This window comes from Pengzhenrongella phosphoraccumulans, from assembly GCF_045689905.1.
GTDB lineage: Bacteria > Actinomycetota > Actinomycetes > Actinomycetales > Cellulomonadaceae > Pengzhenrongella > Pengzhenrongella phosphoraccumulans.
In genome coordinates this window covers 2,284,202-2,341,872 of sequence record NZ_CP144210.1, presented here as the reverse complement: position 1 = coordinate 2,341,872, position 57,671 = coordinate 2,284,202, and the positions used below count along the sequence as shown (strand labels likewise).

General features: G+C 72.1%; 45 protein-coding genes (2 of these 45 running past the window's edge). 23 read left to right on the top strand and 22 right to left on the bottom strand.

Going from position 1 to position 57,671, the window contains the following annotated elements:
* Positions 1 to 2,720: the 3' portion of an Ig-like domain repeat protein gene (locus VTA80_RS10795; protein ID WP_407345501.1), read on the top strand. 3,712 nt of this gene lie to the left of the window's left edge; only the last 2,720 of its 6,432 coding nucleotides appear in the window; its start codon lies beyond the left edge, outside the window; it ends in the stop codon at positions 2,718 to 2,720.
* A 149-nt stretch (positions 2,721 to 2,869) separates the two neighbouring features.
* A complete protein-coding gene (locus VTA80_RS10790) occupies positions 2,870 to 3,307 on the top strand; it encodes a nitroreductase/quinone reductase family protein (protein ID WP_407345500.1) in 438 nt (145 codons plus the stop codon).
* Between the two features lie 7 nt (positions 3,308 to 3,314).
* On the opposite strand, the gene VTA80_RS10785 is transcribed toward VTA80_RS10790, so the two are convergent.
* Both VTA80_RS10785 and VTA80_RS10780 read right to left on the bottom strand, forming a co-directional pair.
* Positions 3,315 to 4,211, bottom strand: coding sequence for a hypothetical protein (locus tag VTA80_RS10785; RefSeq protein WP_407345499.1), 897 nt, complete (start codon positions 4,209 to 4,211; stop codon positions 3,315 to 3,317).
* A gap of 1 nt (position 4,212) precedes the next feature.
* Entirely contained in the window at positions 4,213 to 5,217 is a 1,005-nt protein-coding gene (locus VTA80_RS10780) for an SPFH domain-containing protein (RefSeq protein WP_407345498.1), read from the bottom strand.
* Between the two features lie 100 nt (positions 5,218 to 5,317).
* Between VTA80_RS10780 and VTA80_RS10775 the strand changes: the two genes are divergently transcribed.
* The 10 genes from VTA80_RS10775 to VTA80_RS10730 all read left to right on the top strand — a co-directional run bounded on the left by VTA80_RS10775 (position 5,318) and on the right by VTA80_RS10730 (position 16,904).
* Positions 5,318 to 6,034, top strand: a complete 717-nt coding sequence (locus tag VTA80_RS10775) for an NUDIX hydrolase (protein ID WP_407345497.1) — start codon at positions 5,318 to 5,320, stop codon at positions 6,032 to 6,034.
* Between the two features lie 74 nt (positions 6,035 to 6,108).
* Complete coding sequence (locus VTA80_RS10770; protein ID WP_407345496.1) at positions 6,109 to 7,566, top strand: amino acid permease; 1,458 nt, start codon at positions 6,109 to 6,111, stop codon at positions 7,564 to 7,566.
* A gap of 39 nt (positions 7,567 to 7,605) precedes the next feature.
* Positions 7,606 to 9,204: a PQQ-binding-like beta-propeller repeat protein gene (locus tag VTA80_RS10765; RefSeq protein WP_407345495.1), complete on the top strand. Its 1,599-nt coding sequence runs from the start codon at positions 7,606 to 7,608 to the stop codon at positions 9,202 to 9,204.
* Positions 9,205 to 9,291: 87 nt separating this feature from the next.
* On the top strand, positions 9,292 to 11,022 hold the full coding sequence (locus tag VTA80_RS10760) for a putative bifunctional diguanylate cyclase/phosphodiesterase (protein ID WP_407345494.1): 1,731 nt from the start codon (positions 9,292 to 9,294) through the stop codon (positions 11,020 to 11,022).
* Positions 11,019 to 12,251, top strand: a complete 1,233-nt coding sequence (locus VTA80_RS10755) for an EAL and HDOD domain-containing protein (RefSeq protein WP_407345493.1) — start codon at positions 11,019 to 11,021, stop codon at positions 12,249 to 12,251. The genes VTA80_RS10760 and VTA80_RS10755 overlap by 4 nt, the downstream gene beginning before the upstream one ends.
* Positions 12,252 to 12,356: 105 nt before the next feature.
* Positions 12,357 to 12,920: a PadR family transcriptional regulator gene (locus VTA80_RS10750; RefSeq protein WP_407345492.1), complete on the top strand. Its 564-nt coding sequence runs from the start codon at positions 12,357 to 12,359 to the stop codon at positions 12,918 to 12,920.
* Positions 12,917 to 14,467, top strand: coding sequence for an MFS transporter (locus VTA80_RS10745; RefSeq protein WP_407345491.1), 1,551 nt, complete (start codon positions 12,917 to 12,919; stop codon positions 14,465 to 14,467). Before VTA80_RS10750 ends, VTA80_RS10745 begins: the two co-directional genes overlap by 4 nt.
* Before the next feature lie 124 nt (positions 14,468 to 14,591).
* A complete protein-coding gene (locus tag VTA80_RS10740; RefSeq protein WP_407345490.1) occupies positions 14,592 to 16,223 on the top strand; it encodes a methyl-accepting chemotaxis protein in 1,632 nt (543 codons plus the stop codon).
* A 186-nt stretch (positions 16,224 to 16,409) separates the two neighbouring features.
* Positions 16,410 to 16,580: a DUF6131 family protein gene (locus tag VTA80_RS10735; protein WP_407345489.1), complete on the top strand. Its 171-nt coding sequence runs from the start codon at positions 16,410 to 16,412 to the stop codon at positions 16,578 to 16,580.
* A gap of 42 nt (positions 16,581 to 16,622) precedes the next feature.
* Positions 16,623 to 16,904, top strand: coding sequence for a DUF6458 family protein (locus tag VTA80_RS10730; protein ID WP_407345488.1), 282 nt, complete (start codon positions 16,623 to 16,625; stop codon positions 16,902 to 16,904).
* A gap of 51 nt (positions 16,905 to 16,955) precedes the next feature.
* Here the strand turns inward: VTA80_RS10730 and VTA80_RS10725 are convergent, their stop codons facing one another.
* From VTA80_RS10725 to VTA80_RS10715, 3 genes are read right to left on the bottom strand one after another with little or no spacing between them, the layout of a single operon-like run.
* On the bottom strand, positions 16,956 to 17,804 hold the full coding sequence (locus VTA80_RS10725) for an ABC transporter permease (protein WP_407345487.1): 849 nt from the start codon (positions 17,802 to 17,804) through the stop codon (positions 16,956 to 16,958).
* Positions 17,805 to 17,844: 40 nt separating this feature from the next.
* Positions 17,845 to 18,843: an ABC transporter ATP-binding protein gene (locus VTA80_RS10720; protein WP_407345486.1), complete on the bottom strand. Its 999-nt coding sequence runs from the start codon at positions 18,841 to 18,843 to the stop codon at positions 17,845 to 17,847.
* Complete coding sequence (locus VTA80_RS10715; RefSeq protein WP_407345485.1) at positions 18,840 to 20,099, bottom strand: LolA family protein; 1,260 nt, start codon at positions 20,097 to 20,099, stop codon at positions 18,840 to 18,842. The genes VTA80_RS10720 and VTA80_RS10715 overlap by 4 nt, the downstream gene beginning before the upstream one ends.
* A 181-nt stretch (positions 20,100 to 20,280) precedes the next feature.
* Between VTA80_RS10715 and VTA80_RS10710 the strand changes: the two genes are divergently transcribed.
* Positions 20,281 to 20,934, top strand: coding sequence for a response regulator transcription factor (locus tag VTA80_RS10710; RefSeq protein WP_407345484.1), 654 nt, complete (start codon positions 20,281 to 20,283; stop codon positions 20,932 to 20,934).
* 5 nt (positions 20,935 to 20,939) lie between these two features.
* On the top strand, positions 20,940 to 22,343 hold the full coding sequence (locus VTA80_RS10705) for a sensor histidine kinase (protein ID WP_407345483.1): 1,404 nt from the start codon (positions 20,940 to 20,942) through the stop codon (positions 22,341 to 22,343).
* Positions 22,344 to 22,356: 13 nt separating this feature from the next.
* Here VTA80_RS10705 and VTA80_RS10700 read toward each other — a convergent pair whose 3' ends face one another.
* From VTA80_RS10700 to VTA80_RS10690, 3 genes are all read right to left on the bottom strand, one after another.
* A complete protein-coding gene (locus VTA80_RS10700) occupies positions 22,357 to 23,979 on the bottom strand; it encodes a diguanylate cyclase (RefSeq protein WP_407345482.1) in 1,623 nt (540 codons plus the stop codon).
* A 168-nt stretch (positions 23,980 to 24,147) separates the two neighbouring features.
* Positions 24,148 to 24,876 (bottom strand): hypothetical protein, encoded by a 729-nt coding sequence (locus VTA80_RS10695; protein ID WP_407345858.1) that lies wholly within the window; start codon positions 24,874 to 24,876, stop codon positions 24,148 to 24,150.
* Complete coding sequence (locus VTA80_RS10690) at positions 24,786 to 25,184, bottom strand: EAL domain-containing protein (RefSeq protein ID WP_407345749.1); 399 nt, start codon at positions 25,182 to 25,184, stop codon at positions 24,786 to 24,788. Before VTA80_RS10690 ends, VTA80_RS10695 begins: the two co-directional genes overlap by 91 nt.
* 339 nt (positions 25,185 to 25,523) lie before the next feature.
* On the opposite strand from VTA80_RS10690, the gene VTA80_RS10685 reads away from it, so the two are divergent.
* Positions 25,524 to 26,297 (top strand): hypothetical protein, encoded by a 774-nt coding sequence (locus VTA80_RS10685; RefSeq protein WP_407345481.1) that lies wholly within the window; start codon positions 25,524 to 25,526, stop codon positions 26,295 to 26,297.
* A 38-nt stretch (positions 26,298 to 26,335) separates the two neighbouring features.
* Here VTA80_RS10685 and VTA80_RS10680 read toward each other — a convergent pair whose 3' ends face one another.
* Positions 26,336 to 26,818 carry a glutathione peroxidase gene (locus VTA80_RS10680; protein ID WP_407345480.1) on the bottom strand — a complete coding sequence of 161 codons (483 nt, stop codon included), beginning with the start codon at positions 26,816 to 26,818 and terminating at the stop codon, positions 26,336 to 26,338.
* A 374-nt stretch (positions 26,819 to 27,192) separates the two neighbouring features.
* Here VTA80_RS10680 and VTA80_RS10675 point away from each other — a divergent pair, with 374 nt between their 5' ends.
* The gene (locus VTA80_RS10675) at positions 27,193 to 28,845 is read left to right on the top strand and encodes a DUF222 domain-containing protein (protein WP_407345479.1); all 1,653 of its coding nucleotides are present in this window, start codon (positions 27,193 to 27,195) and stop codon (positions 28,843 to 28,845) included.
* A 62-nt stretch (positions 28,846 to 28,907) separates the two neighbouring features.
* Here VTA80_RS10675 and VTA80_RS10670 read toward each other — a convergent pair whose 3' ends face one another.
* Positions 28,908 to 29,270 (bottom strand): DUF2834 domain-containing protein, encoded by a 363-nt coding sequence (locus VTA80_RS10670; RefSeq protein WP_407345478.1) that lies wholly within the window; start codon positions 29,268 to 29,270, stop codon positions 28,908 to 28,910.
* A 437-nt stretch (positions 29,271 to 29,707) separates the two neighbouring features.
* Between VTA80_RS10670 and VTA80_RS10665 the strand changes: the two genes are divergently transcribed.
* From VTA80_RS10665 to VTA80_RS10645, 5 genes are all read left to right on the top strand, one after another.
* Positions 29,708 to 31,321 (top strand): carbohydrate-binding module family 20 domain-containing protein, encoded by a 1,614-nt coding sequence (locus tag VTA80_RS10665; protein WP_407345477.1) that lies wholly within the window; start codon positions 29,708 to 29,710, stop codon positions 31,319 to 31,321.
* Between the two features lie 130 nt (positions 31,322 to 31,451).
* Positions 31,452 to 32,990: a PQQ-binding-like beta-propeller repeat protein gene (locus tag VTA80_RS10660; protein WP_407345476.1), complete on the top strand. Its 1,539-nt coding sequence runs from the start codon at positions 31,452 to 31,454 to the stop codon at positions 32,988 to 32,990.
* 120 nt (positions 32,991 to 33,110) lie between these two features.
* On the top strand, positions 33,111 to 33,971 hold the full coding sequence (locus VTA80_RS10655; RefSeq protein WP_407345475.1) for a glycerophosphodiester phosphodiesterase: 861 nt from the start codon (positions 33,111 to 33,113) through the stop codon (positions 33,969 to 33,971).
* A 59-nt stretch (positions 33,972 to 34,030) separates the two neighbouring features.
* On the top strand, positions 34,031 to 35,491 hold the full coding sequence (locus VTA80_RS10650; protein ID WP_407345474.1) for a PQQ-binding-like beta-propeller repeat protein: 1,461 nt from the start codon (positions 34,031 to 34,033) through the stop codon (positions 35,489 to 35,491).
* Positions 35,488 to 36,228, top strand: a complete 741-nt coding sequence (locus tag VTA80_RS10645; RefSeq protein ID WP_407345473.1) for a dienelactone hydrolase family protein — start codon at positions 35,488 to 35,490, stop codon at positions 36,226 to 36,228. Before VTA80_RS10650 ends, VTA80_RS10645 begins: the two co-directional genes overlap by 4 nt.
* A 15-nt stretch (positions 36,229 to 36,243) precedes the next feature.
* Here the strand turns inward: VTA80_RS10645 and VTA80_RS10640 are convergent, their stop codons facing one another.
* From VTA80_RS10640 to VTA80_RS10590, 11 genes are all read right to left on the bottom strand, one after another.
* On the bottom strand, positions 36,244 to 36,900 hold the full coding sequence (locus VTA80_RS10640) for an acetate uptake transporter (RefSeq protein WP_407345472.1): 657 nt from the start codon (positions 36,898 to 36,900) through the stop codon (positions 36,244 to 36,246).
* A 100-nt stretch (positions 36,901 to 37,000) separates the two neighbouring features.
* Positions 37,001 to 37,471 (bottom strand): GyrI-like domain-containing protein, encoded by a 471-nt coding sequence (locus VTA80_RS10635; protein WP_407345471.1) that lies wholly within the window; start codon positions 37,469 to 37,471, stop codon positions 37,001 to 37,003.
* Between the two features lie 122 nt (positions 37,472 to 37,593).
* Positions 37,594 to 38,346 (bottom strand): YcnI family protein, encoded by a 753-nt coding sequence (locus VTA80_RS10630; protein WP_407345470.1) that lies wholly within the window; start codon positions 38,344 to 38,346, stop codon positions 37,594 to 37,596.
* Positions 38,347 to 38,388: 42 nt separating this feature from the next.
* Positions 38,389 to 39,501, bottom strand: a complete 1,113-nt coding sequence (locus VTA80_RS10625) for a copper resistance D family protein (RefSeq protein ID WP_407345469.1) — start codon at positions 39,499 to 39,501, stop codon at positions 38,389 to 38,391.
* Positions 39,502 to 39,535: 34 nt separating this feature from the next.
* On the bottom strand, positions 39,536 to 40,075 hold the full coding sequence (locus VTA80_RS10620; RefSeq protein WP_407345468.1) for a copper resistance protein CopC: 540 nt from the start codon (positions 40,073 to 40,075) through the stop codon (positions 39,536 to 39,538).
* A gap of 105 nt (positions 40,076 to 40,180) precedes the next feature.
* Complete coding sequence (locus tag VTA80_RS10615) at positions 40,181 to 42,103, bottom strand: copper resistance protein CopC (RefSeq protein ID WP_407345467.1); 1,923 nt, start codon at positions 42,101 to 42,103, stop codon at positions 40,181 to 40,183.
* Positions 42,103 to 42,663: a hypothetical protein gene (locus VTA80_RS10610; protein ID WP_407345466.1), complete on the bottom strand. Its 561-nt coding sequence runs from the start codon at positions 42,661 to 42,663 to the stop codon at positions 42,103 to 42,105. Before VTA80_RS10610 ends, VTA80_RS10615 begins: the two co-directional genes overlap by 1 nt.
* A 71-nt stretch (positions 42,664 to 42,734) precedes the next feature.
* A complete protein-coding gene (locus VTA80_RS10605) occupies positions 42,735 to 45,851 on the bottom strand; it encodes a multicopper oxidase domain-containing protein (RefSeq protein ID WP_407345465.1) in 3,117 nt (1,038 codons plus the stop codon).
* Between the two features lie 9 nt (positions 45,852 to 45,860).
* Positions 45,861 to 47,159, bottom strand: coding sequence for a multicopper oxidase domain-containing protein (locus tag VTA80_RS10600; RefSeq protein ID WP_407345464.1), 1,299 nt, complete (start codon positions 47,157 to 47,159; stop codon positions 45,861 to 45,863).
* A 23-nt stretch (positions 47,160 to 47,182) separates the two neighbouring features.
* Positions 47,183 to 48,451 (bottom strand): multicopper oxidase domain-containing protein, encoded by a 1,269-nt coding sequence (locus VTA80_RS10595; protein WP_407345463.1) that lies wholly within the window; start codon positions 48,449 to 48,451, stop codon positions 47,183 to 47,185.
* 120 nt (positions 48,452 to 48,571) lie between these two features.
* Positions 48,572 to 54,004 carry an IPT/TIG domain-containing protein gene (locus VTA80_RS10590; RefSeq protein WP_407345462.1) on the bottom strand — a complete coding sequence of 1,811 codons (5,433 nt, stop codon included), beginning with the start codon at positions 54,002 to 54,004 and terminating at the stop codon, positions 48,572 to 48,574.
* Between the two features lie 365 nt (positions 54,005 to 54,369).
* On the opposite strand from VTA80_RS10590, the gene VTA80_RS10585 reads away from it, so the two are divergent.
* Positions 54,370 to 55,041 (top strand): response regulator transcription factor, encoded by a 672-nt coding sequence (locus tag VTA80_RS10585; protein ID WP_407345461.1) that lies wholly within the window; start codon positions 54,370 to 54,372, stop codon positions 55,039 to 55,041.
* Complete coding sequence (locus tag VTA80_RS10580) at positions 55,034 to 56,164, top strand: sensor histidine kinase (RefSeq protein WP_407345460.1); 1,131 nt, start codon at positions 55,034 to 55,036, stop codon at positions 56,162 to 56,164. The genes VTA80_RS10585 and VTA80_RS10580 overlap by 8 nt, the downstream gene beginning before the upstream one ends.
* A 19-nt stretch (positions 56,165 to 56,183) precedes the next feature.
* On the opposite strand, the gene VTA80_RS10575 is transcribed toward VTA80_RS10580, so the two are convergent.
* A protein-coding gene (locus VTA80_RS10575) for a cryptochrome/photolyase family protein (protein ID WP_407345459.1) crosses the window boundary here: on the bottom strand, positions 56,184 to 57,671 show its 3' portion. It continues 15 nt past the right edge of the window; 1,488 of the gene's 1,503 nt are visible here — the last part of the coding sequence; the start codon falls outside the window, past its right edge; it ends in the stop codon at positions 56,184 to 56,186.

Here is a 57,671-nt window from a genome sequence, read left to right as displayed (position 1 = left end):
CGATCGAGAACAAGATGACCAACTTCGAGTGGGAGTACGTGTGGCACTGCCACATCCTCAGCCACGAGGAGATGGACATGATGCGGCCGGTCACGGTGCACGTCGCCCGGGCGCTGCCAGCAGCCCCCGTCCTGACCTTCACCCGGGGCAGCGTCGATCTGGCGTGGACCGACGGCACCCCCGTCGACTACCTCAACCCCTCCACCTGGACCAACCCCACCCGGTCGGGTGAGGTCGGCTACCGCGTCGATCGGGCCGAGGTGATCGACGGCGTCATCGGCACCTACGCGCAGATCGCCAAGGTCCCCGCGAACACAGTCGTCTACAAGGACAACCCACCGGACCCGACGACGACCTACGCGTACCGGGTCACCGCCTGGAACGCGGCGGGCGATGCGCCGTCGAACGTGATCACGGTCGTCGGGCTGCCCAAGGCCCCGACCGCGCTGACCGCAGTGGTCCAGGCAGCGCCCTCGCTGCCTGCAGGCGCTCAGGTCGCCGTGGGCTGGACCAACAACGCCACCAACGCGACCAACGTCGTGGTGGAGCGTGCCGTGGGCGCCGGGGCGTTCAGCGTGGTCGCCACGCTGCCCCCGACGGACACGACGTGGACCGACACCACAGTGGTGCCGGGCGCGTACAGCTATCAGGTCAAGGCGGTCGACCCCATCGGCTCGTCTGCCTACGCAGGCCCGGCCACGGTCACTGTCCTGCAACCGGGTTCGACGACAGTCGTGCTCAACGCGCCGAACCCGTCCGTCGTCGGGCAGTCCGTGACGTTCACCGCCACGGTCAGCCCGGTGCTGGCCACCGGGACGCCGAGCGGGACGGTGACCTTCACCGTCAACGGAGCGGCCACGGCGGTACCGCTCGACCCGACCGGGATCGTGACGTTCACGACGTCGACCCTCCCGGCCGGTACGAGCACCCTCACCGCCGACTACAGCGGTGACGCGGTGTTCGCCCCGAGCGCGGGCACGGCGACCCAGACGGTGACGAAGTTCGCCACCGCCACAGCCCTGGTCACCGGCCCGAACCCGTCGCTCGTCGGGCAGGACGTGACGTTCACCGCCACGGTCAGCCCGACCGCGGGCGCCGGTGTCCCGACCGGATCGGTGACCTTCACCGCCGGCGGGACGACGACGACCGTGCCGCTCACCGGTGGGGTGGCGACCATGACCACGGCCGCCCTCCTCGCCGGCACGACCTTCGTCACGGCGGACTACAGCGGTGATGCCGCCTACGCCACGAGCTCGAGCACGGCGACCCAGCACGTCCGGGACGCGTCATCGACGGTCGTGGTCAGCAGCCTCAACCCGTCCGTCGTCGGGCAGGACGTGACGTTCACCGCCACGGTCAGCCCGGGTCTGGGCACGTCGATCCCCACCGGATCGGTCACCTTCACGGTGGGTTCCACCACCACGATCGTGCCCGTCGACGCCACCGGGATGGCGACCGTGACCACGGCCGCCCTCCTCGCGGGCGACACCATCGTCACCGCTGACTTCAGCGGCGACTCGGCCCTAGCCCCAAGCTCGGGCACCCTCACCCAGACGGCCGTCAAGGCCGTCACCACCACCGTCGTGGTGAGCAGCGTCAACCCGTCGATCGTCGGCGGCGACGTGACCTTCACAGCGACCGTCAGCCCGGCCGGCGTCCGAGGAGCAGTGCTCTTCTCGGTCGACGGTGTGACGACGGGGGCCTCTCTCGTCGGCAACCAGGCGACCTTCACGACGTCGACCCTCGCCATCGGCGGGCACCCGGTGAGCGCCACCTACACCGGTGACGCCGCCTTCCTGGGCAGCACCAGCCCGACCTTCACCCAGACGGTCGGCCCGGTGCTCCGCCTCACGACGACGACCGTGACGAGCAACCGGGTCCCGACGGCCCGCCTCGGCCAGTCGGTGACCTTCACAGCCACAGTTCGACCGGTGGCCGGCACGGGCACCCCCACGGGCACGGTCCAGCTCTCGATCGACGGCGTCAATGTCGGCGGGATCCAGACGGTGAATGCGCAGGGCCGGGTCACCTACACGACCGCGACCCTGTCGGCCGGTAGCCACACGGTCGTCGCGTCCTACGGCGGCTCGGCGATCTTCGCCGGGAGCGGCAGCGCGACGTTCACGCAGCTCGTCAACACGGCGGCCTCCGCAACCGCGGTGACGAGCAGCGTCAACCCGGCGGTCTCGGGTCAGACGGTGACGTTCACCGCTCGGGTCACCCCGGCGGCGGCGACCGGGACGGTCCAGTTCCGGCTCGACGGCGCGGACGTGGGCGGCCCGGTCACCCTGGACGCCACCGGCCGGGCCCTCTGGGTCACCAACGCCCTGACGGTGGGAGCCCACACCGTCTCGGCCGTGTACAGCGGCAACGTCAACTACTCACCGAGCACGAGCGCGAACCGCGCCCAGACGGTGAACAAGGCGGCGAGCATCACGACGGTCGCGAGCAGCGGCAGCCCGGCACCCTGGCGCTCGACCGTGATCTTCACGGCGACCGTCGCGGTGCGGGCGCCGGGCGGGGGCATCCCCACGGGGATGGTCCAGTTCCGGATCGACGGCGTCAACGCAGGTCCGGCAGTACCGGTGAGCCCGATCGGTCAGGCGGCCTACGCGAACAACCTCATGGCGATCGGGCGGCACACCGTCACGGCCGTCTACACCGGTGATGCCAATGTCACCACCAGCACGAGCGCAGCGATCACGCAGCGCATCCAGTAGCTCGACCGCACGGCAGCACGACCGCACGGCAGCTCGACAACGCGGCGGCCTCCCGGGACCCACCCGGGGGGCCGCCGTCGTGCTGCCCGGAAGCGACCGGGCCCGCGCGGTGTTGTGCGAGGAGACCGATCCGACCAAAGGAGCTCGACATGGCGGGGAACGACTGGAACACGGGCGTCATCGAGGAGTTCCGCGCGAACGAGGGCCGCGTCAGTGGCCCCTTCGCCGGGGCGCCGCTGACCTTGGTGCACCACCGCGGGCGGCGCAGTGGCGACGACCACGTGGCGCCGATGATGTACCTGCAGGACGAGGCAGATCCCACGGTCATCTACATCTTCGCCTCGAAGGCCGGCGCCCCGACCCACCCCGACTGGTACTACAACCTCACGGCCGCGGGCACGGCGCAGGTCGAGGTCGGCACGCAGACGTACCCGGTCACGGTGAGCGAGCTCGCCGGCGAGGAGCGGGACCGCATCTTCGCGGAGCAGGCCCGGCGGTACCCCGGCTTCGCCGGCTACGCCGAGAAGACCGCCGGGATCCGCACGATTCCCGTCCTGGCCCTGCGACGCGCGGCCGCCGAGGAGTAAGGGCGGTTCAGCCGACGAGCCGCAGCGTGCGGGGCGACACCCCGACCGCGATCGTCTGACCCCAGGTCGCCGTCAGCCGGTCGGCCTCGAGCCCGTCGCCGAAGACCACCAGCGTGTCGGACTCGACGAGCACCGACAGCGCCTCGCCCGCGCCGATCAGGCCGTCGGTGCTGACCGTGCCGGTGGTCGGCGACGGCCACGGCTCGCGCACGAACCACGCCAGGAACCCGTCGCGGATCCCGGGCAGCGCCGGGGGGAGGTTGCGCTCGCGCTGGATCGAGGTCGCCCATCCGGTCGAGCCCGTGCCGCTGGCCACGATCAGGCCCGACGACGACTGCCGCTCGGGCTCGCGCGCATCGGGCACGGTGATCCGGTAGCGGGCCGACTGGTGGCTCGGGTGGCCCACGAACACCTCGTTGAGGGCGTCGAGCGACTGCCCGTCGTCGAGCGTGGCGCGGACCATGGACCGCTGCTGCACCGCGATGGTGCCCGCGGCGACCGCGCGCAGCAGCTGGCCCGTCGCCACGGCCCGGTGGGTCACGAGGACGCCGGGGTTCTGACCGGGCTCGGGATCGATCCCGATGACGCTCTGGCCGTCGAGGTACTTCGCGGTGTTGGCCACCAGCCCGTCCTGCCCGACGACGACGCAGACGTCGTCGGCCTCGAACCCGAACCGGTAGAGGTCCTCCCGCTCGACGTCGCCCCGACGCCAGTCGACCGGGATCGCCGCCCGCACCCGGCGCAGGGCCTCCTCCTGCGCGTCATGCCGGTCCTGCGCGTCGGCGAGGTTCCGGCCGCGCGTGCGGAGGAAGAACTCCGCCTGCCCGCGCGTGCCGTGCCGCGCCAGCAACCCGTCGAGCTCGGTGTGCCGGTGCACGACCACCACGCGCGGGACCAGGGTCATCTCACGCCTGCTTCGAGCCGACCAGGCCGGCCAGCGCACTGGTCAGCAGATCCGGGGTGATCGTGAGGTTCGCGACGTTCGGCAGGTTGCCCGCGAGCTCCCGGACGGCGACCATCGCCAGCACGTGCTGGTCCACCCCGGCGTAGGCACCGACGCGGGCAGCCTCCGCCGCGGCCTCGGCCGCGCCCACGACCCGCGCGCTGTGCGCGTTCGCCTCGGCGAGCAGTCCTTGACGCTCCGCGGCGCCGTTCGCCTCGATGAGCGCGGCCGCGGCGGCCTCCTCGGCGCGCGTGCGGGCATTGGTGCCCTCCTGGGTGACCAGCTCCTGCTCGCGCACGGCGAGCTCGATCCGGTTCGCGAGCTCGTTCTCGGCGATCGCGCGCTCGCGCTCGACCGCGAGCGCGCGGCGCTCGAAGGTCGACTTGTCGGCCTCGGTCTGCGCCTGCTCGCGCGCGGGGGTCTGGAGGAACTTCTCCATGTCGGCCTCGGCCCGCACCGAGCGGACCCGCGCGCCGAGCACGGCGATCCCGGTCTGGGCCAGCCGCTCGTCGGCCTGCAGCCCCGCCGTGATGACCTGGCGCAGCCCACCACCGCCGGAGACCACCGCCTCCCGCAGCGTCATCGTCGCCATCGCGTCCATGACCTGGCCGGCGGTGAGCTCGCCGAGCAGCTGCGCGACCTGCTCGAGCGGGCTACCGGTCCAGGCCCCCGAGTCGGGGTCGATCGCGAAGTCGAGCCGGCGAGCCACGAGCGCGGGGGCGGCGAACTGGAAGCTGACCGTGACCTGGACCGTGACGTCCTGGAAGTCGGCCGTCCGGGCGCGGGCCACCAGTGGCAGCTCGCGGTCGTCGACCGGGATCTCGCTGATGACCGCGGAGAGCGGGCGGAACCAGAAGGCCAGGCCCGGCCCGTCGTGGCGCACCCGGCCCGAGCTCAGGTGCAGCACGTGCGAGGTCGGCGCGGCACGCAGGTGCCGCACGAGCGGGTAGCGCTTGATGGTGGCCATGATCTGTCCTGAGGGTCGGTGGATCGACGTTAATTATCGTCAAAATGACTATAACTCGATTCCCTTGTTATCGTCAAGGTGACGAGATATTCTGGACGGCGTGACCAGCATCCCCGCCCCCGACGGCTACGACCCGGCCGCCTACCCGCCGTTCGCGGTGACTGTCGACGTCGTGGCGCTCACCGTCCGCGACGACGCCCTGCAGGCCCTGCTCATCACCCGGGCCGAGGAGCCGTTCCTCGGTCGGCTCGCCCTCCCGGGCGGCTTCGTGCGGCCCGACGAGGAGCTGTCCGCCGCCGCGATCCGCGAGCTCTCCGAGGAGACCGGGCTGCGCCGCACCCCGGCCCACCTCGAGCAGCTCAAGACCTACGGCTCCCCCGGTCGGGACCCGCGCATGCGGGTCGCGTCGGTGGCCTACCTCGCGATGGTGCCGAACCCGCCGGAGCCTCGACCGGGCGGGGACGCCGCGGCCGCCGCGTGGGTCGCCGTCGGGACCGCGCTCGCGGCCGGGCTCGCGTTCGACCACGCCACGATCCTCGCCGACGCGGTCGAACGAGCCCGGGGCAAGCTCGAGTACACGTCGCTGGGGACCGCCTTCTGCGGCCCGGAGTTCACCGTCTCCCAGCTGCGCCACGTCTACGAGGTGGTGTGGGGCGCGCGGCTCGACCCGCGCAACTTCCACCGCAAGGTCACCAGCGCCGAGGGCTTCCTGCTGGAGACGGGCCACACGATGATCGACGGCCCGGGCCGCCCCGCCGCGCTGTACCGCCGCGGCCGCGCGACCACGCTCATCCCGCCGCTGACCCGCGAGCCGTAGACCGGCAGGGGTTAGCCTTCGGCGACGATCTGCCCGCCTGCCCGAGAAGAGCCCCGACGACGATGGGATGAACCGTGCCCGCGTCGACGACGGACCACGCCACCACCCGAGCCCTGACGGGTGACGACCTCCCGGAGCGCTCGCTGAGCCTGCCGCAGTCGACCGCGCTGATCATGGGCAGCATCATCGGGGTCGGGATCTTCTCGCTCCCGTACTCGTTCGCGGCGTACGGCCCGATCAGCCTGGTCGCCATGGCCCTGGCCACCGTCGGGGCGGTCGCCCTCGCACTGCTGTTCGCCGTGATGTCGCGGCGCCTGCCCGCCGCCGGGGGGCCGTACGCCTACGCGCGCTCGGGCTTCGGCAACGCGATCGGGTTCGCCAACGCGTGGTCGTACTGGATCGCCACCTGGGCGGGGAACGCGGCGATCGTCGTCGGCTGGGTGTACTACGTCGAGCACTTCCTCAACCGTGGCGGCCAGATCGGCTGGACGATCGCCATCGCCCTGGTCGGCCTGTGGGTCCCCGCCGCCGTCAATCTCGCCGGCGTCCGCACCATGGGCTCGGTCCAGGTCTGGACCACGGTGACGAAGTTCGTGCCGCTGGTGCTCATGTCGACTGTCGGGCTGTTCTTCATCCAGGCCCGCAACTTCGTGCCCTGGAACGTCAGCGGGGACAGCAGCCTGACGGCCATCGGCGGGGCGATGGCGATCGCGCTGTTCAGCTACCTGGGCGTCGAGACGGCCGCCGTCGCCGCGGCGAAGGTCCGCAACCCCGAGCGCAACGTCGGTCGCTCGACCATCTTCGGCACGCTCGCGAGCGCGTGCGTCTACCTGCTGTCCATGGTCGCCGTCTTCGGCATCGTGCCCGCGAGCGCGCTCGCCCTGGACGCCAACAAGGCGTCGTACTCGGTGGCGGCCAACCTCATCGTGGGGGGCGGCTCGTGGGCCGGCGACCTGGTGGCGCTGGCGGTGATCGTCTCCGGCATCGGGGCGCTCAACGGCTGGACGATGATCTGCGCCGAGGTGCCGCTCGCGGCCGCGTCCGACGGCCTGTTCCCCGCGCGGTTCGCCCGCGTGTCGCGGCGCGGGGTGCCGGCGTTCGGCATCGCGACCTCGACCGCGCTGGCGTCCGGCGCCGTCGTCATCGGCTACATGGGCACCAGCGGCTCGACCGTGTTCACGACGCTCGTCCTCATGGCCGGGATCTCCGCGGCCGTGCCGTTCGGGTTCTCGGCGCTGGTCCAGATCAAGTGGCGCTGGCTCGACCACCGGCACCTGGGCCGCCGCGCCCTCGTGGCGCCGCGCTTCGCGCTGGACGTGACGGTTGCCCTGGTCGCGCTCGTCTTCTCGATCGCGTTCCTGTTCTACTCGCGCAACACCGGCACGCTCTGGTACATCGTGTGGGGCCCGTACCTCATGGCCGGGGCCGCGTTCGGGGTCGGCATCCCGGTGTACCTCGCCCAGCGGCACCAGATGAGCGTGCCGCACACGGCGCCGTCGTACCGCGACGGGGTGCTGGTCGTCGCTCCGTAAGGCCCCCGGCGCAGGGCCGTGCCTCGATAGGGTCACCGCATGTGGTCCACGCGACGGAGCATGGTCGACGTCGTCCTGATCGACGACGACAGGCCCGATGAGCCGGCCGAGGGGCCCCTCGACCCGCCGAAGCCCCCGCGCGACCGACGGCTCGCCTGGCAGCGGCGCGCCCGGCGCTGGTGGCCGCTCGCGGCGGGTCTGGCGTTCGTCCTGCTCACCACCACCGTGGTCGCCGACCGGCGCGAGCACCGCCGCCTGGCAGCCCTGGCAGACGTCCCAGGTGTCCTCGCCCCGCTGGGCGACTCGGTCACCGAGCGGTGGCACATCGACGACCCGTCGTACTGGCTCTTGGGCTCCACCGCGACGATGGCGATCGGGGTGGTCGACCGGCCGGACGGGAGCGGGGCCGTCGTCGGCCGCGACGCGACGACCGGCAACGTGGCCTGGGAGGCCGCCACACGGCCCGCGGGGCCGACGAACGGGCGGAGCCCGTGCGTGCTCTCCCGCCCTGCGCCACCGTCCGACGGCGCCCCGGCCGGGACCGCCGTCGTCGTCTGCGTCCCCGTGGACGAGACCGAGCGCATCACGACCTCGGGCGCCGAGATGGACGTGCCGAGCAAGGCACGCCTCCTCGTGATCGACGCGACCGACGGCGCCGTCCTGGTCGACCGGCCGACGGACCCGAGCACCATCGTCACGTCGGCCAGCACCTATACCGGCACCTCGGCCCGCACCGGGGTCGACGCCGATCTCGTGACCACCCGCGTGCTGCCCGACGGCCGCGCCCAGGTCAGCCGGGCCAGCGCGTGGGACGCTCCGGCGCGGTGGACGTTCACCACGCCCGACCCGCTCGGCTCCCACGTCCCGCTCGGCACCGACCACGCCAGCCGCTATCAAGTGTGGGGGTACGCCGCCGGCGACCTTGTGCTGGTCGCGGCCTACCCCCTCAACGGCGAGGACAAGGGGCAGAGCTGGGTGCTCGACGCGGACGGAACGGTGCTGCGGCCGGCGAACGGCGGCGACCCGAGCACCGGGAACGCGGGCGGGTTCGGTGTGCTGCGCGCGGGCGAGCTGCTCGTCGAACCCGGCACCACATCGGGCACGTCCACGCTCACGCACCTCGCCACGGGCCGCACGCTCCAGGTCGACGCCCAGCCCTTCGACGCCCTGCCCGACGACGGCTCTCTCGACGACCTGGTCCTCGCGCAGTCCCAGAACGACGACCTGATCGCCTACGACCTGACCACCGGCACAGCGCGGTGGACGGTGCCGAGCCCGGGCATCTACCGCGCGATGATCATCGACGGCCGGGTCATCCGGGTCGAGGACGACCACCTCGTGTCGTACGACGGGCGCAGCGGCAGGACCGTCTGGTCGAAGAAGATCCCGAGCACGACGACGGGCTCCTACGGGTCGATGATGGCCCCGTCGGCCTTCACGGACGGACGCGTGGTGCTGCTGGCCGACTCAGGCCCCTCCGACTCCACCTCGTCCGGCGAGCCCGTCAAGGTGACCGCCTACGGGCTGGACGACGGCCGCACACTCTGGACGAGCACCCTCCCGCCCGGGGTGCAGCTGTACGAGCGCGACGGTGCGCTGTACGGCCAATCCGATGAGGGCATCTACGCACTGGACTGACCGGCCGATCCCGAGGCCGTCACCCCTGAAGTTCGCGGCGAAACTGCCGATGAGGACCCTGACACCCGGTGTGAGGAGGCGACGCGCGTGCCCGGATCCACCCGGAGCGAGACACGTAGCTCTGACGAGCGTCTCGTAGCCTTCTTCGCGCACACCTCGGACGTCGTGGTGATCGTCGATCCAGAGGGCCGGATCACCTATGGCACGCCCTCGCTGGGTCACAACCTCGGCCTGCCCACGGCCGGCGCGCTCGGGCGACGGCTCGTCGAGTTCATGGCCGAGGCCGATGCGACCGAGGCCACCGCGGTGCTCGCGGGGTTCGCTGCCCGCACGAGTGCGACCCAGGTGATCACGGACTGGCGTCTGCGGCACCGAGACGGCACCACCGCTGCGTTCGAGGTGCTGTCCCACAACCTGCTCGACGACCCGCTGGTCGCGGGCATCGTCCTGACCATGCGGGACGTCTCCGAGCGCCGCGCGCTGGAGGTCCAGCTCGAGCACCAGGGCTTCCATGACGCGCTGACCGGGCTGCCGAACCGCGCGCTGCTCCAGGACCGGGCCGAGCACGCCCTGGCCAGGACCTCGCGCCTGGGGACCCTGGTCGCGCTGCTCGTGCTGGATCTCGACGGGTTCCAGACGATCAACGACGCGCACGGCCGGGCTGCCGCGGACGGGCTCCTGGTGCAGGTGGCCGCGCGGCTGCGCTCGACCCTGCTCGACGGCGCCACGGTGTCGCGGTCCGGCGGCGACGAGTTCTCGATCCTGATCGAGGATCTCACCGGCGTCGCGCAGGCGGAGTCCGTGGCCGCCCGCGCGCTGCGCGCGCTGGACCCGCCGTTCGTGGTCGACGGCGCCACGATGCGGGTGGGCGCGAGCGTCGGGCTGATGGTGACCGGCGGGACCCGGGACCCGTTGGACGTGGCCGAGCTGATGCGCTGCGCGACGCTCGCCCTGTCTGCTGCCAAAGAGCGCGGCCGGGGGCACGTGGTGGTCTTCACCAAGGACCTGCGTGCCCGGATGCTGGAGCGCCTCACCCGTCGGCGCGACCTGGAGCGCGCCATCGACGCCGACGAGTTCGTGCTGCACTTCCAGCCGATCGTCTCGATCGAGACGGGGGCGATCGTCAGCTGCGAGGCGCTCGTGCGCTGGGCGCACCCGACCGACGGCCTGCTCCCGCCCACGGACTTCGTCGCGCTGACCGAGGAGACCGGCCTGATCGTCGAGCTCGGCCGATGGGTGCTCGAGCAGGCGTGCGAACAGCTGCGCCGGTGGGCCGACGCGGGCCACCCCGAGCTGCGGATGAGCGTCAACGTCTCGGCGCGCCAGCTGGACGAGATCGGGTTCATCGAGGACGTGCGCGGTGCGCTCCGCCGCCATCGGGTGCGGCCCGGCCGGCTCGTCCTGGAGCTGACCGAGAGCATCTTCGCGCTCGACGCCGCGGCCGTGTCCGAGCAGCTGCGCACGCTGCGCGACCTCGGTGTGAAGATCGCCATGGACGACTTCGGGACCGGGTACTCGAGCCTGTCCTACCTGCAGAAGTTCCAGATGGACATCCTCAAGATCGACAAGTCGTTCGTCGACCCCCTCGGCGACGGCGGCTCGGCCAGCAGCGCGCTGGTCAGCGCGATCATCGCGTTGGCCCACGCGCTGCGGCTCGAGGTGGTCGCGGAGGGGATCGAGCGCCCCGAGCAGCGCGACGCTCTCTGGGCGATGGGGTGCGCTCTGGGCCAGGGCTTCTGGTACTCCCGCCCGGTCGAGGCCGAGCGGATGACCGCGCTGCTCACCGGCACGCTGCGCCCGGCTCCGACCACCACATGACCAGAGCGACCGCAACGACCGTTCACTGGCAGCCGATCGTGCACCCGGACCGCTCGGTGCTCGGCTACGCGGTAGACGTCGTCGACGGGGCGCCGGCCGACCCGCACGACCCGCACGACCCGCACGACCCGCACGACCCGCACGACCCGCACGACCCGCACGACCCGCACGATGACGCTCGCATCGACGCGCAGTACGCCGCGCTCGACCTCGACGGCCTCGCGGGCGACCACCGGGTCTTCGTGCGCGCGACCGCGGGCCTGCTCGCGGCCGACTGGCCCCGCCCGGACCCGCCCGGGGGCCTGACCCTGGAGGTCCCGCGGCGGCTCGCCGCCCGCCCCGGGCTGGCCGACGACCTGGCCCGCCTCCGGGCGGCCGGCCGCCAGCTCGCCCTCGCGGACTTCGTGCCCGACGGCGACCAGGACGCCCTGCTCGCGCTCGTCGACCTCGTGAAGGTCGATCTGGCGCGGGGCGCCACGGCCAGCGCGGCGGCGATCGAGCGCGCGCACTCCCGGGACCTGACCGTGATCGCCGAGCACGTCGACACCGAGGCGGCCGTCCGGTTCTGCGCGGAGCACGGCGTGGGACTGCTCCAGGGTCCGCTCTTCCGGCGCGACGCCCCACCGACGGCCCGGACGTTCAGCACCGGTGAGCTGCAGTGCCTCCAGCTCACGGCGCTGCTCAGCGCCGACGACATCGACTCCGGCCGCGTGGTCCAGGTCATCGGCTCCGACCCCGAGCTGACCATGCGCGTGCTGCGGCTGGTCAACTCGGGCGCGATCGGCATCCGGCACCGGATCGACTCGCTGCGCCGGGCCGTCGTGATGCTCGGCCCGCAGCCGCTGCTCGCGCTCGCGATGACGTCGCTGGTCGGCTCCCGCAGCGACGCGACCGCGGGCCTGGGACCGATGCTCACCCGGGGCCTCGCCTGCCGGTCGCTCGTCGGCAACGACGCCGCGTACACGGTCGGGCTGCTCTCGGCCGCCGCGGCGCAGCTCCAGGTCGCGCCGGCCGACCTCGTCGCCCGCACCGGGGTGTCCGACGACGTCGGCGATGCGCTGCTCTCGCTGTCCGGGCCGTACGGCGCGGTGCTCGCGGCGGTGCTCGCGCACGAGGAGAACGACGTCGCGGGCGTCGCGGCGACCGGGCTGGACCCGGCCGTCGTCGCGCGGGCCTACCTCAGCGCTGTCGCGGACGCGCACGCCGTGGCTGCGTCGCTCGCCGGGTAGCGAGCCGGGTAGCGAGCCGGGTAGCCAGCCGGATAGCCAGCCGGAGATCCGAGCTGCGACGCTCGTCACGTTGTGGCGAGCGATTAGTCGTGCGAGAGTATCGGAATGTCGTCAATCCGCGTGTTCATCCTCGGCTCGCTCGCCGAGCGCGGGGAGATGCACGGCCACCAGCTGCGGCTGCTGGGCGAGCAGGAGCACATCCACCTCTGGACCGACTTCACGGTCGGGGGCATCTACGGCGCCCTCAAGCGCCTGGTCGCGGAGGGCCTGATCGACGCCGTACGGACGGAGCGCGAGGGTCACCGGCCCGAGCGCCAGGTGTACGCGATCACCACCGCCGGACGCGCGTCGCTCGCCACGATGGTGCACGCCACGCTGCGCGAGTTCAGCCTTCGACCCGACCCCTTCGACCTCGCGCTCACCCGGCTCGACGCGGACGCGGTCGACGCCCTGCCCGAGCTGCTCGCCGCGCGGCGTCAGGCCATCGCGGCGACGATCGCGGCCCAGCAGTGCAGCTTCGACCGCGCTGCCCCCTACCTCACCGTGGCCGAGCACCACACGATGGCGCACCAGCGGATCCGGCTGCAGGCCGAGCTCGACTGGCACGACTCGCTGATCGCGGCCCTCCCCCAGATCGTGCGCGACGAACTGTCCCGAAAGGACTCGTGACCTTGTCCCAGACCACCTCCCCCACCCCCGGCATGCAGGTCTCCCCGCGCCGCGCCTGGCAGGCCCTCGGCGTGCTGCTCATCGGGATGTTCATGTCCCTGCTGGACGCGACGATCGTCAACGTCGCGCTGCCGACGATCCGCACGAGCCTGAACGCCTCCGAGGCGACGCTGTCGTGGATCATCTCCGGGTACGCCCTCGCGTTCGGGCTCGCCCTCATCCCCGCCGGCCGGATCGGTGACCGCTACGGGCACAAGTGGGTCTTCTTCAGCGGGCTCGCGCTGTTCACCGTCGCGAGCGTCGCGTGCGGGCTCGCCCAGGGCGACACGCAGTTGATCGTGGCCCGGGTGGTCCAGGGGCTCGCGGGCGGCATCTTCCTGCCGGCCGTGACCGCCTACATCCAGCTGCTGTTCACCGGGCGCACGCGCGGCAAGGCCTTCGCCATCATGGGTGCGGTCATCGGGGTCTCCTCGGCCCTCGGGCCACTGATCGGTGGGCTGCTCATCCAGGCGTTCGGCGACACGAACGGCTGGCGGCTCGTCTTCTTCGTCAACCTGCCGATCGGCATCGTCGCGCTGGTCGCGGCCGTGATCCTGCTGCCCGCCGGCTCCGAGAACACCCGCCGGGCCGCCGGGGGCGTCGACGGCCTCGGCCTAGCGCTGCTGTCGGGCGGCCTGGTCGCGATCCTCGTCCCGCTCATCGAGGGCCAGGACCAGGGCTGGCCGCTGTGGACGTATCTGTCGCTCGTCGGCGGCTTCGCGCTGATCGCGCTGTTCGGCGCCTGGGAGGTCGTGGTCGCCCTGCGCGGCAAGAGCCCGCTGGTCCCGCCGCACCTGTTCTCGCACCCGGCGTTCACCGGCGGCGTGATCCTCGCCCTCGTCTACTTCGCCGCGTTCGTCAGCATCTTCTTCACGATCTCGATCCTGTGGCAGGCCGGCCTCGGGCACACCGCGCTCGAGTCCGGGATCGTGTCCGTCCCGTTCGCGCTCGGCAGCATCATCGGTGCCTCGCAGAGCGGCCGGCTCGCGGCCCGGATCGGACGCACGGTGCTCGTGATCGGCGCCGCGATGGTGGCGGTCGGGCTGTTCGCGCTCTGGCTCGTGCTCACGATCGTGACCCCGGGCGAGGCGACGAGCTGGGACCTGCTCGTCCCGCTGCTCGTGGCCGGGACCGGGAGCGGGCTGTTCATCGCCCCCAACGCGCAGTTCATCATCGCGACCGTCGACCGCCAGGAGGCGGGCGCCGCGAGTGGTGTCATCGCGACGATGCAGCGCCTGGGCAGTGCGATCGGGATCGCGATCATCGGCAGCGTCTTCTTCGGCACGCTGTCGATCCCGACACAGGGCCCGCCGACCGCGAACGATCTCGCGGTCGCCTTCACGCACAGTGCCACGTCGGCGCTCGCCGTGAGCGCGGCGTTCGCGGTGGTCGCCTTCCTGCTCGTGTTCGCCCTGCCGAAGCGGGTCGGATCCGGCCCGCAGGCGCCGCGGCCGGGAACTTCACCCGACCCGCAGACGTCCGACGCCGCGGGATCGCGCCCGAAATAGCCCCTGGGCGGCAGTTCCGCTCGCGAACCCAGCGTGGTGCTGGTCACATTCGATCCCGGCTCGGACTGCCGGGCCGTTGTTGACCGATAGGTGCTCTGTTCGATCCAAGCACCTAGGAGCCCCAGTGAGACCGTCCACCCCCTCGTCCGATGCGCGCGCGCACACGTCCCTGTACGCGCGCGCCTCGGTGCGGGCCAAGATCCTCGGCCTCGTCGCGGCGTTCGCCGCCGTCGGGATCGGGATCGGCTCGTTCGCCGCGGTCCAGATCAACCTGCTCAAGACGGACACCGCGGTCCTGAGCCAGAGCGAGGCCGAGGTGGGTTCCTCGCTCGCGGCGCTCAAGGACGCGCTGTGGGCCATCCGGATGGACATCCCGATGATCGCCGCGTACGAGACCCCCGGGAAGCCGAAGCTGCTCGAGACCCTCAACGACGCTTACGACACCTTCGACGCGGCCGCCGCCGACTTCGCCGCGACGTACGCGAAGGCCAACGGCGAGGTGCCCGCGAACTGGCCCGCGTTCACGGCCTCCTGGGACAGCTACCGCGCGGCGGTCGACGCCAAGGTCATCCCCGTGGTCATGTCCGACGACCGGGAGGCCTACGCCGCCCTGCGCGCCGGCGGGCTCGCTGAGCTCGGCACGGCCATGATCGGCGACCTGACCGCGGTCGGGGGCGAGGTCTCCGCGTCCATGGCGACGATCGCCGCGCACTCGGAGCGCCAGGCGAGCGCGGCCGTGCTCTGGATCGTGGCGATCCTCGCGGCCGGCCTCGTCCTCGCGACGACGCTCGGGCTGCTGATCGCGAACGCGATCCGTCGCTCGGTGGTCGAGGTGAAGCGAGCGGTCGACGCGATGGCGGCCGGCGACCTCACGGTGCGTCCCGAGGTGAAGACGCAGGACGAGATCGGCCAGATGGCCCACGGCCTGATCGTCGCCCAGGACTCGTTGCGCGCGGTGATCTCCGGAGTCGTGGAGACGGCCCAGACCGTGGCCGCCGCCGCCGAGGAGCTCTCGGCCGCGAACACCCAGGTGACTGCTGCTGCGGGTGACTCAAGCGCGCAGGCGGGCGTCGTGGCCGCGGCGGCCGAGCAGGTCAGCCGCAACGTCCAGACCGTCGCCGCGGGCGCCGAGCAGATGGGCGCCTCGATCCGCGAGATCGCCCAGAACGCCAACGAGGCGGCCAAGGTCGCCGCCACGGCCACGGAGGTCGCCTCGACCACGCACGAGACGATCGCGAAGCTCGGGCTGAGCAGCCAGGAGATCGGCAACGTCGTCAAGACGATCACGTCCATCGCGGAGCAGACGAACCTGCTCGCGCTGAACGCCACGATCGAGGCCGCCCGCGCCGGCGAGGCCGGCAAGGGGTTCGCCGTGGTGGCGAGCGAGGTCAAGGAGCTCGCCCGCGAGACCGCGCGCGCGACCGAGGAGATCACCCGCCGGGTCGAGGCCATCCAGGTCGACACGGGCGGCGCCGTCGTCGCGATCGGGGAGATCTCCACGATCATCGCGTCGATCAACGACTACCAGCTCACCATCGCGAGCGCCGTGGAGGAGCAGACGGCGACCACCAACGAGATGTCCCGGTCCGTGACCGAGGCCGCCGCAGGCTCGGAGGAGATCGCGTCGAACATCATCGGGGTCGCCACCGGTTCGGCGAGTGCGAGCGAGGTGCTCACCCAGATGGGCCTGTCCGTCGACGAGCTCGCGCGCATGTCCGCTGACCTGCGCGAACGGGTCGCCGCGATCACCTACTGATAGCACAGAACGATCGACAGATTCACCGGGAATACCTCTGCAACATGGACCCGCGAATTTGACATGCTCGATCGTTTCACGTTCACTCGAATGAGTTCGCGTGATTTATTGCTGGGGGCCGGAGTGCGGGTAGACACGCGATTTACCTCGTAACCCCAGCGTCTTGGATACAGCTCCGGACGCCTCATGATCGGAGATCCAGTGATCGTTCTCGGAATTGTCTTGCTGTTGGTCGGATACCTCGTGCACGTCCCGATCGCCACGACCATCGGGGTCATCCTGATCGTCGTCGGCCTGATCTTCTTCGTCTTGGGGAGCATGGGCCGCGCCGTCGGCGGTCGACGTCACTACTGGTGAGATCTCCTTCTACCGAGCAACCGACGCATTGAAGGGAAAGCCATGGGTATCGGTTTCAGCATCTTCCTCCTCGCCGCCGGCGCAGTTCTGGCATTCGCCGTCGACGCCACCGTCGCTGGTCTTGACCTCAGCGTGATCGGCTGGATTCTCATGGCGGCCGGAGCACTCGGTCTCGTCCTCACGATGGTCCTGCTGACCCCCCGGCGTCGGCGCACGGTGACCGAAAGTCCCCGGGTCGTCGCCGCGGGCCCGGCAGTCGTCGCGCAACCGGTCGCGACGCCGACGATCGCGACCGAGCGCGAAGTTCGCGACGAACGCATCTGAGCGGATCCACCCCGCCGTCGGTCGCGAGCGCGGCCGACGGCGGAGCCGTGCTCAGGAGGTGACGTCGGCCGTCACGAACCGGCTCCACGCGAGCGCACCGAAGATCGCGACCCAGGCTGCCTGCACGTACAGCCCCTGACTCAGCACGCTCCAGTCCACCTGCACCCTCAGGAACTCGGCGAAGTCGAGCCAGTGGTGCGTGAGCAGGCCCGGGTGGATCGCCGCGAGCTGCGGGAGCGTGTCGAGGACGGCCGAGACGATCGCGACAATGACGGTCGCGGCCATAGCACCGACCGGTACCTCGGTCAGGGTCGAGAAGTACAGGCCGGCGGCGACGAGCCCGGTGAGCGACATCGCGACGTACGCGGCGACCCCGGCGACGCGCAGCACGCCGTCGGCCAGGGGCACGGTGGTGCCCGACAGCAGCGTGACGTCGGTGAGCCCGAAGAACGCAGCCCCCGCCGCGAGCGCGACGAGAGCGATCGCGAGCACCGCGGCCGCGACGAAGATCATGGTCGCCACCGCCTTCACCGCGAGCAGGCGGGTCCGCGAGACCGGCACGGCGAGCAGGTACCGCAGCGTGCCCGACGACGCCTCGCCCGCGATCGCCTCGCCGGACGCGATGCCGATCGTGAGCGGCAGCAGGAACGGCAGGCACATGACCAGCGAAGCGATCACCAGGAACAGCCCGTTGCCGGTGACGCGCCCCACGAACCCGGGACCCTGCCCGGCGAGCGCGGAGTCGCGCGTCACGAACAGGACGATGCCAAGCAGGAGCGGGACGGCGGCCAGGCCGGACAGCAGCGCGATGTTGCGTCGGCGGCCGAACACGAGCCGCAGCTCGCTGCGCAGCAGCCGCCCCCAGGCACCCCGATGCGGGGTCGACGGGGTCCGGCTCACGACCGGTTCGACCTGTGACCCCGCACCCCCCAGGACAGCCTCAGCGTGCGACATCGAATCCCTCTCCGGTCAGCTCGACGAACAGCTCCTCGAGGCTCGGGCGGCGCACGTCCAGCCCGATCAGGTCGAGCCCGGCATGCACGATCGCCGCCGACACCCGTTCCGGGGCGGTGGTCCCCAGCAGCCCGTGCAGCGAGGCGTCCTCGACGAGGACGTCCGTGATCCCGAGCCCGGCCAGCACCCCGGCCACCGCCTCGACGTGGGCCGGCGACGTGCTCACGGTGACGCGCGCCGCGCCGCGCTCGATCAGCGCGCTGCGCTCGCCCTGCACGAGCAGCCGACCGCGCCCCATGATGCCGAGGTGCGAGCACACCTGGTCGATCTCCGTGAGCAGGTGCGAGGACACCAGGACGGTGGTCCCGGCGTCGGCCAGCTCGCGGATCAGGAGCCGGACCTCGCGCGTGCCCTGCGGGTCCAGACCGTTGGTCGGCTCGTCGAGCACGAGCAGCTCGCGGGGCCGCAGCAGCGCGGCGGCCAGGCCGAGCCGCTGCTTCATGCCGAGCGAGTACTGCCGGTAGGGCTTGCCCGCCGCCGCCGTGAGGCCGACCCGTTCGAGCGCGTCGTCGCTGCGGCGGCGCGAGGTGCGCGGGTCCGCCGTGGCGTCGCTCGCGTCGAGCCGGGCCAGGTTCGCCCGCCCGTTCAGATACGGGTGGAACGCCGGACCCTCGACCAGCGCGCCGACGCGCGGCAGGACGGACCCGCCGGCGTCGGGCATCGGCTCGCCCAGCAGCCAGGCCACCCCGCTGGTCGGCCGGACCAGGCCGAGCAGCATCCGGATGGTCGTCGTCTTGCCCGACCCGTTCGGTCCGAGGAAGCCGTAGACCGACCCCCGCGGGACGCTCAGCCCGATCCCGTCGACCGCGACCTGCCCGGACCGGAACCTCTTGGTGAGGCCCTCGGTCCGGACCGCGAGCGTGGTCGGGTCGATGTCCGCGCGAGCGACGGCGGCGAGCGGGGCGACCGCGGGTGCGCTCGTCACGCCATCGCGCGCAGGGTCTCGGCGGGAACGGCTCCTACCAGGACCCGCCCGTCGGTGGTGACCAGCACGCTCAGCAGGGACGAGGTGAGCAGCCGGCCCTCGGGGACGGCGGTGGTGAGCTGGTCGTACAGCGCGCTCGTGTCCAGGCTCGGGATGGTGGGAGCACCCGAGGAGTCGCTGGGGACGAACTCGTCGATCAGGTCCTGCGCGCTCTGGGAACCGATCGTGAGGTCGGCGCCGGGCATGGAGGTCAGGGCCTTCGGGTCACCGGCGACGAGCGCCGCGACGTCGAGGCCGGAGGCCTGGACCACGGTCTCCCAGCCGGTCCCGCTGACCGCGAGGCCCTCGGGCAGGGTGCCGTCCAGGGCAGCGCCGGTCGGGGCGTCGGACATCGGGGGCAGCGGGACGACGACGTCCTTGACGGCGGCACCGGCCGGTGCGGAGAACGCGAGCACCGCCGGGTCGGGCGTGGTGAAGGCGACGTCGGTGAACCCGATCTCGAGCGCGGGGGTCGAGGCGTCGGTGCTGCTCCAGGTCTGCACCCGCAGCGGGGTCGACGTCTTGGCGTCGATGGCCACGACGACCTTCGCGATCAGCGTGCTGGAGTCCTTCGGGGTCACGACGAGCTGGTACGCGTCGCGACCGGCGACGGTGGTCTGCTTGCCCATCTCCACCGTGGAGAACGCCTCGACCTGGGCGAGCGCCGCGCGGGCCGCCTCGTCGGGCGTGGGCAGGTTCCCGGCGATCTTGCCGGCCATCTCCGGGACGGTGCCGGCGCGGACGTCGGCCGCGAGCGCGTCGAACCGGGCCTGGTCGGCCGCGTTCAGGGAGTAGTGCACGACGGCGTCGTCCGAGCTGGAGTAGGTCCACGCCTGGGCGCCGTCCTGCACGACCGAGTACTCCGAGGCGGCGCCGAGCAACGAGACGCGCGAGCGCTCGGTGCCGTCGGTCCACACCCGCATGGTCGAGCTGCCGCCGAGCAGCGCGATCGGGTCGGCGCCGGTGAGCTCGACCGGGATCTCGGGCAGCCCGAGCCGCGCGGTGTAGACCACGGTGCCGGACAGCGGGGACGGCTTGGCCGCCGCGACCGTGGTCACGAGCTGGCCGGGCGTGACCTCCGGGAGGACCGACTCGTCGGCCGACGCGAGCAGCGGCGGCGCGAGGAACGCCCCGGCGACAGCGACGGCGACGACGGCGGGAACGGCCCACCGGACGCGGTTGGACGGTGAACGGCGGGACTCACGGGCTTCGGTCATGCGAGAACAATGCGCCCCCCTCCCTGAGAGCACACTGAGAACCCCATCCCCCTTCCCACCCCTCCTCCCACCCCACCCACGACGTCCCGCGAACTCGGAGGTTTGCGTCGAACTAGCACACCGCAGTGTCCGAGTTCGCACCGAACCTCCGAGTTCGCGGGGCGGGTGGCATGCTGCGGTGGTGCGGGTGCTGGTGGTGGACGACGAGCGGGGGCTGGTGCGCGCCCTGGTGCGCGGCCTGACCGCGGAGGGGTTCGCCGTCGACGTCGCCTACGACGGCGACTCGGGGCTCGAGCTCGCGATCGACAACGACTACGACGCCATCGTGCTCGACGTCATGCTCCCGCGGCGCAACGGCTACGACGTCGTGACCGGTCTGCGCGAGCGCGACGTGTGGACCCCGGTGCTGATGCTCAGCGCGAAGGACGGCGAGCACGACGTCGCCGACGGCCTCGACGTCGGCGCCGACGACTACCTGACCAAGCCGTTCTCGTTCGTCGTGCTCGTCGCCCGGCTGCGCGCGTTGCTGCGGCGGCCCGCCGAGGCCCGCCCGGCCGTGCTCGCGGTCGGCGACCTCGTGCTCGACCCCGCCGCGCGGACCGTGACCCTGGCCGGCGGACCGGTCGCCCTGACCACCCGCGAGCTTGCCCTGCTCGAGTACCTGATGCGCCACGCGGACCGCGTGGTCGGCAAGGTCGAGCTCCGCGACCACGTCTGGGACGGGTCGGGCGAGGACCTCAACGTGGTCGAGGTGTACGTGGGGTACCTGCGGCGCAAGCTCGGGCGCGATGCGGTGGCGACCGTTCGCGGCGCCGGCTACCGCGTCGCGGGGTGAGTGCGGTGACGGATGAGCGGCCTCGCCGCGGCTGGGGCGGCTGGTCGCTCCGGCTGCGGCTGACCCTGCTCACGGCGGGCCTGCTGTGCGTGGCGCTCATCGTCGGCGCCGTCGTGCTCACGACCGTGCTCTCGCGCAGCCGGGTGGCGGCCCTCGACGACCTCGTCCGCACCCGCGCCGAGACCATCGCCGCCCTGGCCGCCGACGACCGCCTGCCGCAGACCCTTCCGGTCGCCGAACCGGGCGAGATCGCCCAGCTCCTCGACCCCGCCGGGCAGGTGATCGCCTCGTCCCCGAACGCGAGCCGCACCCTGCCGGTTCTCCCGGCCGCGGAGGTCGCCGAGATGCTCCAAGTGGCCGACGGCGGGCCGCTCGCCCGGGCCACCGACGCGAGCGCGTACGACCGCCAGGCGCGCGTCGCCGTGCTCGCGACCACCTACCGGGGCGCCGACGCGACGGTGGTCGCGACCGTCCCGCTCGGGGAGGTGCAGGGCCTGCTCCGGGCGGTGCGCGTCTCGCTCGGCGTCGTCGTGCCGCTGCTCACCGCCCTGCTGGCGGGCGCGATCTGGATCGTGCTCGGCCGGGCGCTGCACCCGGTGGAGCAGCTCCGCCGAGCCGCGGCGCAGGTCGCGCGCTCCGGCGGGCCGGGCGCGCTGCCGGTCCCGCGGGCCGACGACGAGCTCGGCGCGCTCGCACGGACCCTGAACGAGATGCTCGACCGGATCGAGGTGGGCGCCGCCCGCCAGCGGGCCTTCGTGGCCGATGCGGCGCACGAGCTGCGCTCCCCGCTCGCCTCGCTGCGCGCGAGCATCGAGGTCGCTCGCGCCCACCCCGAGGCCTACCCGAGCGCCGAGCTCGCGGGCGACCTCGAGAGCGAGGTGCTACGCATGCAGGGGCTCGTCGACGACCTGCTCGTGCTCGCCCGGGTCGGTTCCACCCCCGTGGTGCGCGCGGACATCGACCTGGCGCGCGTCGCGCGGGATGCCGCCGACGCCGTCCGACCGGTCACGTCCGGCCGGGACGCGGCCGCGTCGGGCCGCGAGGCGATCACGATCGAGACCGGCGGACAGGGGCATGCCCGGGGCGACGAGACCGCCGTCGGACGGGTGGTGCGCAACCTGCTCGACAACGCGGTGCGGCACGCGGCCGCGCGGGTCCGCGTGTCCGTCGCGGACGGCGTCGTCGTCGTGGAGGACGACGGCAACGGCATCGCCGAGGCCGATCGCGCGCGGGTGTTCGAGCGGTTCGTGCGGTTGGAGGAGTCGCGCGAGCGCGAGGCGGGTGGCACCGGGCTCGGGCTGGCGATCGCGCGCGAGATCGCGCGCGAGCACGGGGGCGACGTCGTGCTCGCGGACTCGCCGCTCGGGGGCCTGTGCGCCACGCTGCGGCTGCCGACGGTCACCTCGTAGGAGGGATCCGCGCCTACGCGGGCAGCGGCGTCGCGAGGTGCACCTGGTCGCGGCCGGACCGCTTTGCGGCGTACAGCGCGACGTCGGCCGCGTGGAACAGGTCGTTCACGCTCTGGCCGGACTCCGGCCAGACGGCCACACCGCCGCTGAGCGTGCAGCGGACCACCTGGCCGGCGACGCTCACCGGGTTCTCGGCGCACAGCCGACGCACCTCCTCGCCGAACGCGAGGCCGACCGCCCCGTCGGCGCCGGGGAGGGCGACGAAGAACTCCTCCCCGCCCCACCGGGCGACGAGGGCGTCCGCGGGGGCGGCGGCCAGCAACCGGCTCGCGAGCACGGCCAGGACGGCGTCGCCGGCGAGGTGCCCGTACCGGTCGTTGATGGACTTGAAGCGGTCGACGTCGAACAGGACCGCCGCGAGCGGCGCGCCGGAGCGGTCGGCGTCCGCCACGAGCGCCGCGAACCGGTCGACCATGTGCCGGCGGTTGTGCAGCCCCGTGAGCGGATCCCGGCTCGCCTGCTCGACCAGGTCCGCGCGCAGCGACTCGATCAGCTCGAACTGGCGGACCATCTGAGAGTGCGCGGCGGCCAGGCGCCGAGTCTGGTTGTTGGCATCGGTGACGTCTCGCGCGACGAGCACGGTCCCCAGGTCGTGGCGATGGCGGTCCTGGACCGGGAAGGCCCGGACCTGGAACTCGGTGCGCCCGCCGGACAGCTCCACCACCAGCTCGGTCTCCGTGGCGGAGGTGGCGGCCATCGTCGCGCCGAACAGGTCCGCCGCGGGCGCGCCGATCAGGTCGGCGGGCGCGTGCGGGTCCCGGCCGCGCACGAGCGCGACGGCCGCCGGGTTCAGGTCGAGGACCTTCCCGGCCGTGCTGATGACGGCGACCACGTCGCCGATCTGGTCGACGATCAGGGCTCGCGCCACCGGCGCGAACGTGAACAGGTCCTGACGGAAGACGGCGTACCAGACGATGGTGCCGGTGACCGCGAGCCCGATCGGGGTGGGGTCGAGGTGGGCGCCCAGGCCCCCGACGTTGCCGAAGAGGAACACCAGGTTGGCGACGAGGGGGACGAAGGCAGCGACGAAGACGGCGAGTCGTTGCCCGCGGAAGGCGACGGGAGCCCGCCACCACGCCCACCCGACGAGCGCGAGGCCGATCGTCATCTCGAGGTAGATGAAGCCCGTGTCCAGCCAGTAGGCCGGACCGCGGATCCACCCATCATGGCCGGTGAGCTGCGCCGCCCCCGGCCCGCCGTAGACCAGGAGGTGCCATCGGTTCGTGAGCGCGAGAGCGGTGATCAGCGCCGGCTCGATGCACAGCGCGAGCACGACGGCGCGACTCGGCACCCACTGCGGGCGCGCGAGCGCCATCCCGAGGCACATGAACGCCGCGCACAGCGTGCTCGCGCCAGCAAATGGCGCGAGCGTCGCGATGGCAGCCACCGTCTCGCTCTCGCTCACGTGCGAGATGGTGAGGCAGACCGACCACCAGCTGGCCCCGGCCATGACGACCGTCAGGGCGATGCCGAGCGTGAGGTTGTGCGCCCGGTGCCGCCACGCGACCACCGCGATGACGGCGCACGAGACGGCGGCCAGGGAGTAGGCCAGCGCGACGGGATCTCGCAGATCCACGGGATTCCCTCCGGCCGGACAGCTCTCCGCAGGGCCCTCGCACGAACGTGTCAGCCGTCTGATCGACCGCTCGGTTCCCGAGATAAGCCGTTTACCCCCACATGGCATCGGGCGAATTTGTCCCCCGACGCCATCGGGCGAAGGTGCGGCCGAGCTCAGCGCTCGGGGTCAGCCGTTCGGGCCGAAACCACCGTCACCCAAGCCACCGCCACCGAAGCCACCGTCCGGCGCAGGGGTCGGGTCCACCGGCCCGGGGGTTGGCTCGGGCGGGGTGGTCGGAGTCGGATCGGGCGTCGGGGTCGGGGTCCACGTCGGTTCCGGCGTCGGACTCGGGGGCCACGTCGGTTCCGGGGTCGGCGTCGGCACGCCCTGACCACCGTCGCCCGACGGTGGCGACGGCACGGGGTCGGGCGAAGCGGGAGGGTCGACGCGCGGGGCGACGGGCGGGGCGGGGAGGTCGGCCGCGGCCGGGACGCTGCTCGCCGGCTGAGCGGCGGGCGGCGCGGCAGCGGGCGGCGCGGCAGCGGGCGGCACGGCTGGTACCGCACTCGCCGTCCGGCGCGCTGCCGAGGGGCTCTCCCGGGGCGACGCAGGATCGGCGGGCGGCGCAACGGGACGCACGGCGTGGGGCACGGCGCTTCGCGCTCGGGTGTCGAGCGAGGGGGCGGCAAGCACGGCGTCGGACTCGGCCACGATGACCGGACCGGGCGGGTCCGGCAGCGGGGGGCCGGCGCGGAACGGCCGCACCACCCCGGTCGACGGCGTCTCGGCCTGACCGTTCGTCACGAGGGCGATCCCGGCACCCGTCACGACCGTGAGTGCGGTGACGAGCGTCGCCTGCGTGAGCCGCTTCGCGCCGCTGGGCGGTTTCGATTCTGACGGTTTCGATGCTGACATAGGTCGAAAATAGGATGAAGCCGGTCATCTGGCCACCCGTGCGCCGCAGCTGTCTCGCGGTCCCTCTGAGGCCGTGCGGCCGTCAGACGGCGGCGTCGACCGGCGCGGAAGGGCCGGAGAGCGCGTCGATCTCGCCGGGCCGAAGGGGTGCCCGAAGAGAAAGCTTGGGCCGCGTCGCACCCCTGCGCGCGCAGCAGGGCCGCATGGGACGGCCGCTCGACGCCCTCGGCCACGAGCGTGAGCCCGAGGGCATGGATCATGGCGATGATCGCGCTGACGATGGTCGCCGAGGACTCGTCCTCGTCCATCCGCGACACGAAGGACTGATCGATCGTCAGCACGTCGACGACCCCGTCGCCCAGGATCGCGCCCGACGTCGAGGCGCCGATGAGCACGGGGCGCCCGAACTCGGCCGCGATCGCTGGCAGGGGCGCGCCGTGCGGTCTCCCCCATCCGCTGGTAGGCGCCCGAAATGTACCCTCGCACCGACTCAACGGCGCCCACCCATCGGTGTTGAGGGATCCCGCTCGTTCACCGCAGCACCTCGGACCACCGAAGAGGCAGACCCGCCACGAACCCGGCGGGCCGGCTCGGCGCGGGCCTTCTCGCAGGAACGTTCCGGACCCCGGCCACGGTAGATTCTCCGGGTGGCTCCGACATTCGACGAGGACAACAGCCCGGGTCGGCTGCGCTCTCTCTGGAGCGCCGGTCGTGATCTGACGGCGGCCGCGGCCGACCGGGCAGAGCTAGAAGCCGCGCTCGCCGCGGCTCAGCGCGACTATGCCGCCGCCCTCGCGGCGCGCAGTGCTCTGCTGGGCGCGTTCGCCGGGATGCAGGCCGCGTATGCCGCCGCCCACGTCAAGGCTGTCCAGGCCGGTTGGTCGTCCACCGAGCTGAGCGAGGCCGGACTGCCTGCACCTGCAGCCCGCCACGGGGTGCGTGAACCGGTGCGCCAGGTCGAGGCACCGCCCGCAGCCCCAGTACCGGCCCCGGTCCCGGCCGCCCCGACCGCACCACTCCCGGCCGTCGTGACGCCGCCGACCGTCGTCATGCCGCCAGCCGTCGTGACGCCGCCGCCCGTTACCGCTGAGCCGACTGCGGTCCCCCAGCAGAGCCCGACCCGTCGCCGGCGTGCGATCCGCGACCCGAGTGCGGCCTCGGAGCAGACCCCGCGCACGGAACCGCAGCGATCCCCGGCGACCCCGCCAGCGGGTCCCCGCTCGCCCTGGGATGCCGAGCAGACGGCAAACCTGGTGACCTCGCGATCGACGGACAACCCCGTCTGGTACGAGTCGATGCGCTACAGCCGGATCTCCCCGCCGACCGCGGCTTTCAACCCCACCGACCTCGACGCTGCACCGTGGACCGGGCTGCCGAGTCCGAGCGACGAGCACGACGCCGACGGGACCGACCAGGGCTGAGATCGCTCAGTCGGGCAGCTTGTCAGGCAGGCAGCTTGTCAGGCAGGCAGAGACGCCTCGATCAGAGCGACGATCTCGGGAGCGTCCGGCTCGGTCGTCGGGCGGAAGCGGTGCACCACGCCGGCGGGCGTGATCACGAACTTCTCGAAGTTCCACTTCACCCGGCCGGCCTTGCCGCTCGCGTCGGGGGTCTTAGTGAGCTCGGCGTACAGCGGGTGCTGGGAGCGGCCGTTCACCTTGGTCTTCTCGAACATCGGGAACGTCACGCCATAGGTCATGGAGCAGAACTCCTTGATCGCCTCGGCGCTGCCGAGCTCCTGCAGAAACTGGTTGCTCGGGAACCCCAGCACCGTGAACCCGCGGTCGCCGTACTCCTTCTGCAACTCCTCGAGCTTCGCGTACTGCGGCGACAGCCCGCACCGGGAGGCCACGTTCACCACGAGCTTGACCTGGTCCGCATATTGCGCGAGCGACGTCTCGGCGCCGTCGATGGTCGTCAGGGGGATCTCGTTGAGGGTCATGACCTGCACGAACGCGCGACGGCAAGGAATTAGTCCCGATTGGGCGCCGCCCGCGCGGAGCATCGTCGCCACGCCGGGAGCTCGGCGGTGCCCGAACCGGCGTCGGTCGACGATGTCGCCCCAGACGTGAACAGCCCCCTTCTCGGGTCAGCCCCAACGCTTCGACGGTGGTCACCCATCCGCCCTCAGACGGCTTTCGCGAATGCCATTCCACAGATTTCGGTGTGCTGTTCTTTGTCCACATCCCGTGCCCGACGACGGGGCGGTGAATGTCAGTGGCCCCGGTTAGTGTGAGTTGCATCGAAAATGGTGAGGGTTCACCGGTTCTGAGGCGGCAGAGGTATTCCCGACGAGCGGCGATCTGGGGGTGTGAGATGACCTTTAAGGAGGACGAGCGCGCGTCGGCGCAGCCGGCTGCACCCACTCCGCCAGCCGTCGCGCAGCGGCCCGCGTCGACGCCGCCATCCCCGCAGCGGCCCGCGGCAACGCCGCCATCCCCGCAGTCGACGCCCGCGCCCACCTCGCCGCTCGGCGAAGGTCCGTCGCAGCCGCCCACCCTTCCGCCGGCCACGCCGGCGTCACGGGTGTCGTTGGCGGATCGGGTGGCGGTGATCGAGGCGCAGGTCGACGCACTGGCTGCTCTGGCGCCGCGGGATCTGGACGGGGCGGGGGCGTTGGAGTTGTTCGACCGGGTGTTTGAGCTGTCGGACCGGTTGCAGGCCATCGCCACCCGCGCACTACCCGTGGTGGATTCCGACGTGCCGTGGAACGCCAATGGTGCTCGGACGTTCCCGACGTGGTTGGCCCGCCGTGCGCATCTGACCTATGCGAAGGCCAAGCGGATGACGCGCCTGGCCCACGCCCTGCGCGACGAGCTGCCGTTGACCGCCGCGGCGGTGGTCACCGGGGGTGAGGGTCGAGTGAGCGTGGAGCAGGCCGAGATCCTGACCACCGCCGCGGCGACCAGCGACCTGCGCCGTCAGGTGTTGGCGGACCCGGACGCGCCGGTGGGGGAACGGTTCCTGCTGGACCAGGCCGCGCAGGTCAGCGCGGACATGTTGCGCATGCTCGCCCGCCGCTGGGCGGCCGCGGCGGACCCGGAAGCGGACGAGCGGGGATACAAAGATGCCACCGAGCGGGAGTTCTTCGACGTGTCCGCCACCACGGGTGGGTGCCACCTGTCCGGATTCCTGACCACCGAGCACGGCCAGGGCCTGCTGGTCGCGTTGCAGGCCGTGCAGGGCGTGCCGGCGGCCGGGGATGACCGGACCGCGTCGCAGCGTCGCGCGGGTGCGTTGTCGGACCTGGCCCGGTTGACGTTGGACCAGGGCCTGACCGGCAAGCACGCGTCGGTGCGTCCGCACATCAGCGTGCTGGTGGACTACCCGACCCTGATCGCCATGACCACCCGCGCCGGAGTGACCCACCTGCTCGACCCCACCCTGCGCCCCACCGACTGCGGCCAGGTGGACCCGGCCCTGCTGTTCCCGCCACCGGCACCCGGCGGACTGCTCGACCACAGTCCGCCATACCAAGGTCTGCTCGACCAAGGCCTGCTCGACCCCGCGATGCTCAACTCCGGTGTGCTCGACCCCGCACGAACCCACGGGTCACCGCTGGTCCCGCAGGTGCTGCGCCCGGCGGTGTTCGAGGACGGGCAACCCGTCCCGCGCGTCGTGCTGGACAAGCTGCTGTGCGACGCGGAGATCAGCCGGTTCATGTTCAGCCCGGACTCGCAGCTCATCAATATCGGCCGATCCAAACGCACCTTCACCGGCCAATTACGTCGCGCGATCATCGCCCGCGACAAACATTGCCAATACCCGGGCTGCACTGCGCCGCCGCGCATGTGCGAATGCCACCACTCCATTCAATGGTTCCGCGACCACGGTGACACCGACGCGACCACGGGGGTGTTGTTGTGCTGGCACCACCACGACCACACCCACGACCACGGCATCGAAATCACCTGGACACCTCACGGCTGGCAATTCACCGACCGCCACGGCACCGTGATCCGCCGCTGAACCGAATCTCCGCGGCGCGTCGCCCCGGGACGTGCACCGCCAAACCGCAACGGCTCCAACGATCAGTCCCCGGTCGCGCCCGGGTCCGCTGCGCGCCCCCGTGCTGCGACCAGGTCACGCTCACGCATGGCGAGGAACAGCGGGAACGTGAACGCGAACGCCGTCAGGCCCGAGGCCAGGACATAGAGCCAGCCCCACCTCATCCCCAGCCGACGCGACTCGGCGACGATGAAGACGCTGCCTGCGACCGCCGCCACGAGCAAGTCGACCGTGAGTGAGGAGACGGCGGGACCGCTGCCGACCCAGTCGCCGACGAAGTCCCGCGCCTGCTGGACGGCGAGCACGTTGAACGTCCAGGTCCCGATCAGCCCGGTCAGGCTCAACCCGAGGTATCCGAGAGCAAGCGGGGTCCAGTTCTTAGTCACTGCTCGGTTCTTCGGCACTGCTCGATCCTTGGGCACGGCGCCGTTCTCGGTCAATGCTCGCTCCATTGCATCCAGCGAACCTAGACGCCGCAGGCGGGATGATCCGGCGTTCGGAGCGTGCCACGTCCATGACTCCGGCCGCTCCCGCAGTGACTCGTCTTTGACGTGACCTGTGACAGGGGCCTAGGTTGCGTGACTGCAAGCAGTTGCAGCAAGTTGCAGTGCGATGCGGCACAACCGTCGCACCGCGTCGAAGCAAAGGAGCTTCTCGTGCGCTTAGCGCTCTCCCGACGTCAACCCAGGACCCCGGGCTCAGCTCGAGTCCCCCGGCACACCCTCGGCCTGGCCGCACTGGCCTGCCTCGCCCTGGCCGGCAGCCTCGGCGGGGGATCGCGGGGGCGCCGACGGCGGCCGCGACCCCACCGGGGAACAAGGACGTGACCGCCACGCTGTTCCAGTGGTCGTTCGCCTCCGTCGCCAAGGCCTGCACCGACACGCTCGGCCCGAAGGGGTACGGGTACGTCGAAGTGTCGCCCGCCCAGGAGCACATCCAGGGTTCGCAGTGGTGGACCTCCTACCAGCCGGTGAGCTACAAGATCGCCGGTCGCCTCGGCGACGAGGCCGCGTTCTCCGCGATGGTCGCGACCTGCCACACCGCGGGCGTCAAGGTCGTCGCCGACGCGGTGATCAACCACATGACCGCCGGGTCGGGCACCGGGACCGGCGGCACGGGCTACAGCAAGTACGCCTATCCCGGCTTCTACGGCGAGCAGGACTTCCACTCCTGTCACACCGCCATCACCAACTACGGCGACCGGACCAACGTCCAGACCTGCGAGCTGGTCGGTATGGCCGATCTGAATACCGGCAGCGGTTACGTCCAGTCGACGATCGCGGCCTACCTCAACCACCTGCTCGCGCTCGGGGTCGACGGCTTCCGGGTCGACGGCGCCAAGCACATCGCCGCGTCCGACCTCGCCGCGATCAAGGCCAAGCTGACCAAGCCGTCCGTCTACTGGGTGCAAGAGGTCATCTACGGCGCGGGCGAGCCGGTCCAGCCGACCGAGTACACCGGCACCGGCGACCTGGACGAGTTCCGGGCTGCGGTCGACCTCAAGCGCATCTTCACGAGCGACAAGCTTGCGAACCTGAACAACTGGGGCCAGTCGTGGGGCTACCTCCCCGGCAACCAGGCCCGCGTCTTCGTCGACAACTGGGACACCGAGCGCAACGGCTCAACCCTGAACTCGACCTACGGCAACACGTACACGCTCGCCAACGTCTTCATGCTCGCGTGGCCGTACGGCTCACCGAACGTCTACTCCGGGTACTCGTTCACCAGCTTCGACGCCGGCCCGCCCGCTGGCGGCAACGTCAGCGCGTGCTACACCGACGGCTGGAGCTGCCAGCACGCCTGGCGGCCCGTGGCGAACATGGTGGGCTTCCGGAACGCCGTCGCCGGGGCCGGGGTCACCAACTGGTGGTCCAACGGCAACAACGCGATCGCCTTCGGGCGCGGCAACGCCGGGTTCGTGGTGCTCAACCACGAGGCAGGCGCCCTCACCCAGACGTTCCAGACCTCGCTCCCCGCGGGGCGCTACTGCGACGTCGCCCACGGCGACCCGGGCGCGAACGGCGCCTGCACCGGCGCCACCTACTCGGTGGGTTCGACCGGCACGTTCACCGCGACCGTCCCCGCAGGCGAGTCGGTCGCGCTGTACAGCGGCGCGAGCGGCGGCGCCGCCGTCGTCGACCCGCAACCGGCCGGGACGTCGTTCGCGGTGACCGCGACGACCGCGCTCGGGCAGAACATCTACGTCGTCGGCGACGTAGCCGCGCTCGGCGCCTGGGACGCGACCCGCGCGCTCCCGCTCTCGTCAGCGAGCTACCCGACCTGGAAGCTCGCCGTGGCGCTGCCCGCCGGGGCTTTCCAGTACAAGTACGTCCGCAAGGACGCCAGCGGCGCCGTCACCTGGGAGTCGGGGGTGAACCGCACCGCCACCGTGCCGGCGAGCGGGACTCTCACCCTGGCCGACACCTGGCGCAGCTGACCGGTCCCGGCGGTCCTCGCCGGGATCTGTGCGGGGCCCCCATCGAGCACCTGGATGGGGGCCCCGCCCCGAACCAGGGCCACGCCGGACCGCCCGCGCGCGAAGCCCTCCGGCTAGGTAATCTCGCGAGATGCGTTCGCCGCGGCCGCACCTGCAGGACGTCGTCCTCGTCGATGTCGATGCCGACGAGGCCGATCCCACGCTCCCGGGTGCGGCGCCGGACGGACATCCGCCCGGGAACCGGCCGCGGTCGGAGCGTCCCGGTCCCCGCACGCGCGGTCGGTCCGCCGCCCGGCGATGGTGGCCGCTCGCGGTCGGGCTCGTCCTGCTGCTGTTCGTCGCCGCGAACTCGGCGATCACGGCCCGCGACGAGCGCGTCCGCCTCGCCGCCCTCGCCGGGGTCCCCGGCATCCTGGCTCCGCTCGATGGCCCGGTCGCCGAGGTGTGGCGCAGCTCGCTCACGTCAGGCTCGGGCCTGGCGGCGTCGGGGGGCCGACTCGTGGGGGTCGACCGCGGTCACGACGGACAGGTCGACGTCGTCGGCCTGGATCCGCGGACGGGCGAGACCGCCTGGCGAGTCACGGCCCGACCCCCCGGCCCGGTCGACGGCTGGGCGGACTGCGCGGTCCCGGAGCCCGCGGCGCCGTCAGCCCCAGGGGCCAAGGACGCAGCCTCAGCACCCGTGATCGCGTGCGTCGTGGCCGACAAGGTCGTCATCACCGCGGAGGACACCGCCGGGTACGTCTTCTACCCGACAGCCGCCCGGCTCGTGGTGATCGAGACCACCACCGGTGCGCTGGTCTCCGACGGCCCCGTCGAGCCGAGCACCACCCTCACCGCCCTCGGCGCGGACCTCGTCACCAGCCGGATCGACGACGACGGCCGGGCGCACCTCGCGCGCACCGACGCGCGCGGGACGACCGAGCGGTGGACGTTCGTGAGCCCGGAGCCGGTACCGATCGACGACACCCGCCAGCGGGTCGCGTCCGTCACGGTGCGGGACGGGCTCATCGTGGTCGACGCCGGCCCGACGTGGGTGCTCTCCGCCGACGGCGAGGTGCTCGACACCTGGACCCCCGGCGCCTCCACCGAGCTGGGCGGGCAGGTCGAGGTGCTCCGCCGGGGCCGGCTGATCGCCGAGCCGGCCTCGGGCGTCAACGGCCGCGCGCCCGGGACCCGGATCATCGACCTCGCGACCGGGGACTCCTTCACCGCCACCGGGCACCCTCCGTTCCTGATGGTCGACGACGGCTCGCTCGCCGACCTGGTCCTGCTGCGGTCCTCGGCCAGCGAGGTGCTGACCGCCTACGACGTCGCCACCGGGCGGGCCCGGTGGACGGCACCGGACAGCGCCGGCGGGGGCACCGCGATCCTCGACGGACGGGTCCTGCGGACCGAGGCCGGCGAGCTGCAGGCGATCGACGGCGGGACGGGAGCGGTCCTGTGGTCGACCGGCATCCGCCAGGCGGCGCAGAGCCCCCTGATCACGGACGGGCGAGTCGTGCTGCTCGTCGACGCGGATGCCGGGAGGAATCCGACGCTCGCGGCGTACGGGCTCGACGACGGCCGGCTGCGGTGGACCACCGCCGCCTCCTGGGACCTGTACCCCTTCTCGCTCGGCCGCCAGCTGTACGGGTGGACGGAGCAGGGCCTGATCCGGCTCGACTGAGGTCCACCGGAGGGTCCGACGACAACTCCGCCGCCGCCCGGTCACGTGCACGCCATGTCCGCGTCACCTTGGCGGTGCACTCTGGTGACGTCCCACCCACTCCTGCGCAGGAGGCCGGTCGTGTCCCTGTTCACCAAGGCTGCCGCCCTGGTCCTCCCCCCACGCACGTCAGCTGAGCCCGCGGGCGCGACGCGGGTGCTCGCCGTGGCGCACCGGGGCGCGAGCGCCGATGCCCCCGAGAACACCCTCGCCGCGGTGCGCCGCGCGATCACCCTCGGCGCGAGCCTGATCGAGCTCGACGTCCAGCGCACCCGGGACGGCAAGCTCGTGGTCTTCCACGACGCGACCCTCACCCGGACGACCGACGCGGCACGCGTCTTTCCCGACCGCGCACCCTGGCACCTCGCCGACTTCACCCTGGCCGAGGTGCTGACGCTCGATGCCGGCTCGTGGAACGGCGCGCAGTTCGCCGGCGAGCGGGTACCGACCCTGGCCGACGCGATCCGAGCTCTGCGCACGAGCGGCTCCGGCCTCCTGCTCGAGCTCAAGTCCCCCGGCCGCTACCCCGGCATCGAGGACGAGGTCGCCGACCTGATGCGCGAGTTCCGCGGCTACGTCCGGTCGGCCGTCGCCACCGGCCGCCTCGCCGTGCAGTCGCTCGACGTCGACTCGCTACGGCGCTACCACCGCGCCGAGTCCCGGGTCCCGGTCGCGCTTCTCGGCCGGCCTGCGCCGTCCGACCTGCCGGCTCTGGCCACCTGGGTGGACGGGATCAATCCCTTTCACCTGGCTGTCGACGCGGCGTACGTCGCCGAGGTCCACCGGCTCGGCCTGGACTGCCGGGTCTGGACGGTCGACACCGTGGCCGACCTGACCCGTGCGCTCGACCTCGGCGTCGACGGCGTGATCACCAACCGGCCCGACCTGCTCACCGCCCTCCTCGACGAGCGTCGAGACCGGCTCGCCGGGTCGGCGGCCTGAGCCCATCGGCCCGCGCCCACATCTTTGCGCCACGGACCCCGCTGGGTAGGGTCGCTCAGGTGGGGCGTCGCGACATGCAGGACGTCGAGCTCGCGGGCGGTGAGTCCGGCGAGGCCCCCGGCGCGGACGCCGTCGTCGGCCCGGAACAACGGCCCAGACCAGCACGAGCCAGGTGGTGGTGGCTGGCCGCGACGGCCGCCGCCGCCGCCGTGGTCGTCGCCGGGGCTCTGAGCGCCGACCGGAGCGAGAGCACCCGGCTGGCCGGGCTGGCGGGCACGCCCGAGCTCCTCGCTCCGCTCGCCGGACCCGTGACCGACGTGTGGCGCAGCGACGTCTCCCTGTGGCCGGGGGTCGCGGAGTCGGACGGGCGCCTGGTCGGGGTGGAGAACCGGCCGGGCGGGAACGTCGGCGTGGTGGCGCTCGACCCCGCGACCGGCGCCACGCTCTGGCGGGCCGCGCCGCGCCCGCGGGGCACCTCGGACGCCGGGACCACCTGCGCGCTGCCCGACCCTCCCCTGGCGCCGACCACCGCCGGGCAACCGCAGGCCGACGCCGTCGTCGTGTGCCTCGTCGCCGACCGGACCATGGCCCGGCTGCTGGTCATCGACGCGGCCACGGGCGTCGTGCGCTCGGACGCCCCCACGGACACCGGCGCGGCGATCGCCGCGATCGGGACTGACCTCGTCGTCGGGCACGTCGACGCCGACGGCCGCGTCCGGGTGGCGCGTACCGACGCGCTCGGGGCCGAGCAGCGTTGGACGTTCGTGAGCCCGAGCCGCGTGCTCCGGGAGGCCTTCGGTCGGCAGGACGTGTCGCTCACGGTGGCGGGCGACCTCGTGGTCGTCGGGGCCGCGGGGGCGTCATGGGTGCTCGCGGGCGACGGCACGCTGCGGCACTCGTGGACCGCCGACCCGACGCTCGTCGTGACCGGCCGCGTCCAGCCGGTGGGCGCCGGCCCCCTGATCACCGAGCCGACGACGGCCGCGAACGGCGGCCCGGGCACGCGCGTGGTCGACCTCGACACCGGCCGCGCATTCACGGCGAGCGGGACCCCGGTCCACGCGAGCCCCGACGACGGCACGCTCGCCGACCTCGTCCTGGTCCAGCCGCCGGGCGGAACCGCCCTGATCGCCTACGACGTCGCGACCGGCCGCCCCCGCTGGCGGGTGTCGGGCACCGCGGGGCGCGGCGTGATGATCCTCGACCACCGCGTGATCCGGGCGGACGCCGACCAGCTGGAGTCCGTCGACGGGGGCACCGGACGACCGGTCTGGGCGATGCCCGTCGGGCAGACCGCCCAGAGCACGTTGTTCAGCGACGGCCGCCTCGTGCTCCTCGCCCAGCCCGACGGCGGCCGCGGGATCGTGCTCGTGGCCCACGGGCTCGACGACGGCCGGGTGCGCTGGGAGGCCGACATCGCGGACGACCAATACCTCGTGCCGGTCGACGGGCGGCTGTACGGTCTGTCCAACCGGGAGACGGTCGCCCTGGGAAGCCTGCCGAAGGAGCCCCGCCGATGAGCGAGACCGCGATGGCGACCGCACGCGGGGAGATGCCCGTCTACGTGGCACGACCCACCGGCACCGGACCGTGGCCGGGGGTCGTCGTGATCCACGACGCGCTGGGCTGGACCCGGGATGTGCGCCGACAGGCCGACTGGCTCGCGAGCGCGGGGTTCCTGGCGGTGGCGCCCGACCTGTTCCACTGGGGCCGCACGTTCACCTGCCTGCGCGCGACTGCACGCGACATCCGCGCCGGCCGTGGGAGCGCGTTCGACGACGTCGAGGCGGTGCGGACCTGGCTCTCGGGGCAGGCGGACTGCACCGGCCGGATCGGGGTGATCGGCTTCTGCATGGGTGGCGGGTTCGCGCTGATGCTCGCCCCGGGCCACGGGTTCTCCGCCTCGAGCGTGAACTACGGCGTCGGGCCCGGCAAGGACGCCTATCTCGAGGACTTCCTCGCCGACGCCTGCCCGATCGTCGGCAGCTACGGGGCCAAGGACCGCGCGAACCGGGGTACGGCCGCCCGGCTCGAGCGCGCACTGACGGCGGTGGACGTCGACCACGACGTGGTCGAGTACCCCGACGCGGGGCACTCGTTCCTCAACGACCACCCGGGTGCCGGTGATCCCACGCCGAGGATCGTCGTCGTGATGGGCAAGTTCCTCGGCACGTCCGAGTACCACGAGCCCTCGGCCGTGGATGCGAGGCGGCGGATCGAGTCGTTCTTCGACCACCACCTCGCACCCCCGGTCTGAGGGGCTCAGGTCGAGCTACTGCGGGAAGACCGGCAACACGGTGCGCTTGTAGGTCGAGTTGATGACGACCGCGAACGAGACGTACCAGGCGAGGAACGCGGTGATGAGGCCGAGCACGCCACCGACGCGCGTGATGCCGACGGTCCCGGTCCAGTCCCCGGCGGCGAGCGTGAAGAACGTCAGGGCCGCGAACACGAAGACCAGGAAGAGCATGAAGGTGGTCCGGCGCGCAGCGATGGTCATGTACAGCGTGAAGATGCCCCACGCGAACAGGAAGACCGCGACCCCCTTCTTGGCGTCCGCCCCGGCCGCCGACAGGTCGGTGAACCGGGCGAGGAACCAGAAGGCCATCCAGAAGGCGCCGTAGGAGCAGAACGCCGTCGCCCCGAAGGTGTTCTTGTTCACGAACTCCCACAGCCCGGCGGCGAACTGCATGATGCCGCCGTAGAACAGGGCCAGGCCGAGGATGACGGGCTCGGCGGTCGACGGAACGAGGCCGGCGTTGAAGACGCTCAGGACGAAGGTCGTCAGGGCGAAGGCGCCCAGGCCGAGCGCGGCCGGGTCGGCCAGCGGCGTCGGCTTGACGACCGCCACGAGCTCGGCTGTGTGCGTTCCGTTGCGGGCGGCCGGCGCACTCGCCGAGTCGCGCTGCAGGTCAACGTTGCTGCTCATCTTTGAACCCTCGTTCCCCCATGCCCTGCGCGAGGTGCGCAGCGGACTGTCTTGATGTCGAGAGACTAGCGGTCGACAGCAGCCCGCGTGGGGGAATGGTTCAGGCGACGGGGTACACGATCCGGGTCTGCCACCGGCTCGGATCGGTCTCGCTCTCGGGACCGACGAGGTACTCCTCCCACATCGCGCCCGAGACGGTCAGCCCCTGCTCGGCGAACCATTCGGAGAACCCCGCGTAGGTCCTCCCGAGGTCGTCGTAGGACCCGGTGTGGATGGTCTCCACGAGCGAACCGCCCGGCAGCATCTCGACCACCAGGCCGCCGGTCGGCGTGACGACGTGCCGCACCGGGAACCCCGCCACGACGTCGATCGTCTCGGAGGCCGGTCCCCGGTAGAGCGCGACCGGTGGGCCGGCGGGCGCCTCGCCGAGGCGGGCGAGCTCGGCCGCCGCGGCCTCGAAAGCCCGACCGAAGAAGTCCGAGAGGTCGGTCATCGCCACGACCTCGTGCAGACCGACGATGGGTTGCGGGTCGCGCTCTTCGCGGTCGATCTTGAGGCCGTCGATCGTCATGATGGGCTCCTGTCTCCTACGCGGGCGGGGCTCGACCTCGGACGAGGTCGGCTCCCCCTAGCCGTACCCGGGGGCTGGACACCAGGTGTAGGGGCGAAGGTCCCTCGATCGCGTGGGAGCTGTCAGCTCCGGTCGGTGCGGGCAGAACGCCTCGCCAGGACGACGACGAGCGCTCCCGCCCCGAGCAGGAGGCCCAGGCCGCCGAGGCCGCGCGCGAGGGGGTCCGACGCGGTGGCACCGGCTGCTGTGTCACCGGTCGCCGTGTCACCGGTCGCCGTGTCACCCGCCGCCGCATCCTCCTCGCCGATCGGGACGATCAGCACCGGCGCGGGCAGCTCCGGCTCGGCGACCAGCGCGAGGTCGTCCCACGCGACGACCTCTCCGTCGGAGTACGTCTGCGTCGCGGGCAGCTCGACCTCGGTGCCAGGATCCGGCAGCGGTCCGGCGACGATCGAGAACTCCTCGAACGCCCCCGGGGCGATCTGCACGCCCGGGTCGGCCGTCCAGACCACGCTCGACGGCGCCCGCGTGAGCGTGGCCCCGGCCACCTCGACCGGGCTCGGCTGGTCGGCCTCGACCACCTCGGCGGTCCAACCGGCCACCGGCAGGTAGGTCACCGAGATGAACGGGGTGTCCGTGGGGAACGCGAGCTCGACCTTGACCGTGCCCGCGGTCGCGGACTCGTTCGGCACCCGGAAGGTCACCTTGGCGAACCCGTCCGACGAGGTCGCGTCGGGGATGACCCGCACGTGCGCGGACGCCGCCGCGGCGGGCACGAGCACGAGCGCCGCCGCAGCGAGCGCGGCGAACCCGAGGCGCCGGGTGCGGCTCGAACCGATGGCGCGACGCGGCCGGGGTGGTGACAGTGCGGACATGGGTGAGCCTTCAGTTCGGGGCGGGGCGCGGCGGAAGATCGGTCACGAGGAGTTGCACAGGCGGGCCCAGCGCACGACGTCGCTGCGTTCCTTCGTGCGCAGCAGGAGCACCGGATCGGTCGAGCACGGCCACTGCGGCGTGACCTGCTCGACCGCGGGCTGGTCCGGGTCGGGAAACGCGGGCGGCGGGGTGCGCGACAGGGCGACCGCCAGGGCGACGGTGAGCACCATCACCACCAGCTCCACGAGGGCGAACCGGCGGAACGCTCCGGGCGTCCCGGCCGCGATGCCCGGCAGCGTCCGCCGGCGGTGCCACCAGCCGACCCCGCCGAGCACCACCAGCGCGAGGAGCTTGACGACCACGAACCGTCCGTAGACGCTCCCGGTGAGCTCGCCGACCGAGAACCCGCCACCGCCGAGCCGGATCCACGCGTTGACCCCGCCGGTCAGGCCAGCGACCACGAAGCATCCCAGCGCGAGCCGGCTGAACCGTCCCGCGGCCGAGCCCAGCGCAGGCGAGCCTCGACCGAACAGCACGAGCGCGGCGAGCCCGCCGAACCACAGGCTGACTGCCACGACGTGCACCATCAACGTGCCGAGAGCGAGAGTGTGGAAGGCGGCCTCCGCCGCGTGCCCGGTCTGGGTCGGCGGCAGCACGGCCACCAGCGCGAGGACGAGCAGGAAGCGCGTGTCGTCGAGGGTGCGCGCCCGCAACGCGGCGAAGGCCAGGCTCGCGGTCAGCACCACGACGACGACGAGCGCGCGTCCGTGGGACTCGTGCAGGACGAAGTCCCCCAACGCCGTCGGGGACGCCGCAGCGAGCAGTCCGACGCCCGCGATGTCGGACGCGGTGAGCACCACGGACACCAGCGCCGCCACGGCCCAGACCGCAGCCCACCGACCCGCGGCCCGCACCGCCCGCAGCTCACCGGGAGCGAGGCGCCCCGCCCGTGCCTCCACGAGCACCGCGGCGAACAGCAGCGCGCCGATCGTGGCGACCGCGGCGAGGTCCATCGCCAGCCGGGCGATCGGCAGCAGCCAGCTCGTGAGCGGCACCGCGGCCGCGAAACCGTTCGTCGCCCCGATCAGCACCACCAGCAGGGCCGACGACGCGACGACGACGGCCGCACCGACCAGGACCGCCGCCAGACCCACCGGCGCAACCGTGGACCTCGCCCGGCGGAGCGTGTCAAGCATCGCTGCCCGCCCGTTCGCTCGCCTGACGACGGGTGACGACGACAGCACCGACGGCCAGCAGCAGCGCGACCACGACCAACCCGCCGGCGGCGGCGAGCCAGCTCACACCTGCGTCGTGCACGGCAGGCGCGGTGCCGGGGGTCTGGGGCTTACCCTCCCCCGCGGTCGTGAGCACGAACGTGAACGTGCCGGCCACGGGATGCCCGTCCGCGGACACGACCCGCCAGGCCACGGTGTACGTGCCCTTCGGACCGAGCGGCACCAGGGCCTGAGAGATGGTCGAACCGGTCTGGGTCAGCTTCCCGACCTGCCACGTGCCGCCCTCGGGTCCGGTGACCGTGACCTCGCTGTACTTCTCCCGGACCGGTTCGTTGAAGGTGAGCGTCACGGCGTCCGGCGAGGCGTCGACCTCGGCGCCGTTCACCGGGGTGGTCGACATGAGCCGGGTGTGCGCCGAGGCCGGCGCGGCCCCACCCACGACGACGGCGATCAGCGTGAGCAGCCCGAGCACCATGGACGCAAGCCGCTTCACGTCGAACCCCCCGGTTGCCTCCCGCGGCGGAGTCACCCACGCCGCGCCTCGTGAACCGGAACGCGGCAGGTCGGTCGTCGACACGCTCCACTGTCGATCCGAAAGTTAGCCTGCGCGCGACGGCACGGTCGGACGATCGGCGCTTTCCGGGCGGGTTTCACCCGCTTGAGCCGAAGTCTCAGGCTCCGGCCGCCCGCGCGTCCGGCCCCGCAGCGCGAACCACCAGCCGGCCAGGACCGCGAGCAGCGCCACGAGCGCCACGCCGCGCAGGGCGGACCCGATCGGCGCGGTAGACACGACGGCGGCACGGGTCTGTTCGGCGCCGCCCACCGTCCACGGGAAGTCGGCGACCGTGTCGGCCAGCCCGTCCCGGGTCACGATGACCTGGACCTGCAGGGCGCCGCCCGCCGCCAGGTCGGTTGCGACCGACCACCGCCCGTCCGCGATCGGCTCCGCCTCCAGCGGGGCTCCGGCCACGCCCGCGGCGGACGTGAGCACGACCCGGACCCCGCGGACCGGCGCCACGGCCGGGCGTCGGGTGTTGAACACGTCGAGGAGCAGGACGTTGGGTCCGGGCCGGTTCGGTCGGATGGCCACGGCCTCCTGCAGGTCTCCGACGGTGTGGTCCACGACGTCGCTCGCCGCGGACGTGGCGCTGCGGACGAGCTGTGGCTCCATCGCCGGCTGACCGCTCGTGAGCAGCGCGGCGAGCGCGAGCACGCCCACCGCGGCGACCGCCTCGGCGATCACGGTGCGCCGCGGGGTGCGCCGCGGGGTGCGCCGCGGGTCGGACGCCGCACGGACGATGCGCCGGCGCACGGCGACGGTGTTGACCAGCGCGAGCGCCCCGGCGACGCCCGCGAGCGCCACCTTGGCGAGCAGCGTCCGGCCGTAGCTCGTAAAGAGCGCGGCGTCGACCGAGCCGACGACGTCGCTGCTGAGGTAGATCCCCGTGACCACCATGACGCCCACGCACGCGGCGGCCGGCGGCCCGAACAGGCGCAGCACCCCGCGGGCGCTCGCGCGACGCCCGAGCGACTCCCCGTCGTCGGTCCGTCGCGGCACGAGCAGCACGACGGCGAGGATCGTGAGGCATCCCGCCCAGGTGACGGCCGCGATGAGGTGGGCCGCGGAGGCCAGCACGCGCGTGACGTCGGGCGCCGACCCCGACCCGGAGTGACCGAGCAGGGCTGTCCCGACGCCGGCCAGCACGGCCCCGGCGAGCAGCAGCGGTCGCCGGGCCGACACCGGGCGCGCGTAGGCAGAGCCGACGAGCAGCAGCAGGCCCAGCTCGCGCAGCCCCCACCGCACCCCGTACGAGCTCCGCAGCAGCTCGCCCGCGTCGGCGCCCGACGCCACCAGCTGGGTGACCAGCAGCACGCCGGCGGCGATGGCCGCCACGACGGCGCCCCACGCGGTGATCCTCTGCGCGAGCCCGGCCGCGAGCCCGGCGCGGGCGAGGAGGCGCCCGGCGAGCGGTCCACCGAGCGCCCCGGCCAGGCCCAGCAGGATGACCCAGCGCAGGCCGACCTCGACGGGCGGCGGTGACGGCTCACGGAGCCCGCCGGCGGTCACGGTCGCGCCGATCCCGAAGACCAGCACGCCGCTCGTGGCGTGCAGGTCGTCGCTCGACAGGGTCTGCCAGGACACCCGGTAGGCGCCGCGGGCGAGGGCTGGCAGCCCGGCGACAACCTCGACCGGGTCCTCGGTCGAAGACCCCGCACCCACCAGCGTCAACCGGGTGGTGCCCAGGCGCCGACCGGAGCTGTCGATGATCTCGATCCGGGTCGCGCCAAGGACCACCGACTCACTGAACTGCAGGCGCAGCTCCGTCGGTGCGGTCGCCAGGACGACGCCGTCGGCCGGGTTGCTCCCGGCGAGGAACGCGTGGGCCTGCGCCGCGGGTGCCGGGCCGATCAGGACGATCACCCAGAAGCCGAGGAGCGCCAGTCCCAGCCGCCGCACGAGCCGCCGGAACCGGTCACCGCGGGTGGCGCCCGCCGCGCGGGTCGGGCCGGGGTCGGACATCACAGCACCGGCACGTGGGCCAGGTGGAGGTCACCGTCGTCGATGGTCACCTGCTCACCTGCCCGCACGGCTCCCGCCGTGTTCTCGTACACGAGGTAGAAGGTCTGCCCCGCCCGCAGCTGGTGGCCCTGCTTCATCAGCGAGACGCGCTTGGTGCCGCCGTCGCGTGCCTCGCTGCGCAGGACCGGGGGGTGGTCACGGTCCCCCTGGAAGCGCAGCGCCTTCTCGGAGTCGAGCACCACGTAGCTGACGGTGATGAGGCCGCCGTCGGCCACGACGGCGACGCGCGAGAAACGCACGCCCAGCGCGTTCTCCATGGCGGAGCTCTCGGGGACGGCGGCCGAGGCCGGGTGCCTCGACGTGACGACGTTGACGGCGATCAGCGCCACCAGGACCGCGATCACGATCGCGACGACCCACTGGCCGACGGAGCGGGTGGAGCGCCAGTCCGACTTCACCGCACCGTCGGACTGCACTGCACCATCGGACTGCACTGCACCATCGGACTGCACGGCACCATCGGACTGCACTGCACCATCGGACTGCATCTGCTGAGACATGCTGCTCCTCCTCCCTGAGGGCTCCCGGGGCCGCGAAGGGAGTCGCGGCCCCGGGAGAGTTGCGGTCTGCCTTACGGCAGGGTGAGGCGGGTCGACGTGAAGGTGTCGAAGTACGCCGTGCCCGCCATGGTCGACGTCCGGGTCTGCGTGACCCCGGCCGTCACCCCCAGCAGGACCGTGTCGACGCGCAGCGCGCTGGTGTTGCCTGCCTGCGTCGAGACGTTGGTGCCGTCCAGCACGAGCCGGAGGGATCCGGCCGCGGTCCCCGTTGCCGGGCCCGAGGTCCAGTCGACCCGGATCGTGTGGACCCCGGCCGGCAGGGTGACCCAGTTCCCGGTCAGCGCGCCGGCACCCGTCCGGGACATCACCGCCCGGATCTGCGCGACCCCACCGGTGCGGTGGAACTGCACCGCGAAGACCTGCCCGCCGGCCGCCGTCTGCGCCTGGAACAGCGTGAGCACGGTGGCGGCTGTGGTCCCGGATGTCAGCGTGTTCGCGTTGAAGGCGAACGACGCGTGGTACCCGGTCTCACCGGTGGGCGTGTTGTCGGTGACGAAGCTCGGGCGGTTGCCCGTGCCCCCGGCGAGCGTGACCGCCAACCCGCGGTTCGCACCGCCGACCGGGATGGCCGCCGCCGCGGTGACCACGACGCCGCCCGTCGAGGCCGACCACGCCGCGAGCGTCCCCGAGTTGAACGTGTCCGAGAAGATCGCGTTCGGCATGCTCACAGTGACTGTCGTGCTCACGGCGTTGCTCCAGTTCCCCGCGAGGTCCTGGACCCGCAGGTTGAACTGCTGGCCGCCGGCCGTGATCCCGGCGAGCGGGACGGTCGCGACGATGTTGGTCCCGACGAGCGCGACCGGGATCCGGGTGGCCTTGCCGACGCCCGGGTCCGTGCCACCGACCCAGAACTCGGCGGTCGCGAACGACACCTCGTTCACCGGCGCGGTCAGCGTGAGGTTGGCCGCCCCGTTGGTCGGGTTCGGCGTCCCCACGACGGCCCCGAGCACGGGCGCCGCCTTGTCCACGGTCAGCGGAATCGCGAACAGCTCACCCCAGTTGCCGGCCGCATCCAGCCCGCGGACGAACACCTGGTGCGCTCCGTTGGTCAGCGACCGGGCCTGCGAGAGCGGGATCAGGCCGTAGAGCTTCTCGTCCGGGTTGTTCATGGCTCCGTCGACCGGGACCAGCTGGAACCCCGTGCCGCCGGGCGGGCTCGCCACCTTCGGGTCGAGGAAGCCCTCGGCGTCGACGAGCACGCTCTGCGCCCCACCCCGCGCGTCCTTGTCGATGATCTCGGTCGACACGACGAGGTTGCCCGGCTGGGCCACGGCTGCCAGGAGCCCGTTGGTCGGGTTCGGGCTGATGTCCGCCCCCAGCACGGTCGGACCGGTCAGGTCCACGGTGAGCGGGATGTCCAGCGTCGGACCCCACAGCCCGAGCGAGTCCAGGCTGCGGACGAGGACGTGGTGAACACCCTCGCCGAGCGCCTTGACGGTGGCGGCCGGGATGGTCGCCGACTCGGACACGACGGCGGCGGTGCGGTTGCGGGCCATCGTCTGGCCGGTCCCCGTGGCGCCCACGGTGTCGAGGAAGTACTCGGCGCCGGTGATGGTGCCGGCATCGGCGTCATCCCCCGTCGCCGCGACGACGACGTCGGCGCTGCCGTTGGCCGGGGTGTCGGTCAGGCTGCCGTTGGTGGTCTGCGGGCCGACCTTCGGCAGGTTCAGGACCACGCCGCCGACGACGCCCCAGTTGCCCGCGGAGTCGAGCGCCCGCACGTACACGGTGTGCTTGCCCGCAGGGAGGGCGTCCAGGACGGCGGTGGTGATCGTGCCGGTCGCGCCGGCGACGTCGACCGCGCCGAACGCCCCGGTCATCGCGGTGCCGAACCCGACACCGGTCGTGACGGCGTCGTCGACCACGAGCTCGGCCTGCGTGACGGTCGAGCCGCCCGTGCTGGCGTCGCTGAGGTCAGCGGTCACGGTGACCGGGACCAGCCCGTTGGACGGGTTGGGCGAGGCGACCACGTGCGTCGAGACCGGCCCGACGATGTCGGTGCTCGGCGGCGGCGCCGCGGTGTCGAGGAAGGTGAGCATCCCGCCGAACGCGAACGCGAGCGGGTCGGCCGTCTTCTGCCCGGCGTTGTCCAGGCGACCGGCCGACTCGTAGAGCGCGATCTTGGCCTCCGGACCCGAGGGCATCGTGACGATCGTGTCCGCGGTCGCGCCGGGGTCGACGGTCATGACGACCGCCGTCTCGGCGTACTGCAGCGCGTGCCCGTCCGTCGCGACCTGCGTCTGGTCGGCGCCGAGCAGGCTCATGGTGTGGGTCTGCGAGCCGACGTTGACGTACCGCACGAGGACCTTGTGGCCCTGGTCGGTGCTGATCGGGTCGGTCGAGGGGTACGGCTTGCCGTTGATCAGCCGGTAGGCCGGGGCGAAGTTGCGCATGTCGAACGTCGCGGGAGCGGCGTTGAGCGCGGGGTCGAGCTCGCTCAGGACGACGACGGCGTCGTCGTCGTACGTCGTGGCCGGGAACCCGGCGGGCGAGCCGTAGGCCGAGCCGTCGGCCGGGCGCACGACGAGCGCACCGGCCAGGCCCATCGCGACCTGACGCGCACCGCCGGCCGTGTGGCCGGCCTCGTAGGCGAACGTGCCCGCGCGGCCGGCCGTGAAGGTGTACGTGGTCGCGGCCCCCGGAGCGGTGCCGACCTCCTCGGCGGTGCCCGACAGGCCGGCAGAGAACGCGCTCGCCGGCTGCCCGGGGAACGCCAGGGACACCGGTTCGGCGAGCGCGTTGTGCAGGGTGACGGACACGGTGTCGCCCTGGTTGACGACGAGGACCGGCCCCGGCGCCGTGGCCGGAGCGGTCGCCGTGCTCGCGAAGCCCCAGATGGGCAGCGGGGTGCCGAGCATCGACGTCGTCCCGGCCAGCGCGTATAGGTCGCACGCGGCAACCGTCCCGGTGACGGTGCAGCCCTGCGGCGCGAGCTTGCCGACGGCGGCGGCGGACACCGCTGTGGACACAGCGGGAGCCCGGGTCGCCACCGCCGTCGCGCTCGGGGCGACGAGCAGCCCGAACGTGGCGACCATGCTCGCCGACGCGACGAGCGCGACGACCCGATGAACGGACCCGTGGATCGGCCGGTGGGCGGCCGGGTGGTCAGTGAACGGCTGGGAAGTCATCGCCACTCCTCAATTCGCCTGGCAACCGGCGGGAGGATCGATGCGGAAGACCGTCATCATTCCCCCGAAGGTCGCGCCGTAGTTGGTGGCCTGCTGAAGCGCGTGACTGTGGGCGATGTGGTAGTACTCGCCGCACTGGTTGTTGCTCGTGATCGACGACGGCAGCGGGTTCTTGGTGCCGAGGTACGGGCTCTCGCTGAACCAGGTGTCCGTGCCGACGAGCAGCTGGTCGGTGATGGCCGGGATCTGCGTCGGGATCGGGTTCGTGAGCGCGTCCCAGTGCTCGACGTCGCGCCAGTCCATCAGCGCGTCGACGGTCTGCCCGGGTTGCACGTCCAGGTCGTACTTCTGGTACGAGAGGTCCTGGCCGGTCGGGCCCTCGAGCGCGTGCCCGTCCTTGTTGATCACCCGCTCGTCGCTGCCGTGCGGGTGGAACGGGTAGTTGACCGTGCCCGCGTTGAGATAGCGGATGACGGCGGGGAGCGGGTTGCTCACCGCGTCGTAGGGGCGGATGTGCACGAGCGCGCCGTACGGCTGGCCCGGCAGCCACGACGCGCCGTTCGGGGCGATCGTGTCAGGCATGCTCCGGCCGTTGATCATGAAGTAGCGGGCGTGGAACGCCGGCCAGTTGATCGGCTGCGACCGCTCGACCGCGAGGTGCAGGTCCGGGTCGACCTCCGAGAGCAGGAACACGTACTCGGTGGTCGGGTTGAACGCCGAGTCGGCACGGTCGTTGACCTGACCCGGGTGGCCGGCGGGGCGCACGACGAGCGCGCCGTACATGCCCATCTGCACCTGCTTGTTGACGTCGGTACCGCTCTCGTACAGGTAGGTGCCGGGCGTCCCGGCGGTGAACGTGTACGTGACCGACCCGTTCGTCGCGGCCGCGGACTGGACCAGCGAGGTGAGCGAGCCACCCGTGTCCAGCTGCGGCTGGGCCGGGTTCCCGTTGGCCTTGACGTTCTTCTGACCCGGGAAGACGACCGACGTCGCCTCGGGGAGCGTGTTGTGCAGGATCACCGTCACGGGCTGACCAGAGGTCACGCACAGCGTCGGGCCGGGGAGCTGGAACCCGCGCGAGCTGTTCGCGTAGCTCCACATGTAGATCGAGTTGCCGTCCGGGGTCGACACGTAGCCGTCCCGGGCGGTGAGCGAGAAGCTCTGCTGCGCGTTGGTGTCGCACAGCAGGCCCTCGGACGTGGCAGCCCCGGCCGCGCGCGGGCTGGTCACGATGGCGGCCGCGATGAGCGTGACGACGGCCAGGCCGACGACGAGCCGCCGGGGGTCGAGGCGGAATGCGAGTCTCATTTTCGTCTCCTCGGTCGGTGTCGTCACGCGTTCGCGACGGTCTGGGCTGGATAGGTGCCCGGCGCGCCGACGAGGATCTTCGTCATCATGCCGCCGTAGCCCGGGCCACCGCCGTTCTCGAGGAACGAGTACTGCCGGTCGTAGAGCAGGTACTCCCCCGGTCCGGGTGCGGTGAAGATGACGTCGCGGCTCTCGCCGGGGCCGACGTCGACCGTGTTGGTCGTGAGGTAGTTCGTGATGCCGTCGCGGCCCACGAGCCGGTTGGCGTCCTTGGCCACGACTCGCAGGTCGATGTTGTCGACCGACATCGCGTGGTTCTGGTAGCCGAGGTTGGCCATGCGGAGCAGGACCTTCTCGCCCGTGTTGCACGTGACCAACGACGAGATCGGCTGGTACTGCAGCCGCCCGGCCGCGGTGACGTTCGGGTCGCCGTTCGGGGCCACGGTGTCGGGGTAGCCGCGTCCGTTGAGCAGCCAGAAGCTCGGGTCGTAGTCGGTCCAGTCGGAGACCTGGATGTGCGCGTCGCGGTAGTGGGCAGCCGACCAGAGCTCGGTGATCATGAACGCGAACTCGCGGTCGTACCGGGTCGAGCCGTCGCCGTCGTTGTAGGCGTACTTCGACCCGACCGGGTCGCCGGCGACCGGGGTCCGGTTCTGCTTGGGTCGCACGAGGACCATGCCGGTCATGCCCATCTGCACGTGCTCGACGTCCTCGAAGTGGCAGTGGTACATGTACGTCCCGGCGTCGTGCGGGCGGTAGAAGTAGGCCAGGTCGCGGCCGACCGGGACCGCGAGGGAGAGCTCGGGGACGCCGTCGAACAGCGGGATCGCGTTGACGAAGCCGTGCCAGTGGAGCGTGTGCCCGTCGAAGAGGTCCGGGCGCTGCAGCAGGCCGAGGTTCGTCAGCGTGATGGTGATGTCGTCCTCCTCGTCGAACGCCATCATCGGAGCGCTGATCTGGGCCTTGCCACGCTGCGCGGCGACCTGGGTCGAGCTCATCCCGGTGACGTCGCGGAAGCCGAACACGTAGGTGTTGAACCCGCTCGGCGCCAGGGAGTCCGGGAAGAACGGCGGGTCGGCGGGGGCGTTCTGGGGCATCGAGACCCACCCGTCCGTCCCCGCGAGGTGGACGACCTTCTTCGGGTGGGTCACGGCGGCCGCCAGCGCGCCGGCCGCGCGGGCTGGCTCGACGGTGAGCAGGCGGGCCCCCACGAGGGTCGCGCCCACGACGCCGGCACCCGCGGTGAGGAAGGACCGGCGGGACAGTCCTCGAGGTGCTGCATTGTCGGTCATGTCATCTCCACGTCGAAGGCGTAGTGGTCGGGAGCGGTGCGTGCGCTGTGAAGCGGGTGAGAGTCCTGGTGGCCTGCGAGCCGAGAAGGGGACGCAGGCCACCAGGGGTCTGTCAGGACATCAGCTCTGGTCGGAGCCGGCGTCGTAGCGGGTCCCGGTGGGCCGGGCCTGCCCATCGATGTCCGCGACGGGCGCGGGCACCGTGTAGGTCCACCCGGTCCCGCCCGGGCCCCACCGGACGAGCGTGCTGGCGGCACCCAGCCCCCGGCCAGGCGAACCGACGCCCGTCAGGTGGTAGTCACCCATCAGGCTCGGTGGGAGCAGCTGGGCCACGATCGACGCCTGCCGGAAGGCGAAGTTCGTCCGCGACGCCAGGATGTTCACCGAGACGTCGTATGGGGCGACCAGACCTGGGGTGTCCGTGACGACGTTGGTCGGGCTAGCGGTCGTCCCGGTGGTCGTCTGGAGCACCGAGTTGAGTGGCGTGAGGGACCCCGCCACGTCGAGCACGCCCATGTCCCAGTTGTTGACGCCGCCGTCGGTGCCGTCGGGGAGGGTCCCGCCGATGCCGTAGACGTAGCCGCCGGAGAAGCTGCCGGCCCGGTTGTCCCAGAAGACGTTGTTCAGGAGCGTCGGCTGGCTGAACACCGTCGCCCCCAGGACCGCCGAACCGGGGAACTGGCTCGAGCGGAGCCGGGTCTGCAGCGGCACGCTGTTCGCCGCGGTCGACAGACCGGCCGGAGCGGCCGAGCCGTCACTGGTCACGGCGGTGGCCGTGGTCAGGTTCTTCACCACCGTGTTGTTCACGATGTTGACGAAGGCCGAGTCGTCGAGCGCGATGCCGCCACCCTCGTGGGCGGAGACGTTGTTCGCGATGGTGTTGTTCGAGATGGTGATCGTCCCGGGCGACGTCCTCGAGATGTGCGACCCGCTGGTCTGCAGGAGCCGGATGCCGCCGCCGTCGTCGTTGGCGAGGTTGGTCTGGATGACGTTCGCGTCGATCGTGACGGGCCCGGAGCCCTCCGACAGGTTCGCCGGGTTGGCCGGGAGCTCGCCGGCGATCATGATGCCGCCGCCCTCGTCGTACGAGGAGTTGAACCAGATGCGGTTCTTGGTGATCTTCCCGCCAGTGGTGCCCTGGTACCCGAATGCGGAGACCGCTCCGCCGTACTCGGCGGAGAAGTTGCCGCAGATCGCGTTGCCGTCGACCTGGTAGCCGTCGGCCCCCGCGAACAGCCCGATCCCGCCGGCGAGGTTCGTCCCGCCGTTGTCACGGATCTGGTTGTGGGCGAGCACGAAGTTCGCGTTGTGGTTGGTGCCCACGTACGGGGTGCCGACGCGCACCGCCCCGCCGTAGGAGCCACCGTTGCCGCGGATGATGTTGTTCGTCAGCTGCATCCCGGCGACGCCCGAGTGGACGTACACCCCGCCGCCCTGGGTGACCAGGGCGCCGGCGGCGCCGTACGGCGTCTTGACCGTTCCGGTGAACAGGTTGATGTTCGCCGGGAAGTCGGCCTGGGCACCGCCCGTGATCGTGAAGCCGTCGATCGTGACCGGGTAGCTCGACGGCGTGTTGGTGCCCGGGTCGTTGAGCACGGTGACCACGGCTGCGTCGGGTACGGCCGGGTCACCGGCGTAGTTCAGCGAGCCGAGCAGCGTGATCCACGCCAAGCCGTTCGCGTTGTCCGCGTTGAACCCCGCGCCGTCAAGGATCGAGCCGGGGACGAATGTGCCCGCCGGATCGAACCCACCCGGACCGACCCCCTGGATCTTCACCTGGTGGTGCACGATCAGGTTCTCGTTGTACTGGCCCTGCGGGTTGTCGGGTGTCTGGGAGCCCGGCCACACGACGACCATCCAGTACTTGAGGGCACTGGTGGGACGGGCGGCCTCGAGCGCAGCTTGGACGGTCGCGAACGGCTTGCCCGGACCGACCTGGACGATCCGGGGGTTGGTCGAGGACGTGCCCGCGCCGTTCGGGTTGCTGCCGGATGCCGCGAGCGCCTGGATCGTGATGCCGTTGTAGCTCGTCAGCCCGTTGGTCCCGGTGATGCTCAGCGCCTGCGCGCCGCTCGCCGTGGTCGGCACCCTGAACACGATCTTCGTGTCGCTCCAGCTCGTGGTGGTCACAGCGGTCCCGTTGAGCTTGAGCACTCCCGCGCCCGCCCCGAAGCCGAAGCCGGTGACGGTCACGACCCTCGTGTCGGCGGGCGTGTTCTGCCGGATGAAGGGCCGGTCGACCGCGAGCAGCTGGGGAGCCGACGGGCCGAGGTCGCAGATGGTCGGGTTGACGGTCGTGGTGTCCGGCGTGAGCGCGGTCGTCGCGACCTGGGTCGGCGCCTGGTCGGTCACCGTGTAGAGCCCCGGCCACGCCTGGAAGTTCGTCGCGATGGTGCGGAACCTGGAGTTGTAGTCGGAGTTCAGATGCCCGGGCTGGCCGGGGTCGTTGCCGACGAAGCGGTACATGTTCGGGCACGGGCCCGCGGGGACCGGGCAGTTGAACGTGTCCGTGGACGGCTCCAGGGCCTCGTACAGGCCGTTGAAGTCGGTGTGCGTGGTGTCGATGAGCCGGCCGGACCAGTCGTACATGCCGACCGGCACGAACGGCAGGCCCTGCGCCTCGCCGTAGTTGACGCTGCGCTTGTCCAGGGTCAGGCCCAGGTCGTTGAGCGTGACGCCCCAGAAGTGCGTGGGCAGCGGCACGTCGGTGAACAGGTTGAAGTTCGGCGCGGTTGCCTGGCCGTTACGGACCGTGACGACCTTGTCGGCGCACGACGGCCGGTCCAGGCCCTGGAACGGGCTGCCGCCACCGGCGAGGAACGCCGCGTTGGTGACGTTGACCGTGTGCAGGTCACCGGCACAGGCCGAGACGATGCCGGCCTGCTGCGACGGCGGCTGCGAGGGAGCCGTCGGCACGTTGTCGGGCGGTCCGGCCGGGTCGTTCGCCGCCGCCGGGGTCGACGGCGGGTAGTTCTCCTGCGGCAGGTAGGTGTCGCCGTCGAAGACGTTGACGTCCTCCTCTGAGGTCGCCTTGTACATCGGCTTGCCGTCCACCGGGTCGGTGGGGATGTCGACCGACACGATGTACTCCTGCGCGCGCAGGTCCTGCGTCTCGCCGGCCGGCAGCGGGGCGTACAGCGCGAGCCCGCCCGGGTTGTGCACGGTGTCCGACGGCGGCCACAGGTTCAGGTTCGAGGTCGAGAAGCCGTAGTTGCCGTTGACCGTCTGACCGGCCGACGTCGGGTCGGTCGTGTCGCTCGGGCCGATCGCGACGCCCATCATCGGGGCCTCGACGCAGAGGTTGTTCGCGGCGGCGCCGAAGGCCGGCAACGCCTGCTGGTCGGTCAGGGGCTGACCGTTGTACATCCGGGCGGTGCAGCCGCGCGGCGGCGCCCACTGCTCGGAGGTCGCGGTGTCGGCCAGCTCCGGACCCTTGACCAGGGCGCCGCGGTGGGCGTCCGGGTTGGTGACCATCGGGGCCGGCAGGGGGTTGGCCGGATCGGGCACGAAGGCCGGGTCCGCGATCTGCAGCGGGACGATGGCCTTGCCCTCGCGGCACGTGTTGGCCACGTCGGCGGGCGTCGTCGCGGTGCAGGGCGTCGTCGCGTACAGGTGCACGCCGACGTCGGGGATGCCGGGCTGGTAGCCCTCGGAGACGGCGTCGGCCGGGTCGAGCTCGTTGCGGGTCGTGTCGTAGCTGACCGTGCCCACGATCCCGCCGTTGGTACCGGTGTCGTACGGCTGGACGCCCCAGTCGATCTGTCCGCCCAGGCCGATGATCGGCAGGAAGTCGAGGTCGACGAGGCTGCCGAGCTTCGTGGTCGACGACGACTCGTTCTCGCCCTTGTAGGTGATGCCCGTCGTCTTGTAGCGCGTGTTGAACGCCTCGAGCACGAGCCACTTGCCCAGCGGGTAGACCTCCTGCATGTCGTACGCGCCGGTCGAGTCCGTCGAGGCGGTGTTGGTGAACTGGTCCATCAGCGTGTTGTCGCGCTCACGGATGGTCAGGGGGAACTGCGGGACGCCGGCCTCACCGGGGTCGCGCTTGCCGTTGGCGTTGGAGTCGATGAAGACGGTGCCGTGGATGTGCGAGAACCAGCCGACGAGCGGCTTGTTGCCGACGTCGGTGACCGCCCCGCCGGACACGGTCACGTTGAAGCTCCACAGGATGTAGTCCTGGTTGTCGTCCCAGAGCGTGAGCTGGTAGGCGCCGTCGGGCACGTTCTTGATGTCGAACGAGCCGTCGGCCGCGCCGCGACCGGCGTAGACCTGCACGTCGCCGCGGTCGAGCGCCGACAGGGCGACCCACGGGCGAGCGATCGGGCCGCCGAACTTGGCGCCCGCGAGGCCGAGCACGGGGTTGACCTGGCCGTTCTGGCCGCCGATGTACGACAGCGCGACGACCGCGACGCCCTTGACCTCACCGGTCGGCGGGTTGCGCCGCGGGACCGTGATCGCCTGGGTCTTGACGAAGCCGAACTGCACGGACGGGACCAGCTCCGCGCCCTTGACCTGCTCGGTGTCGAAGCCGGTCGAGCCCTCCTGGCTCCAGATGTCGAAGTCCTTGCCGCCCTCGAGGTTGGTGGTCTGGACCCACTCGTAGGTCTGGCCAGCCGCGGGGACCGGCGGGGTGATGGTGGCGGCCAGCCGGTTCGGGCCCATGTTCGGGATGAGGACCAGGCCGTTGCGGTCGCTGACGCACACCCCCGTGGACTTGGCGGTGTCGACGATCGGCTTGTTGTTCGCGTCGAACAGGATCGGGCCCGCGCCGTTGGCGCCCGCGTGCTGGTAGACGGTGCACAGGGCGTTGCCGTAGTAGTCGACGCTGACGGTGCCGAACACGTCGGTGAGGTGGGCCGTGAAGCCGGCCAGGGCCTGCTCGGCGTCGACCTCGTACGTGCCGTCGACCGGGGCGTTGTCGTTGAAGACCGAGATGCGGATCGTCGACAGGGGCAGCGGCGTCGGGTTCATGTCGACGTTCACCGCGGTGGTCCCGGGCGAGACGGTGAAGTGCTGACCGTCGATCTTGAACCCGTCGGCGGTCACCGAGATCAGGTACTTGCCGCCGGGCAGGTTGTCGAGGGCCTTGGTCGCATTCAGGTCGGTCTCGTCGCCCTGGGCGAGGATCGGGGCGAAGCCGGAGGTCTTGCGGACCGAGGGCCACTGGCAGGAGTCGGCGTAGTTCGGGTCGGTGCTCCCGCCGGGAGCCGTCGACGGCAGGCAGTTCTCGGTGCCCTGGTTGGTCTTGGTGCCCGGGTCTCCGGTGTCATCGGCGTTGATGATCCACTTGTAGGTCGGCACCACGTCCCCGAGGTGGACGAACCCCGGGCCGGTGTTCACCGAGCGTGAGCTGTGCACGGTCAGCGTGATGCTGCCGGGCCCCGCCGGCACCGCTGCCGCCAGCGCAGCCGCAGGGACCGCTGACGCCAACGCAGCAGGGGCCGCGACGGCGGGCAGCACGGTGGCCACCTGCGTCAGCGGCAGCAGGGCGGCGGCGAGGCCGACCGCAAGCAGGGAGCGAAGGTTTCGCTTCCTGGCCGTTTGATGAGTCACGGTGCCCTCCATCGGCTCGCCGCGCGCCGGACCGGCAACGCGAATGACGCTCACCATGGGGCCCTGCAGGCAAGGCATGCCTGATCTGCGGCGAACTCTCAGGAACCCGTCAGGCCGGGATCATCGGGCCGACCGGCCACCGCCACCGCGACGCCACCGCGGGGTCATCTCAGGCCATTCGCCCGTCAGACGGCGGTCATCTCCGACGGCGTCGGTCCCTCGATCGGGCGAAGTCCGGGCCCCAGTGGGTGAACTTGTCCGATTTGTACTGCTCCCCATGACCGAACACGTCAGAGTTGCGGTCCAACCCCCTTGTCAAGGGGACAAAGTCCACCCGCCCTGCTGGCGGGCAGTCGGAGGGCTTCATGAGCACGGTGATGGTTGTGGACGACGAAGAGCGGATCCGTGCGCTCATCACCCGATCCTTGGCGTCGGAGGGACACAGCGTCGTGTCGTTCGGTGACGGCGTCAGCGCGCTGAACCGGCTCACGACGGGCGACGTCGACCTGGTGCTCCTCGACCTGATGATGCCCCGCTGCAACGGGCTGACCGTCCTGTCGTCGCTGCGTCAGCGTCACGACGAGACCCCGGTGATCGTGCTCTCGGGGGTCACCGACATCGCGACCCGCGTGCAGGCCCTCGATCGGGGGGCGGTCGACGTCATCGCCAAACCGTTCTCCCTCGTCGAGCTGCTCGCGCGGACACGGCGGCATCTCGGCGCGAAGCGGGTCCCGCGGACCGAGAACCGGTTCATCGAGTCGGGCGGCATCCGGCTCGATCTCGAGCGACGCTGCGCCCAGCTGGCCGACCGCGAGGTCTCCCTCACCGAGCGTGAGTTCTCCCTGCTCGCGCACCTCATGCGCCGCCGGGGCGAGGTGTGCCGCCGCGAGGAGCTGCTGCACGACGTCTGGGACCTCGACTTCGACCCGGGCAGCAACGTCGTGGAGGTCTGCATCCGGCGGCTGCGCAACAAGCTGCAGCCCGATCCGCCGATCGAGACGATCCGCCGGGTCGGCTACTGCTTCCACGGTGAATGACCCCGTGTCCGAGAAGGCGCCCCCCCGCTGGGACCTCTACTACCCGTGGCTCGCGATCGCCGCCGTGTGCACCGCGCTGATGTGGGTCTGGCCGGGAGAGGAGACGATCCCGTACCACGTGGCCTGGGCGTCGTTCGCCCTGCTGTACGGCCTGGGTGACTGGAGGCTCCGCCGGGCTGCGACCGGCCTGGTCCTCTACACGATCGCCACCGGCGCCGTCCTGGTGGTGCACGCGGCGACGGGCCTGCTCGTGTGGCAGGAGACCACCGAGATCCCCCTGATGTCCGTGCTCATGGTGCTCGCGGTCTGGAGCATGCGACGCCGTCAGCACGCGCTCGCCGCGGTGACCGTGATGGCCGACCGCGAGCGCGCGCAGGCCCTGGACCGCGAGCGCCTGACCCGGCTCACCTCGCACGAGCTGCGCACCCCGCTGACGATCGCCCGCGGGTACGTCGAGCTCCTGCTCGAGCGCGAGCTCGATCCCCAGCAGCGCCGCGACCTCGCCGTGGTCGACGACGAGCTGGACCGGCTCACCCGCGTCACCGAGCGCCTGGTGCGCGTGATCCGGCTGCAGGGCGGCGCCGAGCTCGAGCGCGTCGACCTGGACGTGCTGCTCTCCCAGACGGTCGAGCGCTGGGCGCAGGTGGCCGACCGGCGCTGGGTCGTGGACGCCCGAGCCGGGGCCTACGACGGCTCCGCCGAACGCCTGCGCGCGTGCCTGGACACCCTGATCGAGAACGCCCTGCGCTACACGCGAGATGGCGACACGGTGCGACTGAGCGGGCACCGCGACGCCGGCTGGATCAGCATCAGCGTCGCCGACTCCGGGCCTGGCCTGAGCCAGGAGCTGATCGCCGTCATCAACGGCGAGGCGGACGGTGACCTCGAGATCCCGCGGGACGAGCTCTCGCAGACCGGGCTCGGGCTCGGGCTCGTGCGCGGGGTCGTCAACGCCCGGGGCGGTCATCTGCGCGCCGGTACCGCCGCCGAGGGAGGCGCGCAGCTCTGGGTCGAGATCCCGGTGACCTCAGCCCTCGGCAGGTTCGCGCCCGACGCCCCGAGCGGCGAGGACGCCGCTGCCGGACCGGCCGGCGACTCTCTGCCCGCCGGGGTGTCCCACTAGCGCCTGCCGCCAGGTGCGGTCAGCCCGATTTCACGACGCCGTAGCGCGCGAGCGTGCGCACCCGTGCCTCGTCGTGGCGCACCACCGGTTCCGGGTAGTCCCGCCCCAGCTCGAGATCGGCCGTGAGCAGGTCCAGCGGGGCCGCGTCCCAGGGGGCGTGGATCGCCCGGGTGGGCAGCGCGGCGAGCTGCGGCACGTAGCGGCTGATGAACCGACCTTCGGGGTCGAACTTGAGCGACTGGCTGACGGGGTTGAAGATCCGGAAGTACGGCTGCGCGTCGCACCCGGTCGAGGCGGCCCACTGCCAGCCGCCGTTGTTGGCGGCCAGGTCGAAGTCGATGAGCTGCCGCGCGAAGTAGTGCTCACCCCAGCGCCAGTCGAGGCCGAGGTCCTTGGTGAGGAAGCTCGCCACGACCATCCGGAGCCGGTTGTGCATGTACCCGGTCTGGTTGAGCTGCGCCATGGCGGCATCCACGAGCGGGTAACCGGTGCGGCCTTCGCACCACGCCGCGAAGAGCTCGTCGGCGACCGGCCCGGTCTCCCAGGCGATGCGGTCGTACTCCGGCTTGAAGGCCGAGTCGACCACGCGCGGGTGGTGGTGCAGCACCTGGTGGTAGAAGTCCCGCCAGATCAGCTCCGACAGCCAGACCTGCGCGCCCCGCGCCGTCGGCCCCTGCCCGGAGCGTTCCCAGGCGACGCGTGCGAGCTCGCGGATCGACACGGTGCCGAACCGCAGGTGCACCGACAGGTAGCTCGGACCCTTGACCGCCGGGAAGTTGCGCGACTCCTCATACTCCCCGATGCGGTCGAGGAAGTCGTCGAGCAGGTGCCGCGCCCCGCTGGCGCCCGTCGGGACCCGGAGCTCGTGGAGGTTGGTGCGCTCGAAGCCCAACGACTCGAGCGACGGCAGCCCGAGCACGCACCCGGCCGGCAGGTCCGCGGCCACCGGCCCGACCGGGGCCAGAGAGGCCGCGTGCGTCGCGACCGGGTACGCCTCGAGGAAGAACGGCTCGAGCGTGCGCAGCCACGCGTTCTTGTAGGGCGTGAACACGCTGTAGGGCTTGTCGAGCTGGGTGAGGATCTCGCTGCGCTCGAACACGACGTGGTCCTTCGAGGTACGCAGCGCGATGCCGCTCCCCGTCAGCGCGCCCGCGACGACGGCGTCCCGCGCGAGCGAGGCGGGCTCGTCGTCGTGATTGGCGTAGACCGCCTGGACGCGCAGGGCCCGGGCGATCGCCGGGACCGCCTCAGTCGCGCGGCCGTGGACCGTGATCAGCCGGACCCCGGCGCGGCCGTGCTCGACACCCAGGTCGGCGAGGTCGCGATCGAGCTCGGCGAGGCTGTCGTGGATGAACTCGACGCGGCGATCCTGGCTGGGCAGCGCGTCGAGGATGTCGCGGTCGAACACGAACACGCACCACACGTCGCGCGCGGCGAGCAGAGCGTGGTGCAGCGCGGCGTGGTCGACGGACCGCAGGTCGCGACGGAACCAGACGAGCGCGCGGTC

Excerpts from the sequence above, each read along its gene's own strand:
- VTA80_RS10790 (WP_407345500.1), top strand. The coding sequence starts at position 2,870 with ATGGCGGGGAACGACTGGAACACGGGCGTCATCGAGGAGTTCCGCGCG.
- VTA80_RS10785 (WP_407345499.1), bottom strand. The coding sequence starts at position 4,211 with ATGACCCTGGTCCCGCGCGTGGTGGTCGTGCACCGGCACACCGAGCTC.
- VTA80_RS10780 (WP_407345498.1), bottom strand. The coding sequence starts at position 5,217 with ATGGCCACCATCAAGCGCTACCCGCTCGTGCGGCACCTGCGTGCCGCG.
- VTA80_RS10765 (WP_407345495.1), top strand. The coding sequence starts at position 7,606 with ATGTGGTCCACGCGACGGAGCATGGTCGACGTCGTCCTGATCGACGAC.
- VTA80_RS10755 (WP_407345493.1), top strand. The coding sequence starts at position 11,019 with ATGACCAGAGCGACCGCAACGACCGTTCACTGGCAGCCGATCGTGCAC.
- VTA80_RS10750 (WP_407345492.1), top strand. The coding sequence starts at position 12,357 with ATGTCGTCAATCCGCGTGTTCATCCTCGGCTCGCTCGCCGAGCGCGGG.
- VTA80_RS10735 (WP_407345489.1), top strand. The coding sequence starts at position 16,410 with ATGATCGGAGATCCAGTGATCGTTCTCGGAATTGTCTTGCTGTTGGTC.
- VTA80_RS10730 (WP_407345488.1), top strand. The coding sequence starts at position 16,623 with ATGGGTATCGGTTTCAGCATCTTCCTCCTCGCCGCCGGCGCAGTTCTG.
- VTA80_RS10715 (WP_407345485.1), bottom strand. The coding sequence starts at position 20,099 with ATGACCGAAGCCCGTGAGTCCCGCCGTTCACCGTCCAACCGCGTCCGG.
- VTA80_RS10695 (WP_407345858.1), bottom strand. The coding sequence starts at position 24,876 with ATGTCAGCATCGAAACCGTCAGAATCGAAACCGCCCAGCGGCGCGAAG.
- VTA80_RS10690 (WP_407345749.1), bottom strand. The coding sequence starts at position 25,184 with ATGGACGAGGACGAGTCCTCGGCGACCATCGTCAGCGCGATCATCGCC.
- VTA80_RS10680 (WP_407345480.1), bottom strand. The coding sequence starts at position 26,818 with ATGACCCTCAACGAGATCCCCCTGACGACCATCGACGGCGCCGAGACG.
- VTA80_RS10675 (WP_407345479.1), top strand. The coding sequence starts at position 27,193 with ATGACCTTTAAGGAGGACGAGCGCGCGTCGGCGCAGCCGGCTGCACCC.
- VTA80_RS10660 (WP_407345476.1), top strand. The coding sequence starts at position 31,452 with ATGCGTTCGCCGCGGCCGCACCTGCAGGACGTCGTCCTCGTCGATGTC.
- VTA80_RS10645 (WP_407345473.1), top strand. The coding sequence starts at position 35,488 with ATGAGCGAGACCGCGATGGCGACCGCACGCGGGGAGATGCCCGTCTAC.
- VTA80_RS10640 (WP_407345472.1), bottom strand. The coding sequence starts at position 36,900 with ATGAGCAGCAACGTTGACCTGCAGCGCGACTCGGCGAGTGCGCCGGCC.
- VTA80_RS10635 (WP_407345471.1), bottom strand. The coding sequence starts at position 37,471 with ATGACGATCGACGGCCTCAAGATCGACCGCGAAGAGCGCGACCCGCAA.
- VTA80_RS10630 (WP_407345470.1), bottom strand. The coding sequence starts at position 38,346 with ATGTCCGCACTGTCACCACCCCGGCCGCGTCGCGCCATCGGTTCGAGC.
- VTA80_RS10615 (WP_407345467.1), bottom strand. The coding sequence starts at position 42,103 with ATGTCCGACCCCGGCCCGACCCGCGCGGCGGGCGCCACCCGCGGTGAC.
- VTA80_RS10610 (WP_407345466.1), bottom strand. The coding sequence starts at position 42,663 with ATGTCTCAGCAGATGCAGTCCGATGGTGCAGTGCAGTCCGATGGTGCC.
- VTA80_RS10605 (WP_407345465.1), bottom strand. The coding sequence starts at position 45,851 with ATGACTTCCCAGCCGTTCACTGACCACCCGGCCGCCCACCGGCCGATC.
- VTA80_RS10600 (WP_407345464.1), bottom strand. The coding sequence starts at position 47,159 with ATGAGACTCGCATTCCGCCTCGACCCCCGGCGGCTCGTCGTCGGCCTG.
- VTA80_RS10595 (WP_407345463.1), bottom strand. The coding sequence starts at position 48,451 with ATGACCGACAATGCAGCACCTCGAGGACTGTCCCGCCGGTCCTTCCTC.
- VTA80_RS10585 (WP_407345461.1), top strand. The coding sequence starts at position 54,370 with ATGAGCACGGTGATGGTTGTGGACGACGAAGAGCGGATCCGTGCGCTC.